Source organism: Synechococcus sp. W4D4 (assembly GCF_047716805.1).
Lineage (GTDB): Bacteria > Cyanobacteriota > Cyanobacteriia > PCC-6307 > Cyanobiaceae > Vulcanococcus.
Window position 1 is genome coordinate 57672 of record NZ_CP180404.1, and the last position, 54985, is coordinate 112656.

53 protein-coding genes, 1 tRNA gene and 1 pseudogene (2 of these 55 only partly in view) are annotated in these 54985 nt (G+C 63.1%); 25 read left to right on the forward strand and 30 right to left on the reverse strand.

The window, feature by feature from the left end; translation table 11 throughout:
* From ACLM42_RS00315 to ACLM42_RS00345, 7 genes are all read left to right on the forward strand, one after another.
* On the forward strand, nt 1–739 hold the 3' portion of the coding sequence (locus ACLM42_RS00315) for a citrate synthase (RefSeq protein ID WP_415399382.1). Its footprint begins 422 nt before the window's first position; only the last 739 of its 1161 coding nucleotides appear in the window; its start codon lies beyond the left edge, outside the window; the stop codon is at nt 737–739.
* Nucleotides 740–804: 65 nt separating this feature from the next.
* Nucleotides 805–1923 carry an NADH-quinone oxidoreductase subunit NuoH gene (gene nuoH / locus ACLM42_RS00320; protein WP_247912017.1) on the forward strand — a complete coding sequence of 373 codons (1119 nt, stop codon included), beginning with the start codon at nt 805–807 and terminating at the stop codon, nt 1921–1923.
* Nucleotides 1924–1999: 76 nt separating this feature from the next.
* Nucleotides 2000–2596: an NAD(P)H-quinone oxidoreductase subunit I gene (ndhI, locus tag ACLM42_RS00325; RefSeq protein ID WP_247910068.1), complete on the forward strand. Its 597-nt coding sequence runs from the start codon at nt 2000–2002 to the stop codon at nt 2594–2596.
* Nucleotides 2596–3195 carry an NADH-quinone oxidoreductase subunit J gene (locus tag ACLM42_RS00330; RefSeq protein WP_247910069.1) on the forward strand — a complete coding sequence of 200 codons (600 nt, stop codon included), beginning with the start codon at nt 2596–2598 and terminating at the stop codon, nt 3193–3195. Before ndhI ends, ACLM42_RS00330 begins: the two co-directional genes overlap by 1 nt.
* Complete coding sequence (nuoK, locus tag ACLM42_RS00335) at nt 3195–3524, forward strand: NADH-quinone oxidoreductase subunit NuoK (protein ID WP_247910070.1); 330 nt, start codon at nt 3195–3197, stop codon at nt 3522–3524. Before ACLM42_RS00330 ends, nuoK begins: the two co-directional genes overlap by 1 nt.
* Before the next feature lie 28 nt (nt 3525–3552).
* Nucleotides 3553–4464 (forward strand): NAD(+) kinase, encoded by a 912-nt coding sequence (locus ACLM42_RS00340; protein ID WP_247910071.1) that lies wholly within the window; start codon nt 3553–3555, stop codon nt 4462–4464.
* 9 nt (nt 4465–4473) lie between these two features.
* Nucleotides 4474–4986 (forward strand): CYTH domain-containing protein, encoded by a 513-nt coding sequence (locus ACLM42_RS00345; RefSeq protein WP_415399383.1) that lies wholly within the window; start codon nt 4474–4476, stop codon nt 4984–4986.
* 182 nt (nt 4987–5168) lie between these two features.
* On the opposite strand, the gene ACLM42_RS00350 is transcribed toward ACLM42_RS00345, so the two are convergent.
* On the reverse strand, nt 5169–5438 hold the full coding sequence (locus tag ACLM42_RS00350) for a helix-turn-helix domain-containing protein (protein ID WP_247910073.1): 270 nt from the start codon (nt 5436–5438) through the stop codon (nt 5169–5171).
* Between the two features lie 93 nt (nt 5439–5531).
* Here ACLM42_RS00350 and ACLM42_RS00355 point away from each other — a divergent pair, with 93 nt between their 5' ends.
* A complete protein-coding gene (locus ACLM42_RS00355) occupies nt 5532–6416 on the forward strand; it encodes a methylenetetrahydrofolate reductase (protein ID WP_415399384.1) in 885 nt (294 codons plus the stop codon).
* Here the strand turns inward: ACLM42_RS00355 and ACLM42_RS00360 are convergent.
* From ACLM42_RS00360 to ACLM42_RS00385, 6 genes and pseudogenes are all read right to left on the reverse strand, one after another.
* Nucleotides 6400–7581: a nucleotidyltransferase family protein gene (locus ACLM42_RS00360; protein ID WP_247910075.1), complete on the reverse strand. Its 1182-nt coding sequence runs from the start codon at nt 7579–7581 to the stop codon at nt 6400–6402. The genes ACLM42_RS00355 and ACLM42_RS00360 overlap by 17 nt on opposite strands.
* A gap of 22 nt (nt 7582–7603) precedes the next feature.
* Complete coding sequence (locus tag ACLM42_RS00365; RefSeq protein ID WP_247910076.1) at nt 7604–8491, reverse strand: segregation/condensation protein A; 888 nt, start codon at nt 8489–8491, stop codon at nt 7604–7606.
* Nucleotides 8492–8613: 122 nt separating this feature from the next.
* Nucleotides 8614–8973, reverse strand: a complete 360-nt coding sequence (locus tag ACLM42_RS00370; RefSeq protein ID WP_247910077.1) for a LapA family protein — start codon at nt 8971–8973, stop codon at nt 8614–8616.
* Nucleotides 8974–9078: 105 nt separating this feature from the next.
* Nucleotides 9079–10679, reverse strand: a pseudogene (locus ACLM42_RS00375) (NAD(P)H-quinone oxidoreductase subunit 4).
* A gap of 118 nt (nt 10680–10797) precedes the next feature.
* Nucleotides 10798–12816, reverse strand: coding sequence for an NAD(P)H-quinone oxidoreductase subunit 5 (locus ACLM42_RS00380; RefSeq protein WP_415399385.1), 2019 nt, complete (start codon nt 12814–12816; stop codon nt 10798–10800).
* A 46-nt stretch (nt 12817–12862) separates the two neighbouring features.
* Nucleotides 12863–13564: an NnrU family protein gene (locus tag ACLM42_RS00385; protein WP_247912018.1), complete on the reverse strand. Its 702-nt coding sequence runs from the start codon at nt 13562–13564 to the stop codon at nt 12863–12865.
* A gap of 141 nt (nt 13565–13705) precedes the next feature.
* Between ACLM42_RS00385 and ACLM42_RS00390 the strand changes: the two genes are divergently transcribed.
* Nucleotides 13706–14692, forward strand: a complete 987-nt coding sequence (locus ACLM42_RS00390; RefSeq protein WP_247910079.1) for a LysR family transcriptional regulator — start codon at nt 13706–13708, stop codon at nt 14690–14692.
* Between the two features lie 20 nt (nt 14693–14712).
* Here ACLM42_RS00390 and ACLM42_RS00395 read toward each other — a convergent pair whose 3' ends face one another.
* Together ACLM42_RS00395 and ndhM are read right to left on the reverse strand one after the other, a co-directional pair.
* The gene (locus tag ACLM42_RS00395; protein ID WP_247910080.1) at nt 14713–15333 is read right to left on the reverse strand and encodes a DUF3172 domain-containing protein; all 621 of its coding nucleotides are present in this window, start codon (nt 15331–15333) and stop codon (nt 14713–14715) included.
* On the reverse strand, nt 15330–15677 hold the full coding sequence (gene ndhM, locus ACLM42_RS00400) for an NAD(P)H-quinone oxidoreductase subunit M (RefSeq protein ID WP_247910081.1): 348 nt from the start codon (nt 15675–15677) through the stop codon (nt 15330–15332). The genes ACLM42_RS00395 and ndhM overlap by 4 nt, the downstream gene beginning before the upstream one ends.
* Before the next feature lie 149 nt (nt 15678–15826).
* Between ndhM and pds the strand changes: the two genes are divergently transcribed.
* Nucleotides 15827–17215, forward strand: coding sequence for a 15-cis-phytoene desaturase (gene pds, locus ACLM42_RS00405; protein WP_415399386.1), 1389 nt, complete (start codon nt 15827–15829; stop codon nt 17213–17215).
* Nucleotides 17215–18147: a phytoene synthase gene (locus tag ACLM42_RS00410; RefSeq protein WP_415399387.1), complete on the forward strand. Its 933-nt coding sequence runs from the start codon at nt 17215–17217 to the stop codon at nt 18145–18147. Before pds ends, ACLM42_RS00410 begins: the two co-directional genes overlap by 1 nt.
* Here the strand turns inward: ACLM42_RS00410 and ACLM42_RS00415 are convergent.
* From ACLM42_RS00415 to ACLM42_RS00425, 3 genes are all read right to left on the reverse strand, one after another.
* Nucleotides 18135–19085, reverse strand: coding sequence for an alpha/beta fold hydrolase (locus tag ACLM42_RS00415; RefSeq protein ID WP_415399388.1), 951 nt, complete (start codon nt 19083–19085; stop codon nt 18135–18137). The genes ACLM42_RS00410 and ACLM42_RS00415 overlap by 13 nt on opposite strands.
* Before the next feature lie 17 nt (nt 19086–19102).
* Nucleotides 19103–19534: an RNA recognition motif domain-containing protein gene (locus ACLM42_RS00420; RefSeq protein ID WP_247910087.1), complete on the reverse strand. Its 432-nt coding sequence runs from the start codon at nt 19532–19534 to the stop codon at nt 19103–19105.
* A 169-nt stretch (nt 19535–19703) separates the two neighbouring features.
* The gene (locus ACLM42_RS00425; RefSeq protein ID WP_415399389.1) at nt 19704–20987 is read right to left on the reverse strand and encodes a CCA tRNA nucleotidyltransferase; all 1284 of its coding nucleotides are present in this window, start codon (nt 20985–20987) and stop codon (nt 19704–19706) included.
* Between ACLM42_RS00425 and ACLM42_RS00430 the strand changes: the two genes are divergently transcribed.
* The 3 genes from ACLM42_RS00430 to ACLM42_RS00440 are packed head-to-tail and all read left to right on the forward strand — an operon-like array spanning nt 20980 to nt 22519.
* Nucleotides 20980–21231, forward strand: a complete 252-nt coding sequence (locus tag ACLM42_RS00430; RefSeq protein ID WP_415399390.1) for a Ycf34 family protein — start codon at nt 20980–20982, stop codon at nt 21229–21231. The genes ACLM42_RS00425 and ACLM42_RS00430 overlap by 8 nt on opposite strands.
* Nucleotides 21228–21881: a tRNA (adenosine(37)-N6)-threonylcarbamoyltransferase complex dimerization subunit type 1 TsaB gene (tsaB, locus tag ACLM42_RS00435; protein ID WP_247910092.1), complete on the forward strand. Its 654-nt coding sequence runs from the start codon at nt 21228–21230 to the stop codon at nt 21879–21881. The genes ACLM42_RS00430 and tsaB overlap by 4 nt, the downstream gene beginning before the upstream one ends.
* The gene (locus ACLM42_RS00440) at nt 21878–22519 is read left to right on the forward strand and encodes a YdcF family protein (RefSeq protein WP_247910093.1); all 642 of its coding nucleotides are present in this window, start codon (nt 21878–21880) and stop codon (nt 22517–22519) included. Before tsaB ends, ACLM42_RS00440 begins: the two co-directional genes overlap by 4 nt.
* Here ACLM42_RS00440 and ACLM42_RS00445 read toward each other — a convergent pair.
* From ACLM42_RS00445 to rpaB, 5 genes are read right to left on the reverse strand one after another with little or no spacing between them, the layout of a single operon-like run.
* The gene (locus ACLM42_RS00445) at nt 22461–23213 is read right to left on the reverse strand and encodes a lysophospholipid acyltransferase family protein (RefSeq protein ID WP_247910094.1); all 753 of its coding nucleotides are present in this window, start codon (nt 23211–23213) and stop codon (nt 22461–22463) included. The two genes, ACLM42_RS00440 and ACLM42_RS00445, sit on opposite strands and share 59 nt — an antisense overlap.
* Complete coding sequence (gene fabD / locus ACLM42_RS00450) at nt 23210–24100, reverse strand: ACP S-malonyltransferase (protein ID WP_415399391.1); 891 nt, start codon at nt 24098–24100, stop codon at nt 23210–23212. The genes ACLM42_RS00445 and fabD overlap by 4 nt, the downstream gene beginning before the upstream one ends.
* Nucleotides 24101–24128: 28 nt before the next feature.
* On the reverse strand, nt 24129–25163 hold the full coding sequence (locus ACLM42_RS00455) for a beta-ketoacyl-ACP synthase III (RefSeq protein ID WP_415399392.1): 1035 nt from the start codon (nt 25161–25163) through the stop codon (nt 24129–24131).
* A 31-nt stretch (nt 25164–25194) separates the two neighbouring features.
* Nucleotides 25195–26547 (reverse strand): phosphate acyltransferase PlsX, encoded by a 1353-nt coding sequence (gene plsX / locus ACLM42_RS00460; protein ID WP_415400192.1) that lies wholly within the window; start codon nt 26545–26547, stop codon nt 25195–25197.
* Nucleotides 26528–27277, reverse strand: a complete 750-nt coding sequence (rpaB, locus tag ACLM42_RS00465; protein ID WP_247910099.1) for a response regulator transcription factor RpaB — start codon at nt 27275–27277, stop codon at nt 26528–26530. The genes plsX and rpaB overlap by 20 nt, the downstream gene beginning before the upstream one ends.
* 124 nt (nt 27278–27401) lie before the next feature.
* On the opposite strand from rpaB, the gene radA reads away from it, so the two are divergent.
* Nucleotides 27402–28844, forward strand: a complete 1443-nt coding sequence (gene radA / locus ACLM42_RS00470; protein ID WP_415399393.1) for a DNA repair protein RadA — start codon at nt 27402–27404, stop codon at nt 28842–28844.
* A 12-nt stretch (nt 28845–28856) separates the two neighbouring features.
* On the opposite strand, the gene ACLM42_RS00475 is transcribed toward radA, so the two are convergent.
* Nucleotides 28857–29378: a photosystem I assembly protein Ycf3 gene (locus ACLM42_RS00475; RefSeq protein WP_247910101.1), complete on the reverse strand. Its 522-nt coding sequence runs from the start codon at nt 29376–29378 to the stop codon at nt 28857–28859.
* 163 nt (nt 29379–29541) lie between these two features.
* Here ACLM42_RS00475 and ACLM42_RS00480 point away from each other — a divergent pair, with 163 nt between their 5' ends.
* From ACLM42_RS00480 to ACLM42_RS00490, 3 genes are read left to right on the forward strand one after another with little or no spacing between them, the layout of a single operon-like run.
* Entirely contained in the window at nt 29542–31854 is a 2313-nt protein-coding gene (locus ACLM42_RS00480) for a heavy metal translocating P-type ATPase (protein WP_415400193.1), read from the forward strand.
* Nucleotides 31847–32491: a dTMP kinase gene (gene tmk / locus ACLM42_RS00485; protein WP_415399394.1), complete on the forward strand. Its 645-nt coding sequence runs from the start codon at nt 31847–31849 to the stop codon at nt 32489–32491. The genes ACLM42_RS00480 and tmk overlap by 8 nt, the downstream gene beginning before the upstream one ends.
* Complete coding sequence (locus ACLM42_RS00490; protein WP_415399395.1) at nt 32484–33455, forward strand: DNA polymerase III subunit delta'; 972 nt, start codon at nt 32484–32486, stop codon at nt 33453–33455. The genes tmk and ACLM42_RS00490 overlap by 8 nt, the downstream gene beginning before the upstream one ends.
* Before the next feature lie 5 nt (nt 33456–33460).
* Here ACLM42_RS00490 and ACLM42_RS00495 read toward each other — a convergent pair whose 3' ends face one another.
* The 4 genes from ACLM42_RS00495 to ACLM42_RS00510 form a co-directional block, all read right to left on the reverse strand.
* A complete protein-coding gene (locus tag ACLM42_RS00495; RefSeq protein ID WP_247910105.1) occupies nt 33461–34231 on the reverse strand; it encodes a response regulator transcription factor in 771 nt (256 codons plus the stop codon).
* A 303-nt stretch (nt 34232–34534) separates the two neighbouring features.
* A tRNA-Asn gene (locus ACLM42_RS00500) sits at nt 34535–34606 on the reverse strand.
* A gap of 33 nt (nt 34607–34639) precedes the next feature.
* On the reverse strand, nt 34640–35335 hold the full coding sequence (locus tag ACLM42_RS00505; RefSeq protein WP_415399396.1) for an ABC transporter ATP-binding protein: 696 nt from the start codon (nt 35333–35335) through the stop codon (nt 34640–34642).
* A complete protein-coding gene (locus ACLM42_RS00510) occupies nt 35328–35555 on the reverse strand; it encodes a hypothetical protein (RefSeq protein ID WP_247910107.1) in 228 nt (75 codons plus the stop codon). The genes ACLM42_RS00505 and ACLM42_RS00510 overlap by 8 nt, the downstream gene beginning before the upstream one ends.
* A gap of 208 nt (nt 35556–35763) precedes the next feature.
* On the opposite strand from ACLM42_RS00510, the gene psbD reads away from it, so the two are divergent.
* Nucleotides 35764–36819 (forward strand): photosystem II D2 protein (photosystem q(a) protein), encoded by a 1056-nt coding sequence (gene psbD / locus ACLM42_RS00515; RefSeq protein ID WP_185186856.1) that lies wholly within the window; start codon nt 35764–35766, stop codon nt 36817–36819.
* A gap of 71 nt (nt 36820–36890) precedes the next feature.
* Here the strand turns inward: psbD and ACLM42_RS00520 are convergent, their stop codons facing one another.
* Nucleotides 36891–38501: a multicopper oxidase family protein gene (locus ACLM42_RS00520; protein WP_415399397.1), complete on the reverse strand. Its 1611-nt coding sequence runs from the start codon at nt 38499–38501 to the stop codon at nt 36891–36893.
* Between the two features lie 367 nt (nt 38502–38868).
* Here ACLM42_RS00520 and ACLM42_RS00525 point away from each other — a divergent pair, with 367 nt between their 5' ends.
* Nucleotides 38869–40104, forward strand: coding sequence for a hypothetical protein (locus ACLM42_RS00525; protein ID WP_415399398.1), 1236 nt, complete (start codon nt 38869–38871; stop codon nt 40102–40104).
* Here ACLM42_RS00525 and ACLM42_RS00530 read toward each other — a convergent pair.
* The 4 genes from ACLM42_RS00530 to ACLM42_RS00545 are packed head-to-tail and all read right to left on the reverse strand — an operon-like array spanning nt 40082 to nt 46282.
* Complete coding sequence (locus tag ACLM42_RS00530) at nt 40082–41026, reverse strand: lysylphosphatidylglycerol synthase transmembrane domain-containing protein (protein ID WP_415399399.1); 945 nt, start codon at nt 41024–41026, stop codon at nt 40082–40084. The two genes, ACLM42_RS00525 and ACLM42_RS00530, sit on opposite strands and share 23 nt — an antisense overlap.
* Nucleotides 41026–42420 carry a glycosyltransferase gene (locus ACLM42_RS00535; RefSeq protein WP_415399400.1) on the reverse strand — a complete coding sequence of 465 codons (1395 nt, stop codon included), beginning with the start codon at nt 42418–42420 and terminating at the stop codon, nt 41026–41028. Before ACLM42_RS00535 ends, ACLM42_RS00530 begins: the two co-directional genes overlap by 1 nt.
* Entirely contained in the window at nt 42417–44804 is a 2388-nt protein-coding gene (locus tag ACLM42_RS00540; protein WP_415399401.1) for a glycosyltransferase family 39 protein, read from the reverse strand. The genes ACLM42_RS00535 and ACLM42_RS00540 overlap by 4 nt, the downstream gene beginning before the upstream one ends.
* Entirely contained in the window at nt 44771–46282 is a 1512-nt protein-coding gene (locus ACLM42_RS00545; RefSeq protein WP_415399402.1) for an ArnT family glycosyltransferase, read from the reverse strand. Before ACLM42_RS00545 ends, ACLM42_RS00540 begins: the two co-directional genes overlap by 34 nt.
* A 189-nt stretch (nt 46283–46471) precedes the next feature.
* Between ACLM42_RS00545 and ACLM42_RS00550 the strand changes: the two genes are divergently transcribed.
* The 4 genes from ACLM42_RS00550 to ACLM42_RS00565 all read left to right on the forward strand — a co-directional run bounded on the left by ACLM42_RS00550 (nt 46472) and on the right by ACLM42_RS00565 (nt 52691).
* Entirely contained in the window at nt 46472–48085 is a 1614-nt protein-coding gene (locus tag ACLM42_RS00550) for an iron uptake porin (protein ID WP_415399403.1), read from the forward strand.
* A 235-nt stretch (nt 48086–48320) separates the two neighbouring features.
* A complete protein-coding gene (locus ACLM42_RS00555; RefSeq protein WP_415399404.1) occupies nt 48321–50015 on the forward strand; it encodes an iron uptake porin in 1695 nt (564 codons plus the stop codon).
* Nucleotides 50016–50257: 242 nt separating this feature from the next.
* A complete protein-coding gene (locus tag ACLM42_RS00560) occupies nt 50258–51910 on the forward strand; it encodes an iron uptake porin (RefSeq protein WP_415399405.1) in 1653 nt (550 codons plus the stop codon).
* Between the two features lie 94 nt (nt 51911–52004).
* Entirely contained in the window at nt 52005–52691 is a 687-nt protein-coding gene (locus ACLM42_RS00565; protein WP_415399406.1) for a J domain-containing protein, read from the forward strand.
* Here the strand turns inward: ACLM42_RS00565 and ndhO are convergent.
* Nucleotides 52688–52933, reverse strand: a complete 246-nt coding sequence (ndhO, locus tag ACLM42_RS00570) for an NAD(P)H-quinone oxidoreductase subunit O (RefSeq protein WP_415399407.1) — start codon at nt 52931–52933, stop codon at nt 52688–52690. The two genes, ACLM42_RS00565 and ndhO, sit on opposite strands and share 4 nt — an antisense overlap.
* A gap of 90 nt (nt 52934–53023) precedes the next feature.
* Between ndhO and ACLM42_RS00575 the strand changes: the two genes are divergently transcribed.
* Complete coding sequence (locus tag ACLM42_RS00575) at nt 53024–53953, forward strand: TIGR01777 family oxidoreductase (RefSeq protein WP_415399408.1); 930 nt, start codon at nt 53024–53026, stop codon at nt 53951–53953.
* Here ACLM42_RS00575 and ACLM42_RS00580 read toward each other — a convergent pair.
* Both ACLM42_RS00580 and ACLM42_RS00585 read right to left on the reverse strand, forming a co-directional pair.
* A complete protein-coding gene (locus ACLM42_RS00580) occupies nt 53922–54197 on the reverse strand; it encodes a hypothetical protein (protein WP_247910123.1) in 276 nt (91 codons plus the stop codon). The two genes, ACLM42_RS00575 and ACLM42_RS00580, sit on opposite strands and share 32 nt — an antisense overlap.
* On the reverse strand, nt 54190–54985 hold the 3' portion of the coding sequence (locus ACLM42_RS00585) for a lipid-A-disaccharide synthase-related protein (protein WP_415399409.1). It continues 428 nt past the right edge of the window; only the last 796 of its 1224 coding nucleotides appear in the window; the start codon falls outside the window, past its right edge; it ends in the stop codon at nt 54190–54192. The genes ACLM42_RS00580 and ACLM42_RS00585 overlap by 8 nt, the downstream gene beginning before the upstream one ends.

The window sequence follows — 54985 nt, forward strand, 5'->3', positions numbered from 1 at the left end:
GATGGTGGCGGCGTTCCAGTTGATCCGCAAAGGTCAGGATCCGATTCAGCCCCGGGATGACCTGCCCTATGCGGCCAACTTCCTCTACATGCTCACCGAGCGTGAGCCTGACCCCCTGGCGGCGCGCATCTTTGATGCCTGCTTGATTCTTCACGCCGAGCACAGCCTCAACGCCAGCACCTTCAGTGCGCGAGTGACGGCCAGCACCCTGACCGACCCCTATGCCGTGGTGGCGTCGGCCGTGGGAACCCTGGCGGGCCCCCTCCATGGCGGTGCCAACGAAGACGTCCTGGCGATGCTCGAAACCATCGGCTCAGCTGACCAGGTGCGGCCCTGGCTGGATCAGGCCATTGCGGAGAAGCGCAAGATCATGGGCTTCGGCCACCGCGAGTACAAGGTCAAGGACCCCCGGGCCGTGATCCTGCAGAAACAGGCGGAGGAGCTCTTCGATCAGTTCGGCCACGATCCCCTTTACGACCTGGCGCGGGAGTTGGAGGCTGTTGCCGCTGAGCGGCTGGGTCCCAAAGGGATCTATCCCAACGTCGACTTCTATTCGGGGCTGGTGTACCGGAAGCTGGGGATCCCCCAGGATCTGTTCACTCCGATTTTCGCGATCGCACGCACCGCAGGTTGGTTGGCCCACTGGAAAGAACAGCTGGGGGCTAACCGCATCTACCGCCCCACACAGATCTACACCGGCTCGACCAGTCGCGATTGGCAGCCCATCGAAGGCCGTTAAGGGCTGCGGCGGCTTAAGTTGCACCCATCAAGAGACCACCCATGGTGATCGCCAATCCCGCTGTCGTGAGTGCCGGCCTCGACCTCGAGGCCAGCTTCACCGACGTCTTGCAGGGCTTCGGCTTGTCGCCGGGGATGGCTCACCTGCTCTGGCTTCCCTTGCCGATGCTGGTGGTCTTGGTGGCCGCCGTCGTGGGCGTTCTGGTGAACGTCTGGCTGGAACGCAAGATTTCAGCGGCCGTCCAGCAGCGCATTGGCCCCGAATATGCCGGTGCCCTGGGCATCCTTCAGCCCCTGGCCGATGGCCTGAAGCTCCTCTTCAAAGAAGACATCATTCCGGCTCGGGCCGATGGCTTGCTCTTCACCTTGGGCCCAGTGCTGGTGCTGGTGCCGGTCATCCTGAGCTGGCTGGTGGTGCCCTTCGGCCAGCACCTGCTGATTAGCAACGTTGGGGTGGGGATCTTCCTCTGGATCTCCCTCAGCAGCATCCAGCCCATCGGTCTGCTGATGGCCGGTTACGCCTCCAACAACAAGTACTCCCTCCTGGGTGGCCTGCGCGCGGCAGCCCAGTCGATCTCCTATGAGATCCCCCTGGCCTTGGCTGTGCTGGCCGTGGTGATGATGAGCAACTCCCTCAGCACCGTTGACATCGTCAACCAGCAGACCGGCGCGGGAATCCTCAGTTGGAATATCTGGCGCCAGCCCGTGGGCTTTGTGATCTTCTGGATCTGCGCCCTGGCGGAGTGTGAGCGCCTTCCCTTCGACTTGCCAGAGGCTGAAGAGGAGTTGGTCGCCGGCTACCAGACGGAATACGCCGGCATGAAGTTTGCCCTCTTCTACCTGGGCAGCTACATCAACCTGGTGCTCTCCGCCCTGCTGGTGGCGGTGCTCTACCTGGGTGGCTGGGGCTTCCCTCTCCCGGTGGAGTGGGTGGTGAATCTGACCGGCCAACCGATCGATGCTCCCCTGGTGCAGGTGATCACCGCCACGACAGGCATTGTGATGACCGTGCTGAAGGCCTACCTGCTGGTCTTCTTCGCAATCCTGCTGCGCTGGAGCGTTCCCCGGGTGCGCATTGACCAGCTGCTGGACCTCGGTTGGAAGTTCTTGCTGCCGGTCGCCCTGGTCAATTTGCTGGTGACGGCTGGCCTCAAGCTGGCTTTCCCGGCCTTCTTCGGCGGCTAATTCCCTTCCGCTTACCCCCTTTGCCAGGGCGCCAGGCCATCATGGTGCCGGCGCAACCGCCTCTTCCCACCACTCCATGTTCGGGTTCCTCAAGAAAGTCGGTGACTACACCCGCGACGCGGTGGGTGCAGCCAACTACCTCACCCAGGGGCTTTCGGTCACCTTTGACCACCTGCGCCGCAGGCCGATCACGGTTCAGTACCCCTACGAAAAACTGATCCCGTCGGAGCGCTACCGCGGCCGAATCCACTACGAGTTCGACAAGTGCATTGCCTGTGAGGTGTGTGTGCGCGTCTGCCCGATCAACCTGCCGGTGGTGGATTGGGTCATGAACAAGGCCACGAAGAAGAAGGAGCTCCGCAACTACTCCATTGACTTCGGGGTGTGCATCTTCTGTGGGAACTGCGTGGAGTACTGCCCGACCAACTGCCTCTCGATGACCGAGGAGTACGAGTTGGCCGCCTTTGATCGCCACAGCCTGAACTACGACAACGTCGCCTTAGGGCGTCTTCCCACCAGCGTGACCAGCGATCCAGCGGTCTTGCCCCTGCGGGAGCTGGCCTATCTGCCGAAAGGGGAAATGGATCCCCATGGCGTTGACCCCAATCGCCCGCGGGCCGGCAAACTTCCCGCAGATGTCCTCGAGACCTTGCCGAAAGAGGAGAACGACTAATGACGATCGCTTCCTCTACGCAGTTCATCTGCTTTGTCCTGCTCTCGGCCGCGGTCGCGATCGGGGCCCTGGGCGTCGTGTTGCTCCCGAGCATCGTCTACTCAGCCTTCCTGCTGGGCGGTGTCTTCCTCTCGGTGGCCGGCCTTTATCTCCTGCTGAATGCCAGCTTCGTGGCGGCAGCACAGGTGTTGGTCTATGTCGGCGCGGTCAACGTCCTGATCCTGTTCGCGATCATGCTCGTGAACAAACAGGAGGATCTAGCAGCGATCCCTGGCCTGGCAGTGCGTCGTCTGCTCTCCGGAGCCGTCTGCGGGGGCTTGTTCGTTTTGCTCCTCCGGGTCGCCTTCACCACCCCCTGGGCCCTGCCTGGTCCGACGCCCATCGGTGAGGAGGCCACGATTCGCATTGGCGAACACCTCTTCAGCGACTACCTGCTGCCGTTTGAGCTGGCTTCGGTTCTGCTGTTGATGGCGATGATCGGCGCCATTGTTTTGGCACGCCGGGATGTCTTCACCACCGATGTGGTCACCGGTGAACCGGCCGACCAAGGTCTGATCGAGAAATCCCGCACGCCCCTGCTCCTGGAGAAAACCAACTGATGACCATCGAGCTGCCCACCACCGTTCCCCTCCAGGGCTACCTCGCACTGGCCGCGATCCTGTTTTGCACAGGTGTTTGGGGACTGATCAACAGCCGCAACGCCGTGCGGGTGCTGATGAGCATTGAGCTGATGCTCAATGCGGTGAACATCAATCTGATGGCGTTCTCCAACTACCTCGATGGTCAGCTGATTCGTGGTCAGGTCTTCGCGATTTTCGTGATCACCGTGGCCGCTGCTGAGGCTGCCGTCGGCTTGGCGATCCTTCTGTCTCTGTATCGGAACCGTGAAACGGTTGATATGGAGCGTTTCAACTTGCTGCGCTGGTAGGCAGGCTGGGCTCAAGCACAGCTGGCTTATGCGCCTTGAGACCGTTTGGTTGATCCATCGAGCCGCCAGTCAGGCTGCTCTGCGCCAAGCCCGGCGTTGCGCCCAAACTCTGCGGGACCAGGGTGTGAAGGTCGCTGTGGCCATGAGTGGGGCCAGTGCGAACCCCTTCCCTGGTTTGCTCGCGGATGAGGGGACTCACCCCGATTTGGCTGTAGTGCTGGGCGGAGATGGAACGGTACTTGGGGCCGCGCGTCACCTGGCACCCCTTGGGGTTCCAATCCTCTCGTTCAATGTCGGCGGGCACTTTGGCTTTTTGACCCAGGAGCGCAAGCTTCTGGGCCATGGTCAGGAAGCGGAAGGAGCTCTCGACCTCTGGCAGCGGCTTCGGGATGATCGCTTCGCCCTCGAGCGCCGAATGATGCTCGAGGCCCGGACCGACAGCAGCGACACGGTCCATACGGCCCTGAATGACCTCTATCTGAGGCCTGGGATCGATGAGGTCACCCCCACCTGCGTGTTGGAGTTAGAGATTGACGGGGAGGTCGTGGATCAGTTCCGAGGGGATGGCCTGATCATGTCGACCGCGACCGGTTCGACGGGGTATTCGATGGCGGCGGGTGGCCCGATCTTGCATCCCGGTGTGGAGGCGATTGTGGTCAACCCCATCTGTCCGATGAGCCTTTCCAGTCGTCCGTTGGTGGTCCCGCCACGGGCGCAATTGGCGGTCTGGCCGCTGGGTCCCTCCAACAGCCGGGTACGCCTCTGGAAGGACGGTGCCTTTGCCGCGGTGCTCGAGCCTGGGGATCGCTGTGATGTGCGTCGTTCGCCCCATCACGCCTTGATGGTGCTGCTTGAGCAGAGCCCTTCCTATTACCGAACCTTGACCCATAAGTTGCACTGGGCCGGCAGTTTGACGGCTGCTGAGCCTTCTCCGAATTAGATCGAGCCCATGGCCCTCGAGATTGAACGTCGCTTCCTGGTGTCAGGCCAGCAGTGGCGTGATGTGGTGTCTTGGCAACGGGATTTCGCCCAGGGCTATTTCCCGAATTCCTCGGCGGCGATGACCTCGCGGGTGCGCCTCGCTGGCACGGAGGAGGCGTGGCTGACCCTCAAATTCCCCGCCGGTGGGATCGCCCGTCAGGAGTTTGAGTACCCGATTCCTGGTGCCGATGCCCTGGCATTGCTGGAGCGCTGCGAGGCCAAGTTGATCAAGCGCCGCTTTGGCTTGGATCTACCCGGTGGGGATTGGGTCCTGGATGTCTTTGAAGGGGAGAATGCGCCGTTGGTGATCGCCGAAGTGGAGCTTGAGCAGGCCGATCAAGCTGTGGAGATCCCCCATTGGTGCCAGCGGGAGATCACGGGTCTTGGGACCTTCAGCAATGCGGCTCTGGCGAGTCATCCCTTTGCCCGCTGGAGCGAGAAGGAGCAGGCGGCCTGGCAGGGGGCATTAGGTCAGGGCTGAGCTGCCTTAAGATTGTCTCAAGATTTCATTTGGCTTTTCTTTGCTCGGCCTCTACGACCAAGACGGAGTGTTCCGTTGCTCCGGGCTGGATCAGGCCGAGTGCCTTGCTTACGCAGAGCTGTTTGCCTTGGCTGAGGGGGCTTTCAGCATCGAGCCGTTGTTTGCTGCTATGGAATTGGGGTCTACTCCTCGTCCCCAGGCAGGTTGCAGCAATTGAAGCCATCCCGGCAGATCTTGCCGTGATCCATCGCCCAATTCAGGAGCGCCACCCGGTTCTTGGCACCCGTTTTGGTGAAGACGTTGCTGACGTGGTTGTCCACGGTGCGTTTGCTGATCATCAGGTGCTCACCAATCTCTTGATTGGTTAGTCCTTGGGCCACCAGTTGGATGATCTCAAGTTCGCGCTCGGAGAGGTCCATGGGGGAATGGCCGAGGCTGCTTCGATCAGTCATCCATCCCCCGAGACGCCTCGTCACTGTAGGCAGCAGTTGCCGTCTGGGCATGACTGCGGTGGTTAATGATGGGCCCTGTTAAGCAAGGTTGTTTTGCGGCTACAGCAGGCGCTTGAGGCGGGCCAATTTGCCCTGACGGCAGAGGTGATGCCCCCGCGTGGCGGAGAGATCAAGCGGACCCTTGAGCACGCTGAGCTGTTGAAGGATTGGGTGCACGCGGTGAATGTCACCGATGGCAGCCGCGCTGTGATGCGCATGAGCAGCCTGGCGGTCTGCCGGCTCTTGCTCGATGCCGGCGTGGAGCCGGTCTGGCAGCAAGCCTGCCGTGACCGCAACCGCATTGGCCTACAGGCTGATCTGCTCGGAGCCCATGCCCTAGGCATCAAAAACATTCTTTGTCTGACTGGGGATCCGGTGCGCGCAGGGGATCAACCCCAGGCAAGGCCGGTCAATGAGTTGGAGTCGGTGCGCCTGTTGCAGCAGGTGGCGGCGTTTAATCGCGGTGAGGATCCGGTGGATGGTCCGCTGCCCGATGGCCCTACGGAGCTCTTTGCCGGTGCGGCCGCTGATCCACAGAGCCCAAGCTGGAGCGGCCTGAACAGCAGGATCCGTCGCAAGCATCAAGCCGGGGCGCGTTTCGTCCAAACCCAGATGGTGATGGATGAGGACTGTCTGAAGCGCTTCGTTGATGAGATCACGGCGCCCTTGGGATTACCTGTGTTGGCGGGTGTGTTTCTGCTGAAGTCGGCTAAAAATGCGGCCTTCATCAACCGCGTTGTTCCCGGCGCCTGTATCCCTCAAGCGATCATTGATCGTCTCGCCGCCGCTAGTAATCCCGCCGATGAGGGGATCACGATTGCAGCAGAGCAAGTCCGTCGCTACGCCAAGACCTGTCAGGGGATTCACCTGATGGCGGTGAAGGCTGAGGAGCGCATTCCCCTGATCCTGGAACGGGCCGGATTTAGCTCGCGTTGCTGATGGTGAGCTCGGTGCCGAGGAGGTCGGCCATCGCTTTCTGCTGCGGCGAAGGCTTGGCGTAGTCCTGGCGCCGAGCGTCGGTGATCAGCCAATCCAGAGCTGCTTCTTGAAGGTCAAAGTGGTCGCCGTTGCGGTCGACGCAGTAGCGGCCAAAGACCAACTTTTCTACGAGACGAACGCCGGGGCCGATGCGGGAGTAGTCAAAGATGATCGAGTTGTCGATCGTGGCGCCTTCGCAGATGTGGCAACTCGGTCCAATCATGGCGGGGCCAATAATTGTGGCGCCGTCTTCGATCTTGGTCATCCCGCCGACGTAGATCGGTCCTTCGACGTGGATCTTGTCCCAATTGGCTGCCACATTAAGACCCGCAAAGATGCCGGGCTTGATCTCTTTGCCAGGGATCTGCACTTGGCGGACTTGGCCCTGAAGAACGCTGCGAATGGCCTGCCAGTAATCCGGCACTTTGCCGATGTCGACCCACTCGAAGTCCATCGGGAGCGCGTAGAAGGGCGCCCCATTGGCAACCAACTGGGGGAAGAGGTCCGAGCCGATGTCGAAGGGGACACCTTCGGGGACAAAATCCAGAACTTCCGGCTCAAAAATATAGATACCGGTGTTGATCATGTCGCTAGCGGCGTCTTCCACAGAGGGTTTCTCTTGGAAGGACTTCACCCGACCGTCATCGTCAGTGACAACAACGCCGTAGCTACTGACCTGATCGCGGGGGACGCGCTTGGTGATCAAGCTCGCCATCGCCCCCTTGGCTTTGTGGCGCTTGACGGCTTCGCTGAGATCGAGGTCGATCAGGGCATCTCCACAGAGCACCACGAAGGTGTCATCGAAGAAGTGTTGGAAGGTCTGGATTTTTTTCAAGCCGCCAGCTGAACCAACGGCATCGCCGATCAGTTCGCCGTCTTCGATTCGGCCTTCGAAGCTGTAGGCGATTTCAACGCCAAAGCGCTGGCCATCACGGAAGTAGTTCTCGATCTCCTCTGCCAGGTGGGAGACATTCACCATGATCTCGGTGAACCCATGCTCCCGCAGAAGCTCCAGCAGAAACTCCATCACGGGTTTCTGAAGGATCGGGATCATCGGCTTCGGGATCGTGTGAGTGATGGGTCTCACACGGGTTCCCTTGCCGGCAGCCAGGATCATCGCCTTCATGGCGTCACCCTACGCAAAAGACTTAGGCCGCAATGGGTTCACGAGCCGGCCCCCGAGCTGACCCCAGTTCAGATGGCAGCGGGAGTTGCACGGATTCCCGCTCATCGAGCAGGCGCTTGAGTTGCAGCGGACCGAACAATCCGCCCTCCTGTTCCAGCTCCACCTTTCCCTGGGAGCAGAGGAACAGCAGCGCCCAAAACACCCCCACCCGATCGCTGTCGAGGTCTTCCGGTGCCACTTCAGCCCAGGCCTCCACTAGGCCTTCAAATCCTGTCCAATCCAGTGATTGAGGCCACTGCAGCAGGAACTGGCTGAGGGCAGCGGTGGTCTCCGGCAGCTTTTCGCGGTGGGCCAGGGCGGCGACCTGCTCAATGGCGGCTCGGTCGCTGTAGCGGCGGCTGCGCTGGCGGTTGCGGACTTGCCCCTCCTCCTGCTCCAAGCGCTCGGCAATGTCTTCGAGTTGCCGAATCAATTCGCCCAGGGTCACCGGGCGCTGCAGCGGGGGTGGAGCGACCGGGCGACGCAGCAAGTGACGCTCTGGTTTGCGGGGCAGCTCCAGACCTGGGGTCAACAGCCAGCCCTGCCCTTCAGCATCGAAATCAAAGTCGAAGCTTTCGTCGAGTTCGGGTTCAGGAGGGAAGGTTTGGGCTTCGAGGACCTCTGCCTTCAGGCTCACCAGCACTGAGGCGGCCAAAAACGCTTCGCTGGTTTCGGCGAGATCCTGCTCGTAGCTACCACCGCGCCCTTTGTTCAGCGCAGCGACCAGCTTGGGGACTTCAATGCGTTGCCGCAGTTGATCAAGAAAGCCGTCGACGACAGCGATCACATCGACGTCCCAGGGGTCGAGATCACCCCGCTCGGCGGCGTCTTGCAACAGCCGGATCGCAAGCCTGGCGCCACCTTCGGCCACGGTTTCTTGCGGACTGAGCCGAAGGTACCGGCTTGAAGCGGGTTAAGCCAGTGCTCCAGGGCGATGTCAGCCCATTCTTTTGATGGATTTGGGCGATGAATCTTGGGCCAGCTGAAGTGGAATTAAGCCACTTCTCCCTGGGCGGAACTTTCCCCAGCAGCTGGGAGGAGGCCCAGCTGGGCATCGACGGTGGCGCGGTAGCGCTGGACGTCTTCCTCCAGCTCGCGAATGCGCACCTGTTGGGCTTCGATCTGATCCGGATCCATCTCGCTTTCAACCCGCTTGACGACCCCGGTCCAGACCGCAAACACCCAGGCGGCGGTCGCTCCAATGCCCCCCACCACGAGCAGCAGTGCCGCAAGTGGCATGGTGGTGGTCAACCCGGGCAGGAAGCGCACGGTGGTGGGGGCCGTGTTCTCCAGGGTGAACATCACCGTGGCCAAACCAAAGCTGAAGATCAGCAGGAAGTTCAGCTGCTTCATGGCTGCGAGGCGACGCTGGTTGTGCTTCGTTGAGATTACGAAGATCACGCCAGCCCTGCATGCGCAGCTCCCCAGGGGCTGCGCTTCGTAATGGCCGAGCGCTCGTCAGCTCAGGACTGGGGCTTGAAGCGGTGCCTGGCGAATCAATCCAGACCCAGCAGGAGCGGTCAGGGCCTTCATGGCGCTCTCGTTTCTGGCCACCAGCATTTCCATCGAGGCCTTGTAGCTGTCGGTCATCAAGCGTGGATAGAGGCCAATGCCGATGATCGGCACCAGGAGGCAGCCAATGATGTATCGCGGGGCTCTGCATCGACCAAGTTGGTGTGGTCCACCAGCTCCGCTTTCTCTTTGCCATAGAAGATCTCCCGCAGCATCGAGAGCAGGTAGATCGGGGTGAGGACCACCCCAATGGCGGCCAGGCCGTCAATGGCCACTCGGAAGGGAAGGGTGTAGGCGTCATCCGTTGCGAAACCGACGAAGACCATCAGTTCGCTGACGAAGCCGCTCATGCCCGGCAGGGCCAAGGAGGCGAGGGAGCAGACCGTCCAAAGCGCAAACATCTTGCGCATTTTTTGTCCGACACCACCCATCTCATCGAGCTGCAGGGTGTGGGTGCGGTCGTAGGTGGCTCCCACGAGGAAGAACAGTGAGGCACCAATCAGCCCGTGGCTGATCATCTGAAGCATGGCTCCGCTGGAGCCCAAGGCGCTGAAGCTGCCAATGCCAATCAGCACAAAGCCCATGTGGCTGATGGAGCTGTAGGCAATTTTTCGTTTCAGGTTCCGTTGGGCGAAGGAGGTCAGGGCGGCGTAAATGATGTTCACCACCCCAAGCACCACCAGCAGTGGCGCAAAGACCGCGTGCCCATCGGGAAGGATCTGGCAGTTGAAGCGCAGCAGGGCATAGCCACCCATCTTCAAAAGAATCCCGGCCAGCAGCATGTGCACCGGTGCTGTGGCTTCGCCATGGGCATCGGGTAGCCAGGTGTGCAGAGGCACGATCGGCAGCTTGACGCCGAAGGCGATGAGCAAACCCGCATAGGCCAAGAGTTGGAACTTCAGGGGGAAGCTCTTGGCCATCAAGTCGCTGTACTCAAAGCTGGTGGTGTCGCCGTAGAAGGCCATGGCCAGGCCAGCTAGGAGGATGAAGAGGGAGCTGCCAGCGGTGTAGAGGATGAATTTGGTGGCGGCGTATTGCCGTTTTTTCCCGCCCCAGATGGCGATCAACAGATAGACCGGGATGAGTTCCAGCTCCCAGGCCAGGAAGAACAGCAGCATGTCCTGAACGGCGAAGACGGCGATCTGACCGCCATCCATCGCCAGGAGCAGGAAATAGAAGAGCTTCGGCTTAAAGCTCACCGGCCAGGCCGCTAGGGCCGCTAGGGCGGTGATAAAGCTGGTGAGCAGGATGAGTGGCATCGAGATGCCGTCGGCCCCGACCGACCAGGCCAACCCCAGTTCGGGTAGCCAGCTCACCCGCTCGACCAGCTGCAGGTTCGGATCGCTGGGGTCGTATCCCGTCAGGTACCCGCCCACGGTGAGCAGGAAGGTGATCAGGGCAATGCCGAGAGCGAACCAGCGGACCTGCTTCCCATCTCCCTTGTCAGGGATGAAGGGGATGCAGAGGGCGGCTGCAATCGGGAACAGAATCGAGGCGCTGAGCCACGGGAATGCCGTGCTGCTCGCCTGTTCCGTCGCTACGGCCAGGGTTGAAACGAAGTCCAGGAGCACCGAAAGCGAATCGCTTTAGGCGGAGTGTAGAAATGCTCACCGCGACCTGCTCCTAGGAGTGGTCGATGTCACACAGAGCGTTGTGCGCCAGGGGCTAGCCCAGGGCTCCGAAGAGCACTACCAAGGCGATCACACCCCCGAAAACGATCAGCGCATAGAACTGCGCGCGGCCGGTTTCGAAGTATTTGAGACCCTCGCCACTACCCAGGGTGACCAGACCGGTGAGGTTGACGACGCCATCCACCACTTTGGAGTCCACCTCGAGCACCGAGCGGGCCAGTTTGCGGCTGCCTTGAACGAAGAGCTTGTCGTTGATGTCGTCCAGATACCACTTGTTCGCGAGGAAGGCATTGATGCTGGGGAAGCGTCCCGCCACCGCCGTTGCCAGGTCGAGCTTGCGCAGGGCATAAGCCAAGACCGCCACGCTGATGCCGATCACCGAGATCGCCACTGAGGCGCCGGCTAACGGAAGGAATTCACCCCAGCTGAAGTGCTCAGCCACTTCTGCGGCTTCTTGTGGATCCAGCAGCGTGCCAAAGCGGCTGTTCCAGGGCATACCCAAGAGACCAACCAGGACCGAGGGGACTGCCAGGACCGCCAAGGGCATCGCCATCTGCCATGCGGATTCGTGGGGATGCTCGGCGTGGGCATGGTGCTCACCGTGCTCGTCACTGTGGTCATCGGCCCCCTTGCCGGCGGCGGCCATCAGCTCCGCTTGCATCGCCTTGTCGTTGCCGCGGAACTCCCCTTCAAAGGTCAGGAAGTAGAGGCGGAACATGTAGAAGGCGGTCATCCCAGCGGTCACAAAGCCCGCGGCCCAGAGGATGGGGAAGCTGCCAAAGGCCTGGCCAAGGATCTCGTCCTTGCTCCAGAAACCGGCGAGTGGCGGGATGCCGCTGATGGCCAGGCAGCCAATGAAGAAGGTGCTGCTGGTGACAGGCATGTATTTGCGGAGGCCACCCATCAAGCGCATGTCCTGCGCCAGGACCGCTTCGTGGCCGACAACCTCTTCCATGGCGTGGATCACCGAGCCGGAGCCCAAGAAGAGCATCGCCTTAAAGAAGGCATGGGTCACCAGGTGGAACATGCCCGCCACCGGAGCGCCACAACCCATGGCCAGCATCATGTAGCCCAGCTGGCTCACGGTGCTGTACGCCAGGCCCTTCTTTAAATCCATCTGGGTGAGGGCGATCGATGCCCCCAGAAACAGGGTGATCGTTCCGATCACCGCCACCACCACCTGAACCTCAGGGAACGGCACGTAGACGGGTTGAAGCCGGGCCACAAGGAACACGCCCGCAGCCACCATGGTCGCGGCGTGGATCAGGGCTGAGATGGGGGTTGGACCTTCCATCGCATCGGGCAGCCAGACATGGAGCGGGAACTGGGCCGACTTGGCCATCGGTCCCATGAAGACCAGTAGGCAGAGCAGGATCGCGATGCCGTTGGAGACGCTGCCGGCGCTGATCGCTTCTTGCAGGCGAACGCCAATGTCTTCGAATCCGAAGCTGCCGGTGGCCCAGAACAGACCGAGGATCCCCAGCAGCAGGCCGAAGTCACCAACCCGGTTCACCACAAAGGCTTTTTGCGCGGCATTGGCAGCGCCGTCTCGGTCGTACCAGAAGCCAACGAGCAGGTAGGAGCACATGCCCACCAGCTCCCAGAACACATAGATCTGGAGCAGGTTGGGGCTGATCACCAGACCCAGCATCGAGCTGCTGAACAGGGCGAGGTAGGTGAAAAAGCGCACATAGCCCTTGTCATGGGCCATGTAGCCATCGGAGTAGATCATCACCAGAACGGCGATGGTCGTCACCAGCGAGAGCATCACTGCCCCCAGGGCGTCCACCCGGAAGCCCATTTCCAGGGTGAAGGCCCCGGCACTGGCCCAGTCGAATAAGACTTCGGTGGTGCCTGCACCGGCCAGCTGTTGGGCGAGGACGGCGTAACTCAAAACTGCCGCCGCACCCACGCAGCTGATCAACAGAAGCGCAACCGGTTTGCGCAGGCGGTTGACCGTGCGGTTAAAGCTGATCAGTCCCAGGCCCACCAATGCGGCCCCAATCAGCGGGAGCACCGGGATAAGCCAGGCGAGTTCGGCGGGCGACGGCATCCGGCACTCAGGGAATCAGGGCGAGTTTAGGCAGGCCGGTGGTCCCTTATCCCAGCCAGTGCGCGAGCCCTAATCGACTGAAGCCTGTCGCGGCAACACCGATGTAGCGGTGGGCCCACCAGAAGACGCCAACAGCAATGGCGATTCCCAGTTGGGCGGGCCGGAGGAATTCAGAGGCCACCAGTTGCTGACGACCATCCAGCACAGCGCGGAAGGGAACGATGGAGGTGCTGGCTTTGAGCTCCTCAAAGGCCTCGCCAAAGCGGTTGCTTAAGCGGCGGTCCCCATTCCAAACGGCAAAGAGATGGTGGGCGATTAAGCCGATGCAGGTCGCGACCATGAAGCTGCTGCCAATCCAGAGCAGGTGGGTGGAACACCAAAGGATTTGGCCGATGGCCTGGGGGTGGCGGCTGATGCGAATGATGCCGGTGGCATACATCCGCACCTGGGGTTTCAAGACCGCCGGGATCTCGAGCAGGTTGTAGGTGGCTGGGTAGAGGAAGAGAAAGGAGATGGCCGTGCCCAGCCAAACCAGCGGCACGATCCAGGGTTGGTCCTGGAGATTCCAGAGCCGGACCCCGTCGTAGCGGTGGGCCAGGAAGTAGCCGATCACCACCACGGCGGAGGGAATGCTGACGGCGGCAAACAACAGCCGCCAGGCCCGTTCGCCAATGCGCTCAGCCCCCCAGTAGCGCAGGGAGGCGCCACCGCTATGGATCACAGCAAAGACGAGGAGCAGAGCCAGCATCACCAGGCTGCTGTGGTGGAGGTTGCTGACGCCGCTCACGAATCAGAGTTGCTTCGGTTGCAGCGGATTCTGGCTAAGCGCATGAACCCGCTGGTTAATCGACCTAGAGTTTTGATCCTCCGCTGAACCGCAGCGCCCTCCATGGCTGATCTGCCGTTCACTCTCGATCAGCTGCGCATCCTGCGGGCGATCGCCAGCGAGGGCAGCTTCAAGAAGGCCGCTGACAGCCTCTACGTCACCCAGCCGGCGGTCTCTCTGCAGATCCAGAACCTGGAGAAGCAGCTCAGTGTCTCCCTGTTCGACCGGGGGGGACGGAAGGCGCAGCTCACCGAAGCCGGCCACCTGCTGCTGAGCTACTGCGACCGGATCTTGAGCCAGTGCCAGGAGGCCTGCCGCGCCCTCGATGACCTCCATAACCTCAAGGGTGGCTCCTTGATCGTTGGGGCAAGCCAGACCACCGGCACCTATCTGATGCCGCGGATGATCGGCCTGTTCCGCCAGAAATACCCTGAGGTCGCGGTCCAGTTGCAGGTTCACAGCACCCGCCGTACCGGTTGGAGCGTGGCCAACGGCCAAATCGATTTGGCGATCATTGGTGGTGAGCTGCCCACCGAGCTCAATGAACTGCTGCAGGTCATTCCCTATGCCAGTGATGAGCTGGCGTTAGTGCTTCCCACGAAGCACCCATTAGCTCGCTTGCCGGAGCTCAGTAAAGACGACCTGTACAGGCTGGGCTTTGTTTGCCTGGATGCCCAGTCCACCACGCGCAAGATGGTTGACCAATTGCTGGCGCGTTCTGGATTGGACGTCTCGCGCCTGAAGATTGAGATGGAGCTCAACTCCTTCGAGGCCATCAAGAACGCCGTGCAAAGCGGACTGGGCGCTGCATTCTTGCCGGTGGTTTCAATCGAGCGGGAATTGGCCGCGGGGAGTCTGCACCGTCCTGCCCTGGCGGATCTCTCGGTCCGCCGTCAGCTCAAGTTGATTACTCACCCAGCGCGCTACTGCTCGCGGGCTGCGGATGCCTTCCGCAAGGAAATCCTTCCGGTCTTTGCCAGCCCCGACAGCCCGTTGCGCCGGCCGATGGCCGCTGCAACGGGCACTGAACCTGAAAGCGCCGACGTCTGAGCGGCCGCGATCAGGCCACCTCAGAACTGGCCGGCTTCTGGGGTGATGCCGGCGGCGTCATCCGCGATGCCCTTGGTGATGAATTTGTTGTCGCTGATGTCGGTCTGATAGACGCAGCGCACGATCGGCTGGTCCTTGACGGAACCGATGTAAGCGAAGGTGTTCATTCGCTGTTTGCACTGGCGCATCTGCTCAGCGGTCACGGCGCCTTCCTTCTGAAGCACGCTCCAGTTTTCCCGCCTGATCACGCATCCGGGCCTCAGGGCCGGTTGGGTGACAAAGCTTGAGCTGGGGTTCATGGTCGTGTACAGCTCGATGTCCATCACGAAGGCACTCGCCCCCCACTGCCGGCAGAACTCGGGGTCAGGAACGGCCATGTCCAGCTGCTGGGAGCTGGCGATGTTGCCTTGGTCCCCTTGTGTGTTGCTTGAGATGCCGGTCCCAATGCCGATCCCCACCACCAGGACCCCACCGAGCACGGCGACCGTGCCCATGTTGAACTGAAAACCACCGCCGCCCCCACCTGGGGTGCCACCGCCGCCGGATCCCGGTCCCCGGGGACGGTCGCCTCCGCGGCCTCGCTCCTCCCCATAGCCGTAACGCTCGTCGTAGCTGCTGCGGCCGTAGCGGGAGCGGGTCATGGATGCTCAGGGCTTTGGGGAAGACCCATCGAGTAGTTGAGGACTCGGCAGTCGGGGTTGTAGCTGAGCTTGCCGGCCTGGAGCAGGGTGCGGATGGTGCCTTCAAGCTCCGATCCGATCCGGCGCAGGTTGTAGTCGTTGAGGTCGTTGCCGGCGTTGGCCTGCACCAGCTCTTGGAAGCGCTGCTGAACGACCTGTTGGGACTCTGTGTTCCAGAGAAATTCGTTGTCTGGATCCAGATCCAGTGTCAGCTGCTGATCGTCAGGGATCAGCTGGCCGTTCTCCACCCGGGCCGTGAACAGGCGCACGTGGCGGGTGGTGGATTTGATCAGGGTGTCGGCCATGGCGAGGCAATCTGCTGACCGGCGAACCCGAAGGCCGGCGTCACGACTTTAAGAAGTGCCTGGCGGCTCTGGTCAAGCCGGCCTGGGACTGGAGGGACTCAGTGCTGGTCTCGGGCCCTTTAAGGTTGCGTGCTGAATCTGGGTTTTTCATGCGCGTCGCCATTGCTGGTGCTGGCTTGGCCGGGTTGGCCTGTGCCAAGTACCTCTGCGACGCCGGTCACACCCCTGTGGTGGTGGAAGCTCGCGATGTCCTGGGCGGCAAGGTGGCCGCTTGGCAGGACGACGACGGTGATTGGTATGAAACCGGTCTGCACATCTTCTTTGGTGCTTACCGGAACATGCGTCAGCTCTTCAAGGAGCTGGACATCGAGGACCGGCTCCAGTGGAAGAGCCACTCGATGATCTTCAACCAGAAGGAGACGCCGGGCACCTACAGCCGCTTCGACTTCCCTGATATCCCCGCTCCCCTGAACGGTGTTGCCGCGATTTTGGGCAACAACGACATGTTGAGCTGGCCGGAGAAGATCTCCTTCGGGATGGGTCTGGTGCCGGCGATGCTGCGCGGCCAGCAGTACGTCGAGGAATGCGACCAGTACTCCTGGACTGAATGGCTGCGGATCCACAACATCCCTGAACGGGTGAACGATGAGGTGTTCATCGCCATGGCTAAGGCGTTGAACTTCATCGATCCCGACGAGATCTCCAGCACGGTGGTGCTGACTGCTTTGAACCGCTTCCTGCAGGAAAGCGATGGCTCAAAGATGGCCTTCCTGGACGGCAACCCCCCCCAACGCCTCTGCCAGCCGATCGTTGACTACGTCACGGCCCGCGGAGGTGAGGTGCATCTGGATGCTCCGCTGCGCGAGATCGAGCTGAATGCCGATGGCAGTGTCAGCGGCTTCCGCATTGGCGGGATCAAGGGCAAGGAGGGCTTCACCCTCCAGGCCGATGCCTACGTCAGTGCACTGCCGGTGGACCCCTTCAAGCTGCTCCTGCCGGAGCCTTGGAAGCAGATGCCCTACTTCCAGAAGCTGGACGGCCTCAATGGCGTCCCGGTGATCAATATCCACCTGTGGTTTGACCGCAAGCTCACCGAGATCGATCACCTGCTGTTTAGCCGCAGCCCCCTGCTCAGCGTCTACGCCGACATGAGCAACACCTGTAAGGAGTACGAGGATCCCAACCGCTCGATGCTCGAGTTGGTCTTTGCTCCCGCCAAGGACTGGATCGGCCGCAGTGACGAGGAGATCGTTGCCGCGACGATGGAGGAGCTGAAGCGTCTGTTCCCGAGTCACTTCACCGGGGACGACCAGGCCAAGCTGCGCAAGTCGATCGTTGTCAAGACCCCGCTGTCGGTTTACAAGACGGTCCCCGGCTGCCAGAAGCTGCGTCCAGATCAAACCTCTCCGGTTCCTAACTTCTTCTTGGCCGGTGACTACACGATGCAGCGTTATCTGGCGTCGATGGAAGGTGCGGTGCTGAGCGGCAAGCTTTGCGCCCAGGCGGTCAGTCAGGCCAAAACCGCTGTGGCTGCTTGATGGTGGCGGTGACAGCAACGGCTGATCTCTCCACCAACACCTCCCTTGAGGAAGCGTTTGAAGCCTGCCGGCAGGAAACGGCGGAGTGGGCCAAGACCTTCTATCTGGGCACCCTGTTGATGCCCCCGGCCAAGCGCCGGGCCATCTGGGCGATTTATGTCTGGTGCCGGCGCACCGATGAACTGATGGATAGTCCTGAGGCGATGGCTCGCCCTGTCTCAGAGCTGGCCGAACGCCTCGACTCCTGGGAAGAGCGCACCCGCGCCTTCTTTAGGGGCGAAGTTCAAGACGGCCTCGATCGCGTCATGGTCGACACCCTTGAGCGCTATCCCCAGCCACTTCAGCCTTACCTCGACATGATCGAGGGGATGCGGATGGACCTCGCCACCACCCGCTACCCTCGTTTCGACGACCTCAAGCTCTACTGCTACCGCGTTGCGGGGACGGTGGGTCTGATGACGCAAGAGGTGATGGGCATTGACCCGGCCTACACCTCCGCTCCTTGGAGTGATCCCCCAGACACCAGCGATTCGGCTGTGGCTTTGGGCATTGCGAACCAGCTGACGAACATCCTTCGGGACGTTGGTGAGGACCGGGGCCGCGGTCGGATCTATCTCCCCCAAGAGGATCTGCAGCGTTTTGGTTACAGCGAGGAGGAGTTACTCGCTGGAACCCTCAACGACAGTTGGCGTGAGCTCATGCGCTTCCAGGTCAATCGTGCCCGGGAGTGGTTTGCTCGCTCTGAGGCTGGTGTGCGCTGGCTCGCGCCCGATGCCCGCTGGCCCGTCTGGGCCTCACTTCGCCTCTATCGAGGAATCCTGGATGTGATCGAGGAGCTTGATTACGACGTCTTCAATCACCGCGCCTATGTGCCGAGGTCCGGCAAGTTTCTCGACTTGCCTCGTTCGTTTGTGATTGCTCAGGCCCGATGAGCGCCCTCCCAGCCCAGCTGCAGCCAGCGCTCCAGGATTGGATTCACCTGTTCGGGGGCTTCATCGTGGGGGCAGTGGCCTAGGCCCGGTAGGACCTCAAGCTCCTGCACGCAGCGGAACGCGTTCTTCCAGCGCCGGGCTTCCTCCAGGGGTTCCCAGGGATCTGCCTCGCCCCAGAGCATCCGCACGGGTATGGCGAGTTGCTCGAGCAGCTGCGGTGCCAGCCAGTCATCAAAGAGATTCACGAAGCCCCTGAAGCTCTCCGTTGCTCCAGGCTCCTGGCTCGGTTTCAACAGCAGTTGGACCAGTTCCTCATCGACGTTGCCGCCGCTGGGGTAGGCCTGCTTCAGCACCGCACGCACCGCACCGGCCCGTGCGAAGAAGCGAAAGAGGTTGGCGACGATCCAACGCTGCCGCACCAGCGCCATCACTAGGGGTCTGGAGAGTTGCGCGATGAAGGGCTGCTCCGGCAGACGTTTGAGATCGAGTTCGCGTTCAGCGCAGTCGATCAGCACCACCTGAGCAGGGGCTTGTCCGCGTTCTGAGAGAAGACGGGCGGCATTGAGGGCCACCACTCCGCCGATGGAGTTACCAATCAGCTGCAGTGTGACCGGCTGGTCCCCACGGATGACCTCGCTGTAGAAATCAACCAGTTGCTTGGCCCACAGGTCAAAGCCGTAGCGCACGCTCCCAGCGGTTTCGGGTTCGTTGTCCAGGCGTGAGGCGGGCTTGCTGCTCCGGCCAAACCCCAAGAGGTCGATGGCGTAGACGCACTGGTCTTTGGCGAGAGCATGAAGGTTGTGCCTCCAATGCCCCTTTGAGGCCCCAAAACCATGCACACAAAGAACGGCCCGACCGGATGCGGTTGAGCCGTCCTGGGGAAGGATTTTGGTGTAGCTGATCTGATGGCCTTTCCAGCTCCAGATCAGCTCATCCATGGTTGGTCCTTGGGAAATCAGACCGCAGCCTTTTGGTTGTCGAGCAGGCCCTTGAGCTTGGCCAGTTCACCAGCCCAGCGGGGGTCCGGAGCACCCTCTTCCACGGTGTCGCTGTGGACCACTTTGTTGACGGCCTTGCGGGCCACGGCGGGGCCGGTGCTGCCACCGGGGCCACGACGGTCGTTGCCACCACGACGGTCATCGCGGCGCTCAGAGCGCTCGATACGGAGGTTGTTGCCGCCGAAGTCACGGCCGTTGAGCTGCTCGATCACAGCGTCGGCGACCTTCTCATCGTTGATGTTGGCAAAGCCGAAACCGCGACCAGCACCGGTCTCACGGTCCTGAACAGCTTTGAAGCGGATGCCTTCGCCCACGCTTGCGAACAGAGCCTCGAGCTCCTTGTTATCGAAGCTCAGGGGCAGGTTGCCGACGTAAAGACGAACGCTCATGGGATGAGAGAGATGGAACGGAAATGTGTGGGTTCTGGCTGGTCGGGGTTAATCACGAAGCGGCAGCACCGAACCCGACAGCGGAGTTCAATCGGCGACCTACGGCGTAATGCTGTGCCCTAACTGGCTGGATTCAGGTCGTTGATAACGCCTTTCATAGTGAAGTTAATCACGGCGGGGGTCCCTCTCCTTGGCGAAATGGCTGACGCTCCAGCCATTGGCGTGCACGCTCAAGGGCTTCATTCGTGCCACTGAGGCGACCAAAGGCCTGCTCCAGCATCAAGAACTGCAGCAGTGATCCCAGTTGAGGTGTGGCTTTCAGGCCTAACTCCCGTTGCAGCTGGTCGCCATTGATCGCTGGTTTGGGGTGAAACAGCCGGTCCTCTGGGTCGCGCCAGCGCCTGAGCCAAGTGTTGGCCGCTTCGGTTGGCCAATGCAGCAGCAAGGCTGGGAGATCGCTGGCGAGGTCTCGGTGCAGTTGCAGCCGCTCCGCTTCCGAAAGGCTCTCGGCGCGAGTCCCCGGTGCCTCGGGCCCTAGCCGCTGCTGCCAACGCCGCAGGCGCTGCACCCGCTGCTGCAGCTTTCGGCTGCTTTTGAGCTGCAGCAGGCCAGGGCCATCGAGGACGGCGCTCATGCGGGCGAGTGGCCCGGCCACTTGCCATTCGTCTGCACTGAAACCCAGGGCCTGCGCCCGTTGGGGCGTCAGGGGCTCCAGGGGGACAGGTGGTTTGCCGCGCTCTTGCCAAGGGGCCAGCAGGTCCCAGTCCAGGCAGCGCTGCAGCCCCTGATGGCCCTGAGGGCTCTGGCACAGCTTCTCGAGTTCCGCCAGGATCCGCTCCCCCGCCACGCCGGTGAGCTTGTGGCGGTGCTGCTGAATCCATTCCGCTGTTGTGGTCTCCAGCTGGAAGCCCAGTTCACTCGCCAGACGGATGCCCCGTAGCAAGCGCAGGGGATCGTCCAGCAGGTTGTTTTCGGTGAGGGCCACCAATTGACCGTCCCGCAGATGTCCCAACCCCCCATGGGGGTCCACCAGCTCATGCCGCTGGGCTAGCGGGAGGGCCATGGCATTGATGCTGTAGTCCCGCCGCTGCAGGTCTTCCACCAGGCTTTGGCCTTCGCGGCGCGCCAGATCCACGCTCCAGCCGCGGATCACCAGCCGGCCAATGTCGCGCTCCGCATCCAGCACCACAGGACTGCCGCCGTAGCGCTTGCTCAGCGTTCGGCAGAGGGCAATCGCGTCCCCGGCCACCACCAGGTCGAGGTCGGGGGTAGGGCTCAGGCGATTCAGCAGGGCATCGCGGACGGCACCACCCACCAGGGCGGCATCGGCCGGAAAAGCCGAGAGGGGAAGAGGCCAGTCCTCGGCGCGCAAGGCGCCCCAGGCCGCTGCCGCTGCAGAACCGCCAGAGCCGGGCACAATGAGCCCATCTGCGCTGACGCTGGAGATGTGCATCTGCGTGGACTGCCGCTGGGTCGACCAGTGCCAGGCCTACCACGCAGTGGAGCGTCAGCACGGGGCGGCGCACCTCTGCTGCGATCCGCAGTTCGTCCCCACCGAGCCCCAGATCCATGTGCAGGTGCGGGAGCTCGGCCCGGCGGATGTCGGTGTGGAGTGGGACGTGCGCGCCTGCGGCAGTTTTGAGCTCGAGCGTGGGCGCTGGCAGCGGCTCTGCCCGGGGGAGTTGCTGCCCACATGAGCGCACCCTCCCTACTGCTGGCGCTCCACAGCTCAAGTGAAACCCTGGGGGTGGGTCTCTGCAATCTCCAGGAGGAGGACGCGGCTCCGCAGTGCGCCACTTTCCCCTTGGGGCGTCAGCTCTCCAATGACCTTCTCCCCTGCGTGGAGGAGCTGCTGCCTGCGGAGCGGTGGCCCCAGTTGGCTCGGATTGTTGTCGCCACAGGACCTGGTGGATTCACAGGAACCCGCCTCACCGTCGTCCTGGCGCGCACCTTGGCCCAGCAGCTGCAGATTCCTCTGCACGGTTTCAGCAGCTTTTTGTTGATGGCCCGGCGCCTGGCGGCGGCGGGGGCCCTGCGTCCGGATCAGTCCCGTTATTGGCTGCAGCAAACCCTGCCCCGCCGGGGGATCGTGGCGGGGGCCTACCGCTTGGATGACTCGGTCCTGGGTGGGATCAGTGAGGCCGTGGAGCCCCGCTTGTTCCGTCCCGAGGAGCAGTGGCCCGGTTCCGCCAGTGGAGGCGAGCCAGCAGCTGCTGCGGTGGTCGAGGCGGAGCAGGACGTTCTGCAGCTGCTGGCCCTGGGGCGATTGGCCCATGCCGCGGTCTTGCCGGGGCCCTGGGACACCGTTCTTCCGCTTTATCCGACCAGCCCGGTGGATCTGGGATGACCCAAGCCCAGCGTCCAACTGGATCCCGGCCACGCACGAGGCGCCGCCGCCCGCGACGCCGCGGCAGAACCCGCCGCCTGTTGCTTCTGGTGGCTCTGCTGACTGTTGGTTGGAGCAGCAGAGGCCTTTGGTTCCCGTCCCTGCCGCCGCCGGAGTTGGTGCTGGTGCTGGGCGGCGATGTGGAGCGTGAGCGGGTCGGCGCTGAAGTCGCCAAGCGTGATGGCCTCCCCGTGATCGTCAGCGGCGGCAGTAACCCGGAGTACGCCAACTGGCTGTTCCGCGGTCGCGGCCTCGACGACAGCCGGGTGCTGCTGGACTACCGGGCGACGGACACCCTGAGCAACTTCACCTCCGTGGTGGATGACCTCAAGCGCGCACGGATCCGCCACGTGCTCCTGGTGACCAGTAGTGATCACATGGACCGGGCGCTGATGGTGGGTCGTGTGATCGCGGGAAGCCGCGGGATTGGTCTGACGCCGTTGGCGGTGCCCTGCGGAAACCGCTGTTTCCCCGAGGACTGGCGCAAGGTCTGGGGGGATGGGGTTCGGGCCGCCCTCTGGGTGGTGAGCGGCCGGGACCTTAGGGACTGGGCGGCAGAGCGTTTTGGTCCGCTGCTGGAGGAAGTGCGGGGCCGCTGATCAGGCCTTGATCGAGCAGGGCATTGATCTGGGCCTGGCAGGCAGCGGTGGCTTGATCGAGATCCGCCCGTTTGCGCGAAGCCGGTGGCGGGATCGGCGTACCAATCCGGATGTGGACGGGTACGAGGCGGGCGCTGCGTGAGCCGGTGCCCAGGGCTCGGTGGCTATTGATGATCGCTACTGGCAGCAGAGGCACGCCGGCGCGGGCGGCCAGCAGGGCTGCTCCGGCCTGGGGGTTGTTCACCCGTCCATCGCTTTGACGGGTGCCGTCGATGAAGACTCCGGTGGCCCAGCCCTGATCGAGTCGATCGGTGGCGGTGCGGATCGCTTCGCGGTCACTGGCGCCGCGGGAGACTGGATAAGCCCCGCAGGCGCGGATGATCGGTCCGAGTAGGGGAATTTTGAAGAGTTCCGCTTTGGCCATGAACGCCACGGGGCGTCCCAGGGCGTGGCCCAATAGGGGCGGATCCAGGTGAGAGCCGTGGTTGGCCACCACCACCAGGGCTCCTTCCATGGGCACGTTTCCGTTGCCGGCGGTGCGGCCACGGAACAGGAGCCGGTAGATCGGGAACACCAGCATGTAGCTCACCAGGCGGTAGGTGAGGCTGGGCCGCGGGGTGCGGATCAGGGCCGGCGGTTCGGCGGGTTTGCGGCGGCGCAGGACACGTTTGACCGCTTTGACAGGGCGATTCACAGCCCCAGATCGGCGGCGGTGGCGATTTGCGCGTTGTTGATGCCTTCGGTGCTGCGCTTGATCAAGCCACTGAGGACGTTGCCAGGGCCGATCTCCACGGCGGTGCTGATGCCCGCGGCGGTCATGGCTTCCATGGTTTCTCGCCAGCGCACACCCGTGGTCATCTGGCTGCGCAGGCGTTCTTTGAGGGCTGCGCCGCTGGTCTCAGGGGTGGGGTCGGTGTTGCTCAGCACCGGGATCGAGGCGTCGGCGAAGTTCACGCCCTCCAGGGTGGTGGCGAAGGCGGCGGCGGCCTCCGCCATGAAGGGGGAATGGAAGGCTCCGCTCACCGCCAGAGGAATGGCCCGCTTGCATTTGAGCTGGCTGCTCACGCTGCCCACGGCTTCAGGGCTACCCGAGAGGACCACCTGGGCACTGCTGTTGTCATTGGCGATCACGACCCCTTCGGTGGCCTTGACCAGCGTTTCGAGTTCGCCGCGATCAAACCCCATGACAGCGGTCATGGCTCCGCCTCCGGCGGCGGCCATCAGTTCGCTTCGGGTTTTCATCAGCTGGATGCCCGTCTCGGCATCGAACACGCCGGCGGCGTAGAGGGCCACCAGTTCCCCGAGGCTGTGGCCAGCCACCAGATTGGCGCTGCGGCCCTGGGCCTTCAGGCCATCCACCAGCAGGCTTTCCACCACAAACAGGGCAGGCTGGGTATTGCGGGTGTCGTTGAGCTCGCTGAGCTCGCCATCGGCCTCGCCGTTGCAGATCGCCAGTAGGTCGCGGCCCAGCAGGTTGGAGGCGGCCTCGAAACGCGCCTTGGCACCAGGGAGTTCCAGTACCCCTGCGGCCATGCCCACTTTCTGAGAGCCCTGTCCAGGGAAAACCCAGGCGTTACCCATGGCCGCGCGTTGAAGTGACGGGGGGAGCCTACGCGGGGCCCTTCCAGCGCAGCAGTGCTCCGCCCCAGCTCAGTCCGGCACCAAATCCACTGCTGGCGATCAGGTCTCCGGGTTGAATCCGGCCGTCCTTCACCGCTTCATCCAGCATCAAGGGAATGGTGGCGGCCGAGGTGTTGCCGTAGTTGCTCAAATTGCTGAGCACGCGCTCGTGGGGAATCTTGAAGCGATCCGCCACCGCATCCAGGATGCGTTGGTTGGCTTGGTGCAGCAGCAGCCAATTGAGCTGGTCGGCTTCGGTCTCGGTGGTCTCCAGCAGCTCTTTGAGGACGGCGGGGACTTCGCGAACTGCGAACTTGTAGACCTCCTGGCCATTCATACGCAGGGGTGCAAAGCCCCCCCGCTGGGCGCTGACCCCGTCGAGCACCGGGTGGTGGGTCTCGGTCTGGGCCAAGGTCAGGCAGCCATTGCGACTGCCGTCGGAGCGCATCCGGAAGCCCAGGAGACCGTCTTGTTCGCCGGGGCAGGCTTCGACCGCCACCGCAGCTGCGGCATCGCCAAACAGCACACAGGTGGTGCGATCGTCCCAGTCCACCCAACGGCTGAGCTGATCGGCGCCGATCACCAGGGCTCGGCGCATGGCGCCGCTACGCAGGTATTGGCCGGCCGTGATCAGGGCAAACAGGAAGCCGCTGCAGGCGGCGGTGAGGTCAAAGGCAACGGCGTTGCGGGCCCCTAGGGCGCCTTGAACCCTGGGAGCTGTTCCAAAAAGGTCATCCGGGCTTGAGGTGGCCATCAGGATCAAGTCCAGATCCTCCGGTTGCCAGCCCGCGTGCTCCAGAGCGGCCTTGGCCGCTCGGGTGGCGATCACGGTGAGGGGTTCATCGGCATTGCAAATCCGCCGGGCTCCGATGCCGGTGCGGGTTCGAATCCACTCGTCGCTGGTGTCGACCCGGGTACTGAGCTGCTCGTTGCTGACTTGGTTCACCGGCACAGCACTGCCACAACCCACCAGGGCCATGCCCAAGGGGCCCTGAGGGGTCCCGGCTTTGGCAGCGCTGGTCATGTGTGGACTAGCCCGAGACGGTGGGGCTCAGTCAACCACAGGCGACGGTCTCATTTTCGGCTTCGCTGAGCCGGTGCAGGTCGTCCATCACACCGTGGTTTGCGGCGGAATGGGCGATGCGTAGAGCGCTGACGACGGAGAGGGCTTTGCTGCTGCCGTGGCCGATGACGCAGACGCCATTAACCCCCAGCAGCAGGGCGCCGCCATGTTCGGCATGGTCCAGGCGCTTCTTAATCCGCCGGAGGTTGCTCATCAAGAAGGCGGAGCCCACCTTGCCGCGGCGGCCGCGGGGCAGCTCAGCCTTGAGGACATCCAGCAGGACGCTGCCGACGCTCTCAAGGAACTTCAGCAGCACGTTGCCGGTGAAGCCGTCGCAGACCACCACATCGAAGTCGCCAGAGAGGACATCACGGCCCTCGCAGTTGCCGGCAAAACGGAAGCGGGTTTCAGCCGCCATCAGGGGATAGGTCTTGAGGGCCTGATCGTTCCCCTTGCACTCCTCCTCGCCGATGTTGAGCAGGCCGATGCGGGGCTCTTGGACCTGCAGAACGTCCCGGCTGTAGATGTTCCCCAGCAGAGCCCACTGGTGCAGATAACTGGGCTTGGCGTCCATGTTGGCGCCGACATCGAGCACCAGGACCTGCTGGGCTGGATCTTTGGTGGGGAAGAGGGCACCAATGGCAGGGCGATCAATCCCTTTGAGTCGGCCCAACCGGAAGATGGCGGAGGCCATGACTGCCCCGGAGTTCCCGGCGGAGTAGACGGCTGTGGCCTCTCCGGCCTTCACCAGATCCATGGCCATGTTGATGCTGGCGTCGCGCTTCTTGCGCACCACCGTGGCCTCTTCGTTCATGCCCACCGACGGGCCACTGGGAACCAGATCAATCAGTCCCTGTTGCTGCGCCTCACGGAGGTCTTCGCCCAGTTCGAGTTCGGCAACGGCCGCCTCGATGGCCGCTGTTTCGGCCACGAACTTCACCCGAACCGGCAGCAGGCGTACGGCCCGCAGGCAGCCTTCGAGGATGGGGCCTGGGGCGTAGTCGCCGCCCATGCCATCGACCGCGACCCAGAGACGGTCGGCGTCGTTGATGGCTTCGCCATCGACACCGCCGACCCCCTGCTGGAGTCGCCGCAGGGGGTCAAACACCAAGGGCTGCAACACGGTGTTGGCCGCTGCACCGGCTGCTCCAGCTGCTGTCCCTGCTGTGTTGACGACGGAGCCAGCCATCGAGCCCGCGGCTGTGCCGGCGGCTGAGGCTGAACCCACCAGGCTGGTAACGGCCGTATTACGCCGGTACCAAATCACCAGACGCCGAATGGCCTTCGGGCGGCTCCGGCGGCTCGATGAGCCTTGGCCAGTCGCGTCAGTTGGATTCTGGGGCAACGGCTTCAACGATGCGTTGGAACAGATAACCGGTGCCTCGAGCCGTGAGGATCAGCTCGGGGTTGGTCGGATCGTCTTCCAGTTTGGAGCGCAGCCGGGAAATATGAACATCCACCACCCGGGTATCCACATGGCGTTCGGGGGTATAGCCCCAGACCTCCTTGAGGATTTCGCCGCGGCTGAAGGGTTCGCCGCTGCGGCCCACCAGCAGCTCCAGCAGGCTGAATTCCATCCCGGTCAGGCGAATCCGCTCATCACCGCGGAAGACCTGGCGCTTGTTGGTGTCGATGCGGATCGCGTTGATCTGGATCACGCCTGAATTGGGGATTCCGGCGGCGCCCTCCTTGTCGATCCGGCGAAGCACACAGCGGATGCGGGCTTCGAGTTCCTTCGGGCTGAAGGGCTTGACCACGTAGTCGTCCGCGCCAAGCTCCAGTCCCGTGATCCGGTCAGCGACATCGCCGAGGGCCGTGAGCATCACGATGGGCACGTCGGACTCCTTGCGGAGTTCTTGGCAGACGCCGTAGCCATCGAGCTTGGGCATCATCACGTCGAGCACCACCAAGTCGGGGTTGGTGTTTCGAAACGCTTCGAGTGCTTCCTGGCCATCGCAGGCCGTGACCACCTGGTAGCCAATCATTGAGAGGCGCGTTTCCAGGATGCGGCGGATGCTGGCCTCGTCATCCACGACCAGAATTGTTTCCTTGGCTGGAGCGGAAGAGGCCGTCATTGCGCCAGTCTGGGTGGCCATTACTAAGTGATTAGACCTACTGAAGGGGTCATTCGTGGTTCGTGTTCGACGAAACCCACCTTTCGTCATACACCTTCTTCATCCATCCGCCCTCCACAGCGCCTTGGCTCGCACCACCAGCACCTACGTCTGCCAGAGCTGCGGAGCCCAAACCCGCCAGTTTTTTGGGCGCTGCTCCAGCTGCGGCAGTTGGAACAGCCTGGTGGAGCAGTCCACCCCTTCGAGCGATAACCGCCGCCGCCGTCCGGTCCCGGTGGCCGATGCAGATGCGCCGATTCCGGCTGCACCCCGCCGCTCCGAACCGATCGCGGCTGTTGGTGATCGCCCCCTTCAGCGCCTCGGCAGTGGCTACAGCGAGTTTGACCGGGTGCTTGGTGGTGGTCTGGTGCCTGGCTCGCTGGTCCTGCTGGGGGGGGATCCCGGGATTGGCAAGAGCACGTTGCTATTGCAGAGCGCCCAGGCGATGGCGGCCCGTCACTCCGTTCTCTATGTCAGTGCTGAAGAATCGGCCCAGCAGGTGAAGCTGCGCTGGCGTCGGCTGGCGGAGGAGCAAGGGGAGCTCCCGCCGCAGCAGGAGAGTGCCTCCGGTCTGCAGCTCTTGGCGGAGACGGATCTGGAGTTGGTGCTTCAGGAGCTGGAGGCGCTGCGGCCCGCCGTCGCCGTGATCGACAGCATCCAGGCTCTGCATGACGGGGAATTGGGCAGTGCCCCGGGTTCAGTGGCCCAAGTGCGGGAATGTGCAGCCGCCTTGGCGCGGATCGCCAAGCGTCAGAACACGGCCCTGCTCTTGGTGGGCCATGTCACCAAGGAAGGAATGTTGGCGGGGCCCAAGGTGCTCGAGCACCTGGTGGATGCGGTCCTGACCTTTGAGGGGGATCGCTTCGCCAGTCATCGCTTGCTGCGGGCGGTGAAAAACCGCTTTGGGGCAACCCATGAATTGGGCGTGTTTGAGATGCGCGGCCAGGGCCTGGCTCAGGTCCTCAATCCCAGCGAGCTCTTTTTGGGCAGTGATGAGCCCAGCGCTGGAACGGCGACGATCGTCGCCTGCGAAGGCACCCGTCCGCTGGTGGTGGAGCTCCAGTCCTTGGTCAGTACCACGAGCTATGCCAGTCCCCGGCGCACCGCCACTGGGATTGGCACCAATCGCCTGCACCAGATCCTCGCGGTGCTCGAGAAACACCTGGGTCTTCCCCTGTCCCGCTTCGATTGCTATTTGGCCGTGGCCGGCGGATTGGACGTGGAGGAGCCCGCCGCGGACTTGGGGGTTGCGGCCGCTGTCGTGGCGAGCTATCGCGATCTGACCCTGCCGCCAGGGACCGTCCTGGTCGGAGAACTCGGCCTGGGGGGGCAGTTGCGGCCCGTGGGACAGCTGGAGCAACGACTGCAGGAAGCGGCCCGTCTGGGCTTCAGCCGAGCCGTGGTCCCCAAGGGCTCAGGCTTGGGACGGCTTGCGGCTGGCTTGGATCTGCAGCTCCATGAGGCGGGGAGTGTCGCTGAAGCTCTGGTGGCCGCCCTTGGGGTCAACCCTGCCGATGACAGGGCCTAACTTGACGTCGACTCAGAAGTAGACGTCGATGCTGCCGCGACCGCTGGTCTTGAGCCAGTTCTGAGCTTCGATGTAGTTGTTGGGCGCCAGGCGAATGGCCTTGCCCCAAAAGTCCGCCGCGAGATCAAAGCGGCGATCAGCCTCATCGGTCTCGCCCTGCTCCTCGGCAATCGAGCCCAGGTGATGGTGAATCACCGCCATGTTGTTCAGCGCCTGGGGCATCTTGCTGTTGAGATCCAGGGCTTGGCCGTAGTGCACCAGAGCCTTTTCGTGCTCGCCGTTGCTGGCAAACACCAGCGCCATGTTGTAGAGGATGAAGGCCTTGTCGTTGGGGTCTTCCTCGAGCTTCAGGGCTTCGGCGTAGTTGTCCAGCGCTTCGGCGTATTCCCCGTCGGCCTGAGCGCTCATGCCATCGCGGTAATAGGCAAACGCTTCCTTGGCCCGTTGGTTGGTCGGCAGGACCTTGAGGATCAGGTCTGCCATCACCGTGAAGCTCTTGTCGATGAAGTTGTCGTTGCGCTGGGAGCGGGGCACGGCAGGCACCTGAGCTTCGTGGCCCCATCCTGACTTGCGCCCCGCGGATCAGGGGCTAACCGTGAGAACTCCCTAGCTTGGGTATCCCTTCTCTGCCTGCGTGTCTCCTGACCTTGAGCCAGCAGCCCAGCCGGTGGCGCCGCTCTTGCTGGATGTGGAGGGTATGAAATGCGGCGGATGTGTCCGCGCGGTGGAACAGCGCTTGCTGGCCCAACCCGGGGTGCGTCAGGCCAGTGTCAATTTGCTGAACCGAACGGCTTGGGTTGGTCTGGACCCTGAGACCGCGATGCCGGAGCCGGCCCAGCCCTTGATTGAGTCCCTGGCCGCGATGGGCTACAGGGCTGCGGTGCGCAACCTCGATGACGAGGATCGCCCTCTGAGCCTGGCGGAGCGGCAGCAGCAGCAGAGTTGGTGGCAGCGCTGGCGCCAGTTGATGGTGGCGCTGCTGCTCCTTGTCTTCTCCGTCTCCGGACACCTGGCGGAAGCTGGTCAGCTGCCTTTGCCCCCCTTGGCGGACATCCGCCTGCATGCGCTGGTGGCGACCATCGCCCTGTTGCTGCCGGGTCGTCCGATTTTGGTTCAGGGCTGGCGTTCGGCCTGGGCCGGTGCCCCTGGGATGGACACCCTGGTGGGGTTGGGGATGGGCAGCGCCTACCTGGCCAGCTTGGTGGCCCTGTTCTGGCCGGCCGTGGGTTGGCAGTGCTTCTTCAACGAGCCGGTGATGCTGCTGGGCTTCGTCTTGATGGGGCGTTTCCTGGAGGAAAGGGCGCGGTTCCGCACAGGACGCGCACTTCAGGAGTTGGCCCGTTTGCAACCCGATGAGGCGCTGCTGCTGTTGGGCAGTGGCGCTCAGGCGCGGGTCGAGTCGGTCCGCGTGGGTGCCCTGCGTCCGGGGGATCGGCTACGGGTCCTGCCTGGGGATCGGATCCCCGTGGACAGCCGAGTGCTCGAGGGGCATTCGAGCTTGGATGTCTCCAGCCTCACCGGGGAACCCCTGCCATTGGTGGCTGGTGTTGGTCAGGAGCTCGCAGCGGGTTCCTTGAACCTGCAGTCGAGTCTCGAGCTGGAGGTGCTGCGCCCCGGCCGCGAGAGCGCCGTGGCGCGGATTATTGCCTTGGTGGAAAGTGCGCAAGCACGGAAGGCTCCGATTCAGACCCTGACCGATCGGGTGGCGGGGCGCTTCAGCGTCGTTGTGATGCTGCTGGCCTTGGTCACCTTGTTGTTCTGGTGGTTGATCGGTGCTCAGCTCTGGCCCCACGTCTTGAGCGCTGCGCCCTCCATCCACCAGCACGGCGGCCACCAAAGCTTGGGCTTGGGTGCTGAAACCCCCTTCGTTTTGGGCCTGCAACTCAGCATCGCCGTGCTGGTGGTGGCCTGTCCCTGCGCCTTGGGCTTGGCGACGCCAACAGCGATCACGGTGGGCAGTGGTTTGGCGGCCCGCTCCGGGGTGCTCTTTCGCGGTGGTGATGTCATCGAGGCGGCGTCCCATCTGCGCACCCTCTTTTTTGATAAGACCGGGACCCTCACGGTCGGCCGCCCCACGGTGCGGGCCGTGGAGCGCTCTGGCCTGGAGGGCAGCGAATCGAGCTTGATTCAGCTGGCGGCCAGCCTGGAGGCCCAGACCCGCCACCCCTTGGCCCATGCCCTGCTGCAGCGGGCGCAGCAGTTGGAGCTCCCGCTGCTGGAGGTCAGTGAGGCCTGCACCTTGGCGGGTGATGGGGTCCGCGCTCAGGTGCAGGGCCATGGCCTCTGTCGAGTGGGGCGTCCGGCCTGGTTGCTGAAGGACGGAGTGGAGATAGCGGAGGACCAGAGGCGCTGGTGGAACGCGCAGGAAGAGCAGGGCGCGACCGTGGTGGCGGTGGCCCTGACCGATGCCTCGGGATCCAGCCAGCTCCAGGGACTGATTGCCCTGGATGATGAGCCGCGAGCGGATGCCCCAAAGGCCCTGGTTCAGTTGCGGGCAATGGGGGTGCAGTTGGGGTTGTTGAGCGGGGACCGCCAGGCGCCGGTGCGGCACCTGGCGCTCCAACTGGGCTTGCCGCTGCGGGAGTTGGCCTGGGAACTCCTCCCTCAGCAGAAGCTCGAGCGGATCGATCAGGCGCGCCAGGCCTCCAGCGACCCCGTCGGAATGGTGGGAGATGGCATCAACGACGCTCCGGCACTGGCCGCGGCGGATTTGGGGATTGCGGTTGGCACCGGAACGCAGATCGCCATCGACACCGCCGATCTGGTGGTGCTGGGGGATCGGTTGGAGGCGATTCCAATGGCGCTGCGCCTCGCCCGCCGCACCATGGCCAAGGTGCGCCAAAACCTGATCTGGGCCTTCGGCTACAACCTGGTGGTGTTGCCGATCGCAGCTGGGGTGCTCCTGCCAGGCTTTGGCGTCGTGCTGTCACCACCGCTGGCAGCTCTGTTGATGGCGATGAGCTCAATCACTGTTGTTGTGAACGCGTTGCTCTTGGGGCGCCATGACTAAGCGGGGACGCTTTCTGGTGCTGGAGGGCATTGATGGCTGCGGGAAGACCACTCAGATCGACTCCCTCAAACAGTGGTTGCCGAGCAGCGGCTTGATGCCTGAGGGGGCTCAATTGCTGGTCACCCGAGAGCCGGGGGGAACAGTTCTCGGGCGGGCCCTGCGTCAACTGCTTCTGCATCCCCCTGGAGAAGCGGCACCGGAGTCCACAGCGGAGTTGTTGCTCTATGCGGCCGATCGCGCCCAGCATGTGCAGCAGCGCATCGCCCCGGCCCTGGCGGCGGGGCATTGGGTGCTCAGTGATCGTTTTGTCGGATCGACGGCGGCTTACCAGGGCTATGGCCGCGGCTTGTCCTTGGAGTTGATTGATCAGCTCGCTGGGATTGCGACCGCCGGGGTGCAACCCGATCTCACGGCCCTGCTCGAGATCCCATTGGCGGAGTCCCTGCGGCGCCGAGGCCATCGCCAGGCTGATCGCATCGAAGCCAGTGGCGAGGCCTTCCTCGCGCGCGTCTGTGCTGGCTTCAGTGCCCTGGCCCAGCAACACAGCTGGTGCCGCATCGAGGCCAGTCAATCCCCCGAGGCTGTCAGCCGGGCCCTGCAGGCCGCCATCCACGACGCCTGCACACGCGATGGCTGAACTCTTCGAGGATCTGCTGGGGCAATCCCAAGCGGTGGCCTTGCTTCGGGCTGGTCTGCAGCAACAGCGCCTGGCACCGGCCTACTTGTTTTGCGGTCCCGACGGGGTCGGTCGACGTTTGGCGGCGTTGCGCTTCCTGGAGGGAGTGATTGCAGGTCTGGATGGCTCCCCCTCGGTGAGGCGTCGGCTGCAGGATGGCAACCATCCCGATTTGCTTTGGGTGGAGCCCAGCTACTCCGACAAGGGGCAGCTGGTACCCGCTTCCCAGGCCGAGGCCGCTGGAGTCAGCCGCAAGGCACCTCCGCAGCTGCGCCTCGAGCAGGTCCGGGCCGTCTCACAGTTTTTGGCTCGCAGGCCCGTGGAGTCCTCCCGTTGCCTGGTGGTGATGGAGACCGTGGAGGCCATGGCTGAGGGTGCGGCCAATGCGCTGTTGAAAACCCTGGAGGAGCCCGGGGACGGGATGCTGATCCTGCTGACGGCTTTTCCGGATCGGTTACTCAGCACGATTCGATCGCGCTGTCAGTCGATTCCATTTGCGCGTCTTGAGCCGCAGCTACTTGAGGAGGTTCTCCAGCGCCACGGCCATGGGGGAACCGAGCAGGCCGGAGATCCGCCTGAATTGCTTGAACTGGCGGCCGGCTCCCCCGGTGCCTTACTGGAGCAACGGGCCCAATGGCAGGCCTTGCCGGAGGGCTTAACTGAGCGCTGCAGTGCGTTTTCTGCTCCCGACGGGGTGCAGACACCGCTGCTGGCCCTCTCGCTGGCCCGTGACCTTTGTGAGGTGCTGGATGTGGAGCAGCAGCTCTGGCTGCTCGATTGGTGGCAGCTTCATCTCTGGCGTCAACATCAGGACCCGCGACCCGTGCAGCGGCTAGAGCAGCTCAGGGCCCAACTGCGCAGCTATGTCCAGCCGCGCTTGGCCTGGGAGGTGGCGTTACTGGCTCTTTCAGGGGTTGGAGCCTGAACCCTTTAGGCGGCGGTCCGGCGATTGTCTCGGGCCTGCTGGACCAGTTGGGCGAGCTCCTCTTGATTGGCCCCACTAGGGAGTTCCAGGCAATAGCCGGCGCCGTAGACGGTCTTAATGAAGCGGGGCTTGCGGGGATCGGGCTCGAGCTTGGTGCGCAGGTGACGCACATGCACTCGGATGGTCTCGATGTCGTCGTCCGGCTCGTAACCCCAGACCTCTTTGAGGATCAATGAGGGCGCAACGGTTTGGCCGTGGCGCTGGAGCAGGCAGTGGAGCAGTTCGAACTCCAGGTGCGTCAGCCGTACGGGTTCGTCGAACCAGATCGCCTCGAAGCGCTCGGGGACCAGGGTCAGGCAGCCGTAACTGAGGATTTCGTTGTGCTTGGTCGAGAGCGGGGCGCGATCGGAGCGGCGTAGGAGCGCCTTGATGCGCACCAGGAGCTCTTCAAGATCGAAAGGCTTCGCGAGGTAGTCGTCCGCTCCGGAATTAAAGCCGCTGACCTTGTCTTTGGTGCTGCCCAGCGCCGTGAGCATCAGCACCGGGATGCGGGAGGTGCGCTCGTCTCGCCTCAACCGTTGGCAGAGGGTCAGCCCGTCAACCTTGGGGAGCATCAGGTCCAGCAGGACCAGGTCCGGGGTGTACTGCAGTGCCAAGGCCTGGCCTTTGATGCCGTCTTCGGCCCGTTGCACGTCGAAGCCGCTGTGCTCAAGGTGTCCGGCCACAAGCTCGCGCATGTCGCCGTCGTCTTCAATCAGCAGGATGCATGGCTTCATGACTGGCTCCTGGGTTGACGGGTCGCGGTTTCAGTGAAGGGCCGAAGTTCACCGCAGGCATTCTCGGCGGCTTTTTGTGCTTCTGCACAACAACGCTTGTTCTTGTCTTTGGGCTAAGGACGGTCTGATTTCAGTGCTGATCAGGGATTTGCTCGAATTACCCCAAACCCCAGAGCGGTGAATCTTCAGCTTTTCTTTCGTCTTCTGGGTTGCGATTCCGGGGCGTTTGTTGTGAAGCCTCGTTCGGTTGCAGCTGGCCACCAACAAAAAGACCCAGCCACACGGACTGGGTCTCTCAAAAAGCTCCCCGGGCGGGATTCGAACCTGCGACCAATCGATTAACAGTCGACCGCTCTACCGCTGAGCTACCGAGGAATGTTCCCTGTCGGGACCCAGAGAACATACCTTTCAGCCCTTCCTCGTCGCAAGGGGCCTGAGCTGCCTCTGCAGCGTCTTGCCGACTTGCCAAGGGCCGACGCTGCCACGCTCCATGAGGGCGGCTCCATCGCACCAGCTCAATTCCTCCAGGCGATGGGTGATCCAGAGGGCCGTGATCGGTGCCTCCTGCCGGTGGCAGAGCTGATGAATCAGGCTGATGACCTCCTGTTGGCTGGTCTCATCCAGGAGCGCGGTTGGTTCATCGAGCAGGAGCAGTTGCGCTTCGCTTGCCAAGGCTCCGGCGATGGCGAGGCGTTGCTTTTGGCCGCCGCTGAGGCTGTGGATGGGGCGTTGGCGAAAGCCCTCGAGACCGACTTGCTGAAGTGTGTTGGTGACGCGTCCGAGTCGCTCCCTTTCCTCGAGCTGGCTGGGTAGCGAGAGCTCGATGTCGCTTCCGCAGCTGGGAAGCAGCAGCTGGTGATCAGGGTTTTGGAACACCAGGGCCGGCTTCAGAGGGCGCTCCAGTTGGCCTTGGCTCGGCTCCAGCAGGCCGGCGATCAAGCGCAGCAGGGTGCTCTTGCCGCAGCCATTGCCGCCCACGAGCATCCAAAGGCCAGGGCGGGGAATGGAGAAGCTGCAGTGATCTAGGGCGCGATGACCAGTCGGCCAGGTGAAACCCAGGCGATTGGCAACAAGAGAAGGCTGCCCCTCGCCAGCCTCAGCCATCGAAGCTGAAGCCGGGGCGCTTACTGCCGCCGCCGAGGCTTGATTTTTCGTAGGTCTGGACCGCCACGACTTCGCTGGTCAGCAGGCTGATGCGCTTGCTCTCTTCTTTCTCGCACTGCAGCTCGAGAAGGCGAGGGTGCCCGGACTCCATGGCCTGTTTGATCTGGTTGTAGAGATCCTGCGCAGCGCTTTGCTCTTTGCGCTGGACCGCGATGGGCATCGGGCTCAGCTTCAAAGAGAGCTCAATTACAAACACTGGAGAGGGATTTCAAGCAGTCCCCACTCTGGCGAACTGCGGCGCCGGCTGCCGTCGGCCTGAGTACAAGTACTTAACGGCTGCGCATTCGTGCTGGAAATCGTCCCAAGGCTCGCCGCCAACGTCTGGTTGCCCGTACAGTGCGCTTGTAAAGCTTCATGAAGCCGCTCTCATGACGATCGCTGTAGGGCGCGCGCCGCAGCGGGGATGGTTTGACGTCCTCGATGACTGGCTCAAGCGCGACCGCTTCGTTTTTGTCGGGTGGTCGGGTCTGCTCCTGTTCCCCACTGCCTATCTGGCACTGGGTGGCTGGCTGACCGGCACCACCTTTGTCACTTCCTGGTACACCCACGGCATTGCCAGCTCCTATTTGGAGGGCTGCAATTTCCTCACCGCTGCGGTGAGCAGCCCGGCTGATGCCATGGGCCACTCCCTTCTTCTTCTCTGGGGCCCAGAAGCCCAGGGCGACTTCGTGCGCTGGTGCCAGCTCGGCGGCCTGTGGACCTTCGTGGCCCTGCACGGCGCCTTCTCCCTGATCGGCTTCATGCTGCGTCAGTTCGAGATTGCTCGCCTGGTCGGCATCCGTCCTTACAACGCCATCGCCTTCTCCGGCCCGATTGCGGTGTTCGTCAGTGTTTTCCTGATGTACCCCCTCGGCCAGAGCAGCTGGTTCTTCGCTCCGAGCTTCGGCGTGGCAGCGATCTTCCGCTTCCTGCTGTTCCTCCAGGGCTTCCACAACTGGACCCTGAACCCCTTCCACATGATGGGCGTGGCCGGCATCCTCGGCGGCGCACTGCTGTGTGCCATCCACGGCGCCACCGTGGAGAACACCCTGTTTGAGGACAGCGAGCAGGCCAACACCTTTAAGGCGTTCGAGCCCACTCAGGAAGAAGAGACCTATTCGATGGTCACCGCCAACCGCTTCTGGAGCCAGATCTTCGGAATCGCGTTCTCCAACAAGCGTTGGCTGCACTTCTTCATGCTGTTCGTGCCCGTCATGGGCCTCTGGACCAGCTCCATCGGCATCATTGGCCTGGCCCTCAACCTGCGTGCCTACGACTTCGTGTCGCAGGAAATCCGCGCTGCTGAGGACCCCGAGTTCGAGACCTTCTACACGAAGAACATTCTTCTGAACGAAGGCCTGCGCGCCTGGATGGCCCCCGCGGACCAACCGCACGAAAACTTCGTCTTCCCTGAAGAGGTTCTGCCCCGCGGCAACGCTCTCTGATTAAGACGTCTTCGTTCTGCCCACGCTTGATGTGGATACCTTGCGCCCCCAACGGGGCGCTTTTTTTTGACCTATGGATCGACCTCGTCGAAGGTCAGCTGTTCATGGGTAAACCCGCTGGGGTCCCACCAGCTCAGGTCGGCTGAGCGATAGGCCAGCACGTTGAACATGCCGCGGGCGTGGTGATAGCTGATGTGGCAATGGAAGGCCCAAATTCCAGGGTGGAGCGCGTCGAAGGCGATACGGCAGCTGCTCCCCTTGGGCACCAGGACGGTGTCTCGCATGGGACCTGAGAGCGGTTGGCCGTCGATTTCAACGACTTGAAATTCGTGGCCATGGAGGTGCATCGGATGGCCCATCGGGGTGGGATTGCTGAAGACCATCTCGACCCGTTGACCCTCCTCCACCCAATAGGGGTCTCGGTAGGGATAGAAGCGATTGTTCAGCCCCCAGCGGTACGCAGGGGCGGGACCAGTCAGGGCCACGGGAATGGTGTTGTCCGTGGGTTTGCTGACGAGGGGGCGCTGGGCCCTGAGTTGTTGGTCCTGGGTGAAGTCGAGAGGCCCGGTCCACTGCTCCGTTTGCGGCGCTAGTGCCGGGATGGGCTGTTCAGGGGCGCTGCGGAGCACCACCCCGCAGCGCAGGTTGCTCCGCTCTCCCAGGGCCAGTAGCGGAAAGACGCCAGGTGTGTCCGGAAGTCGGATCCTGAGGCTGAGGCGTTGGGCAATGGCGAGCTGAAACACCGATCCCCGGATCGGTTCCACTGGGTTGGCATCCGTGCGCAGGAGCTCGCCTTCCAGCTCCCCCAGGTCGAGAAAGAAATTCATGAAGGCGCTCGCGGCGATCCAGCGAATCGCCACGGTGTCCCCCGGCCTTACATCGATGATTTGAGGTGCGTCCAGGCTCCTTTCATTGGCCAGGAGTGCGTCGTAGACGACATCGGGCAGCATCAAGCTGCCTGTCTGGCGTCGCCAACACAACCGTTCGCCGGTCGCATCCCACTGTTGTGTGAGCAGTGGCCTTTCGGCCTGCCAATCGAACGTCTCCAGGGCGCGAGCCATGGCGGTATCTCCTCCGCGTTTGCCCGCGACGATGTTGCTGAGGATCGTGTCGGCAGGCGTGAAGCTGAAATCCCTCAGCGTCACCGTGAGCGTCTGGTTTGCCCAGTCCTCTTGCTCCTGGCTGAGGATCAGAAAGGGTTCGGCCACGAAGCTTTGGGTTTGCAGCCCGTAGTGGGAGTGCATCCAGAAGGTGCCGTCCTGCTGGAGCGGGTAGTGAATGCGTTGCCTCTCCCCCGGGGGGATGGGGGGTTGGGTGACATAGGGCACCCCATCCATCGGATTGGGAAGAATGAGGCCATGCCAGTGAACGGTGGTTGGAACCGGCAGCTTGTTGACCAACTCCAGATCCACGCCCTGCTCCCGCCGGGTGGTGTAGCCCCGCTGACCATCGCTCGCTCGGATGCAGCCCCTCTCAACGGTTTTGCCGAGCACAGTGATCGGTGCCGTGGTGATCTCGAGCACCCTGGTGTTGCGGTTCAGGGGACGCTGGAAGGTGGCCTGGCTGATGAACTGCTGCCAGCTCTTTTTGGCTTTGGCCTGAGCTGCGCTCAGCCAGGACCGGGTTGAGCCCCCCAAGATCGTGGCCAGCAGCCCGAGTCGAAGCAACGATCGGCGACGCATTCAAGGACCCCTTCTGTCCGCTGTCTAGGCAAAGCGCGTGGCGTTGTCGCATTCACAACGCCGCCCCCTGGTCAGCCTCGATAGGATTGGCGGGTTCCGTTAGCAGTGATGTGGCGACGCAGAACCCTTCGGGCGGAAGCGTTGCCGGATGCATCGCCGGCTAACACCAATCCCCACAGGAGGAGGTGTCCGTGCCCCACAGTTGTAAGAAGCAGGGTCTGCTGATCGCGGAGAACGCCGCCTGATTTCGGCGCCTCGTTCCTAGATCAAACGGTTCCGCGCCAAAGCGGACCCGGCGAGAGCCCCCGGTTCCTCTTGAGGAATCGGGGGCATCGTTTTGACTGGGGCCTCTCCCTGTGGCCCGCCGATGCAGAGCACAAGGCAAGCGCTGGATTGGCCCGGCTCGGTTTTGGTGCTGTTGCTGGCCACGGTTCAGTTTTTTCGCGGTGGATCCCTTGGCGCGGAGTGTTGGGTTCCGGGGCGTTCCCTGACCTTTTGCGTCGATCAGTACTGGGTCAATCAGCTGCTCAAGAACTACGTCGGTGGATTCACCAAGCGGGGGTTCACCGGTGAGCTGCTGAGGCATCTCTTCCCGTCGGGATTGGACTTGGTTTGGCTCAACGTTTTCGCCTTGCTGCTGTTCATGGCACTGGCGCTGTTGCTGTATGCCGTTGTGCGCACGCTGCTGGGGAGCTCCGGTTGGCCGCCGCTGCTGATCAGCCTGTTGCTGTTGCTCGCTCCATTCGGCAAGTCCCTGGCGGAGACGGTCTTGGATCCGCTGCAGCTCTGTCTCTTGCTGGTGGCGTCGGTGCTGCTGACCCCAGCCCAGAGCCGAGCTCGGGATGTCGTTGTTCTGCTCTCCTATGGACTCGCATCACTGATCTATGAGGGCTGCGCGCTGTTGCTCTTGCCGGTTGGTTTCTGGTTGATGCGAGCCACCCCCTGGCGTTGGCTCCCACTGGCGATGGCGGCGGCTCTTCTGCTGGTGTTTCAGCAACCCGATTCTCCGAGTGTGGGCCAGGCGGCGCGAGAGGCCTTAGTGGCAATCAATCCCTTCACTGGGGAGCAGCTGCGCTACCGCGACGGTGGTGGATTGGCGGCCTCGGTGGCTTTCAGTTTCAACGTGAAGCAGGAGTTCAGCCGCTATCTCTCCGATTCGCCAAGAGATACCTTCGCGCGCGTCTCTCGATCCTTGGGTGCGGTGTTGGTTTATGGCATTGCTGTATTAACGGCGATGGGGGAGCGCAGGCCGAGGGAACGCACCCTGGCTTTTCGCGTTTGGCTCTCCTGGGTGCCGGTGGCGCTGCCCTTTGTCTTGATCACCCATGACTGGCTTCGCTACGGCGTGATCCTGCTGTTTCTAGCGATGCTGGTGACAGCGGCTCAGTGCCCGGCTCGCTCGCTGGAATGCAGCCCCATTGCTCGCCCCGAGTGGCTCTCGATCGGCCTAATCGCCATGGCGGCTGGCGTGGGGCCTGCGACAGGTGATGTCCGTAAGTTTCTTCCCCACAACTATTTCCACGCCTCCCTCTTGATGCTGCTGGTGGCGGTCGTGGTGCTGTTGATCGAACAGCGACGGCTCAAGCTTCAGCAGAACGGCTGAGATCGGGTTGCCGGACCAAGGCGAGAACACCGACCAAGCAGGGAATCGCCAGGGTGCAAAGCCGTAGCAGCAGTGTGACGGCTAGGGCTTGGGAGCGGTCGGCCCCGTAAACCATCGCCAGGCCAATCGAGGTGGCTTCACTGGTGCCCAAGCCGGCGGGCAGCAGTGAGATCACGCCGCCCAGGCCGGTCGCCGTTCGAATCACGGCGGTTTGATGCAGGCTCAAGTCCACCCCCAAGGCTTGGTAGAGCGCCACCAGCAAGCCCGCCTCAAGCATCCAGCAGATGCAGGCCAGCAGGGTGCCGACAATCAGTGGCTTGGGTTTCATCAGCTGGCGCATGCGGCCCATGGCCAGCAGGGCCTCGCGCAGCAGGCGGATCAGGCCGTTCCAGCGCTGATGCAGGGGCAGACGCTCGAGCCAATGCTCCAGTCGGCGCAGTACTCGCGGGTGGGTCAGCACCCAGCCACCCACGCCCAATACCGCCAGGCCGATCAGCATGGCGATCCAGACCTGCTCCCCTAGACCCCAGCTCAGCACCAGCAGAGCACTGGCCAGATCAGCCAGCCGTTCCGCCAGGGTGATGCCGACGCCCACGGTCAGTGGAAAGCCGTGGCGCCGCTGCAGCCAGAGGCCCCGGACCGCCTCTCCGCTGCGACCCGGGGCGGCGATCAAGGCCAAGCCGGCGGCGTAGATCTTGGCGGCGGGTTTCAGGGGTAGTGGGAAGCCCAGTTGGCGCAGGTAATAGGACCAGCGGCCAATCAGTACGAGGTGGCTCCCCAGGCATATGGCCGGAGCCAGGATCCACCAGCGCCAGGGCAGTTCCCCCAGGGTGGCGCTGACGTCCTGGATGCCAAAGGCGGTGGTGAGCCCGAGGTAAATCGCGAGGGCTGCGACCAGCCCGAACAGCCAACGGCGCCGCATCAGGGAATGAACCTCAACTTGCGGGCGGCATAGAGGCACATCTGACCCAGGATCAGACCCTCTTTGACGTGGGCGATGTTGGAGCTGCCGTAGCTGCGCTCTTGATAGCGAACCGGGACCTCCACGATCTTCAAGTTCAACTTGCTGGCGCCAAAGAGCAGGTCAAAGTCTCCAAATGGGTCGAAGTCCCCGAAGTAACTGCGACCGGCTTTGAGACGTTCGTAGTCGTCCTTCCAGATCACCTTGGTGCCGCAGAGGGTGTCCTTCAGCCGTTGGCGCAGCAACCAGGAGAAGGCGGCGGCAAAGAAGCGGTTGGCCGCGGTGTTCAGCGGCGGCATCGCTTCCCAGCTGCGGGGGTAGACCAGGCGGCAGCCATTGACGAACTCACCGCGCCCATCGGCCATGGCCTGGGCGAAGCGCGGCAAATCCTCCGGTCTGACGGTTAGGTCGGCGTCGAGGATCATCAGCACATCCCCCTCCGCCTGATCGAAACCCAGCCAGACCGCATCGGCCTTGCCCTTGCCGGTCTGCCGGAATTTCTTCAGGCGCATCGGGCCCTGATAGCTCGCGCAGATCCGCTCGATCTCCTCCCAGGTGTTATCGGAGGAATGCCCCTCAACAAAAATCACTTCGGTGAAGCGGCCCAGTTCCGGCAGCCGTTCAATCGCCGGGGCGATATTGCCGGCTTCGTTGCGCGCGGGGATGACGACGCTCACGCTGGGGTTCTGCCGCTGTTGACGGGCGGGTCTGGCCACCATCCAGTGGGTCAACCCCAGGTTGTCGATCAGCGGCAGTTGGCTCAGCCAACGGTTCGCCAGTGGCGTAACCAGGGGAATCTGGCGCGGGATTAAGCAGCGCTGGCCCTGTTTCAGTACCTCCCAGCCCGCCAGATCCAGCAGGTTGTTGACGTCGTTGGGGGTCAACCAGCTCTCTGGGGGTTGCGGTTGCCGTTGGCCGAGACGTTCGGCGGCCTTCAGCAGTGGTTGCCAGAGCCAATTGTGGAAACTCACCACCAGACGAGTCCGCGGGTGACAAAACGCCTCGAGGCGCTCCAGCACCCCCTGCACGTCCTGAAGCGTGTTCAGGGTGTTGGGCAGCAGGATGACGTCAAAGGGCTGGGTTTCGCCGATGGCCGCTGGGGTCATCGTCTCCGCGTTGGTCGCCAGGATTCTCAGCTCGGGATGCCGCTCCCGGGCGACCGCCGCCACCTCAGGGTCCAGCTCGATCCCCACCCCGTGGGCGGGTTTCAGCTGGGCCAGCAGATCGCCTGTGCCACAACCCACTTCCAGCACCCGCAGCCCCGGCGGAACCAGCAGTTGATGCAGCCGCTCGAGATCGGCGTAATAGGTGCGGTTGCGCTGGCGGAACTGGATCTGCTGGCTCGAGGTGGTCATGAACGAAGCAGGCTGAAGGTCTGGGGCAGATCCAGGCGCAGGGCACTGGCCACGATGCGCAGGGTGCGCAGGGTGGAGTTGTTGGGGCTCATCTTCGCTGCTTGATCGAGCGCCACCTGCGCTTGTGCTGGGCGAAAGCGATAAAGCTCCACGACTCCAAGCCCCAGCAGTGCGTTCGGATTCGAGGGATCCAGGGCCTTGATCTGGGTCAAGGTCTGCGCCGCATCGCCTGCGTGCCGTTGCAGCGCCTGGGCGAGGGCCAGGCTGTAGAGGTCGTTCAGGTCACGAGGATCGTCCTGGAGTCGGGCCCGCAGGATGGCTTCGGCGTCGCTCAGATAGATCTGCTCCGGGTCGCTCTGGTTGAGCTGACCGACCTTGGAGAAGAGGCTGTCCAATTCACCGCGGCGCAGCTGGCCCCCGAGGCCGCGCAGCAGGGCGACACGGTTGGCGGCCAGGGCGCCGGGCTCCTGCGTCCCGGCCTGCAGGTCAACCGCGGTGCCCCGCGGCAGCTTGATGGGCCTCCTCTTGCCGTTGGCCTCGAGCAGTTGCAGTTGGGGGCTCCAGGTCCCGCCGCTGCTTGTGAAGGCGAGCTGCTGCTGGACTTCGGCGCAGCCTCGCGGCAAACGCAGCAGGCCCTGGCCCAGGGCCTGGTCGGCTTCGAGCCGTTGCCCGGGCTGCTCAAGGTTGAGCAGCAGGCGGGAGCCCTGCAGGACTTGGCTTGGGCCGGAGACCTTGACGTCCAATCCGCCTGGAATCGCGTTGATCGATCCGCTGATCTGTGTGGGGCAGTTGACCTGGTTGGCACTGACGCTCAGGGTCTTGCGTCGCAGCAGCTGGGCCTCGCTGCCATCGGGGAGGCTCCAGCTGTTGATCGGCTCGAAAGACGGGGAGCTCTGCAGCAGTTCGGCCTGGCGCGCTTGCCGCTCATCGCTCATCACCCCCTGGTCTCCGCCTTTGCTGAGGAACCAGTCGAAGTTGCTCAGTTCTTCCTCAAGCCGCTCCTTGGGGGCCACGGTCTGGCGGGCGGCCACGCGGAACTGCTGGCGCCGCCCTTCGGCCTCGAGGTTGAAAGCGTTGAGCCCCTCGCTGTCGGGGAGCACCGCCAGGGTGGAGAGCTGATTGGGGCTGGTCTGGCGGACCGTCGCCACGATCGCCTCGAGGGGCCAGCCTCCCTGGGGATTCGGGCGATGGGGCGGAAAGCTGCTCAGCTTGGGTCCCCAGCCGAATTGGCTCCAGAGCGCTCCCAGCAGGGCGACGAGCACCAGTGCGGCCTGCCAAACGGGGGCCCAGCGGCGCTCGACGCTGGCCACCACCAGGCCCAGCCCCACGGCCAGCTGCGGCAGCAGGGGCAGGACAAAACGAAAGTCCTTGCTGGTCATCAGGATGCACACCAGCAGGCCCCCCAGCGGAAAGCTCAACCACCAGAGCAGCCAGGCCTTGTCTGCCTTGAGTGACGGTCTGCGCTGCACCAGGGCGATGACTCCGCCCACCAGCACAAGCACTGTCAGGCTGCTGCCCAGCATCGCCGGGAGCAATTTCAGGTAGTAGAGCCAGCCCTCCAGGCTGTTGGCCTCCAAGCCGTCTTGGTAGGCCACACCCCACTGGCGGGCCTTGTTGATCGTGCTGAGGATGGTCAGCCAGTTCTGGCTGAACCAGGGCCAGACCAGTAGCCAGGCGATCAGCCCTCCGGTCGCCCCCTGGGCCAGGGGCTGCCAATGGCCGCGGCGGGCCTCGCGAAAGCCCCCGAGCAGCAGCAACAGCAGGGGCAGCCAGAGCAGTACCAAGCCTGTGGGCCGAGTCAGGGCGACAAGCCCCAGGCCGATGCCGCTGAGGATCGACCAGAGCCAGCGCTGCTCTTGGGCGAACCAGCGACGCTGGCTGAGCACCCACCAGCCGGCGGTCATCAGCGCCGTCAGGCTCAGATCAATCAGGTAGTCGGTGCGTTGGTTGAGCAACGCGGGCGCGGCCGCGACAAACAGCGCTGCCCAGAGCCCGGCCCGGCGGCTGTGCAGTTGCCGGCCTTGGCCGTAGCAGCTCAGCAGCAGGATCCCGTTGAAGACCGCGCCGGAAGCCATCGCGCTGCTGAAGCTCGGCCCGAGCAACTGCAGAACGGGTGCGCTCAGCACATAGGTCAGCGGGCCCCGGTAGCTGGGGGCCTGGGCCCAGAGGCTGTGCCACCAGCTGCCGCTCCAGGGGGCGGTCTGGCTCAGCACCTGCCAAACGCCCAGGGCACGGCTGAGGTGATCCCCTTGGTCCCAGGCCGGCGGGGCCTGGTGCTGCTGAATCCAAAGTCCATCCAGCAGCAGGCAGATCAGCCAGAGGGCCAGCAGCAGCAGGCCATCGCGCCTGTTCAGTTGCCGCTGGGGCTGCGTACCAAGGTCCATGGGGCAAGATCATCGCCCGAGGCCAGGGGAATCAGGTCTCGATTGGCGGAATCCTGCAGGGCCTCTGCTTCGATCCAGGCCAAGGCTCCTGGGGCGAGGTCTTTGGTGTTCTCGAGCTTGGGACCGAGTTGCGGTGTGCCCAGGGCGACGAGGATCAATTGGGCATGGGCCTGGCCGCTTAAGCCGCTCTCGCTGATCACCGCCACCGGTTCGGCGGCCAGCAGTGCTTGGAGTTGTACATCGCTGAGCGCTTGGCGCACGGCTGGGGAGCGATCGCTAAACAGTCCGCCCTGCACCAGCAGGCTCAGGGCCAGCCAGGGACCGATCAAGACGGCGGCCACGACGCGTTTTGGGGTCTTTTGTTGGGGCAGCAGGGCCCAGCTCAGCCCCAGGACTAGGGCCGCTAGTCCCACCAGCGCGGGAGCGAGGGGCGGGATCTCGAGGTTGAGCAGGTTGCCGGGGACCAGCAGGAGCACCCCGGCGAGGCTCAGCAGAACGCCGAGGCCCGCCAGGCACCAGGCGATGGCCCGCGGCCGAGCAATCCCGGATTGCGCGAAGAGACGCAGGCCGCTGGCGGCCCAGATCGCCAGAAAGGGCGTGAGCTGTAGGCCGTAGTACGGGGTCTTGGTGCGGAAGCAACTCAGTAGCAGCAGCAGGCTGAGCGGGTAGACCAGCAGCACGAGCCCCTGCTCTGAGCGCCAGCGTTTCAGCCCCCATACCAGTCCGGCGATGGCCGGCAGGCTCCAGGGCGCGCAGTTGGCCGGAATGTTCCAGAAGTAATAGAGGGGCCCGGCGCTGTAGACGTCGCTCTCGGAGAGGAAGAGCAACTTGTCCAGCAGTCCGCCGACCACGCCGGCTCCGTAGTGCTGCAGGCTCAAGCCCAGCCAGAGACCCACGGGAAGCCAGCCCAGCAGCAGCCCTGACCAGAAGGCCGCTGAGCGCAGCAGAAAACGCCGCCTGAGCAGCAGCAAGGGCAGCAGGGCCAGGACCGGCAGGGCGGTCATGAAGCCTTTGACCAAGAAGGCCGGCCCTAACCAGATCCCCGCGGCGACGTGCCAACCGCGTGACTGCTGGGGCTGGGCCTGCAGCAGCGCCAGCACCCCCAGGAGCTCCAGGGCCAGCAGGGGCATGTCCTGGCTGGCGAGGTGGGCGTAATTGGTAAAGAGGGGAGTCAGTGCCAGAACGGCTGCACTCAGCCAACCCAGGCCCGGGCCGAGTAAGCGACTGGCCAGGCGTGCGGTGATCCAGAGCGCCAGGCCTGCAGCCAGCAGGGATGGCAGGTGCGCCGCCCAGCTGCTGGGACCGAACAGGGTTTGAGCACTGGCGATCAGCCACTGGACGCCGATGGTGCGATCAAACAGGGGTTGGTCCCACCAGAGGGGCGCGAGCCACTGGCCGCTTTCGTGGATCCAGCGAGCTTGGAGGGCGTAGTACCCCTCGTCATGGGCCAGGTAGCTCCGGGGGGCAACGCTGATCAACAGCGGAAGGAAGGGCAGCGCTCGAGACCAATCAAAGCGTTGGCGCTTATACCGAACGCCCTCTGTTTTGTGCTCATTGTTACCAGTCATTGCAGGTTGTGGCACATCTTGGATTTGTGAATAGCGGGCTGTTTCGCATCATCGGCGAGGGGCATTCGTGCCCTTTTCCTCGTTTTGGTGTGAGGACCAATGAAACTGTTCCAGAAGCTTCTTCTGGCGCCTGCAGCTCTGGGCCTTCTGGCTCCTGTTGCTGCAAACGCCGCTGATGTCAACATCGCTGGCCTGAGCCAGTACGGCACCGAAGAGCAGGTGACTTCGATCACCCAGTTCTCCGACGTGCAGCCCACCGACTGGGCTTACCAGGCGCTGAGCAACCTGATCGAGCGCTACGGCTGCGTCGCTGGCTACCCCAACGGCACCTACCGCGGCAACCGTGCGATGACCCGCTATGAAGCGGCCGCACTGCTGAACGCTTGCCTCGACCGGATCACTGAGGTGACCGACGAGCTGAAGCGCCTGATGAAGGAATTCGAGCGTGAGCTGGCTGTGCTCCGCGGCCGCGTGGATGGCCTCGAGGCCCGCGTGGGCGAACTGGAAGCAACTCAGTTCTCCACCACCACCAAGCTGCGTGGTCTGGCCACCTTCGTTGTGGGCGCTAACGCCTTCTCTGGCACCAGCACCCAGAACTCGGCTGTTGCCAACAACGCCAACTACAACAAGGCTAATTACGGCGCTACGACGTTCAACTATGACGTCCGCCTGATCCTTGACTCCAGCTTCACTGGCAAGGACCTGCTGCGCACCGTTCTGCGTGCTGGCGACTTCAACGGCTCCGCCTATTTCAACGGTCTGACCGCTCTTGAGACTGCCTTCCAGTCCCCGGCAGCAGACAACGTTGTTGCGATCAATCGCCTCTTCTACAACTTCCCCGTCGGCAAGGACTTCAGCGTCACCGCTGGTGCCAAGGTCCGTGTGGATGACGCCGGCATGCTCGGCATGTGGCCCAGCGTCTACCCCGCTGACACCGTCCTCGACTTCTTCACCTACGCCGGTGCTCCTGGCGCCTATGACCTCGATGGTCTCGGCGGCGGTTTCGGTGCCACCTACAACAACGTTCTGGGCTTCGAGGGCGTGACCCTCTCCAGCAACTACGTGTCCCGCAACTCTGATGAAGGCACTGCTGGTCTGATGACCGATGCCTCCAGCTCTGTCAGCGTGACCCAGCTGGCGTACAGCGGTGGCAAGTTCCCCGTGATCGGTGGCAGCGCCTGGGGTGCAGCTGCGGCTTACACCTACAGCCAGAACAACGCCCTGTTCATCAGCACCCCGTTCGCTCAGCAGTACGGCGGCACTGGCTCCACCAACAGTTTCGGTCTGAGCGGCTACTGGGTTCCCGAGAACACCGGTTGGATTCCTTCCGTCAGCACCGGCTGGGGCACCAGCTCCTTCGAGTACGGCCCTGTGCGCACCGACACCTGGGCCAAGGCTCAGTCCTGGTACGTCGGTCTGCAGTGGCCCGACACCTTCGTGAAGGGCAATGATCTGGGCATGGCCGTCGGCCAGGCTCCTTTCATCACCAACACCGGCTACGGCGACTCCACCCTTCAGAAGCCTCTGGACTCCAACTACATGTGGGAGTGGTGGTACAAGTTCCAGGTGACCGACAACATCACTGTCACCCCTGCTCTGTACTACATCCAGAACTACGACGGTCAGCTCGGCAAGCTGAACACCAGCACCGGTGCTTACAGCGCTACCGACAACGTGTTTGGCGGCCTGCTGAAGACCACCTTCAAGTTCTGATCCAGAACATCTGGGGCTCTCTCCTCACACATTTGGCCCTTTCAACCCCGGCTTCGGCCGGGGTTTTTTCATGGCAAACCGTTGAGGCCAATGCACATCAGTGAACCTCTAGTGGTACCGCGCGTTACCAGGCGGTGGCCCGACTGGCACAGGGGGTGTTCGCGTCAATCGCTTTCGGGGTCATTTTGTATTAGCGATCACTTGTGGTCGTATTCCTCGTTTGGTGTGAGGACCAATGAAACTGTTCCAGAAGCTTCTTCTGGCGCCTGCAGCTCTGGGCCTTCTGGCTCCTGTTGCTGCAAACGCCGCTGATGTCAACATCGCTGGCCTGAGCCAGTACGGCACCGAAGAGCAGGTGACTTCGATCACCCAGTTCTCCGACGTGCAGCCCACCGACTGGGCTTATCAGGCACTGAGCAACCTGATCGAGCGCTACGGCTGCGTCGCTGGCTACCCCAACGGCACCTACCGCGGCAACCGTGCGATGACCCGCTATGAAGCGGCCGCACTGCTGAACGCTTGCCTCGACCGGATCACTGAGGTGACCGACGAGCTCAAGCGCCTGATGAAGGAATTCGAGCGTGAGCTGGCTGTGCTCCGCGGCCGCGTGGACGGCCTCGAGGCCCGCGTGGGCGAACTGGAAGCCACCCAGTTCTCCACCACCACCAAGCTGCGTGGTCAGGCCACCTTCGTTCTCGGCGCTAACGCCTTCTCTGGCACCAGCACCCAGAACTCGGCTCTGCCCTTCAACAACAACTACAACCGCGCGAATTACGGCGCGACCGTCTTCAACTACGACGTTCGCCTGAACTTCGACACCAGCTTCACCGGCAAGGACCTGCTGCGCACCACCCTGCGCGCCGACAACTTCTTCGGTGCTGACGGTCACGGTGATCACACCCACGCCAGCCCTTACGGCTATGGCCTGACCTTCCTGGAGGTGGCGACCAACGCCCCCACCCAGAACAACGTGGTCGAGGTCAACCGCCTCTTCTACAACTTCCCCCTTGGCGATAGCTTCAGCGTCAACGTTGGTGCTCGCGTCCGCATGGACGACGCCGGCATGCTCGGCATGTGGCCCAGCGTCTACCCCGCTGACAGCGTCCTCGACGTCTTCACCTACGCCGGTGCCCCTGGCGCATACAACACCAGCTATGGCCTCGGTGCTGGTGCCGGTATCGTCTACAACGACGTGCTTGGCGCTGATGGTTGGACCCTGTCCACCAACTACGTCTCCGCCAACGGTGGTAGCGGCAACCCCACCCTCGGGACTGCTGGCAACGGTGGCATCGGAACCGAAGCTTCCTCGAGCACCTCGGTGACTCAGCTGGGTTACACCGGCGGTAAGTTCCCCGTTATTGGTGGCAGTGCTTGGGGTCTGGCAGCGGCTTACGCCTATAGCCAGAACATGCCTCTGGCGATTGGCACTCCTTACGCCTCCGCCATCTCTGGCACTGGTTTCAACGGTGGAACTAGCTCCAACAACTTCGGCTTGAGCGGCTACTGGGTTCCTGAGAACACCGGTTGGATCCCCTCGGTCAGCACCGGTTGGGGCATCAGCAGCTTCACTCAGACCTACTTCCGTACCAGCCAGGCCCCTCAGGCCAACTCCTGGTACGTCGGTCTGCAGTGGCCTGACACCTTCGTGAAGGGCAACGACCTCGGTATGGCCGTTGGTCAGGCTCCCTTCGTAACCAAGGCTGGTAGTGCTGCTGGTACCGCCACTGGTGTGAACAACCCCATCGACTCCAACTACGCTTGGGAGTGGTGGTACAAGTTCCAGGTGACCGACAACATTACCGTCACCCCTGCTCTGTACTACATCCAGAACTACGACGGTCAGTTCGGCAAGCTGAACACCAGCACCGGTGTTCGTAACGCCACCGACAACGTGTTCGGCGGTCTGCTGAAGACCACCTTCAAGTTCTGATCCAGAACAGTTGGGGCTCTCTCCTCACACATAGAGCCCTTTCTTCAACCTCGTTTAGCCCCGGCTTCGGCCGGGGTTTTTTATTGTTCAGCGTCCGCGGATTTGATCCGCTTTGTGATCACAAAAGAGGCGCAAAGTCTCATTTGATACGCCGTCCCGTGCCAATGGCTCAGGGCCCAAGGAGATGACCCAATAGGGTGGCTGCTCCCCTCTTCGGGGCTCCTCGTTTGGTGTGAGGACCAATGAAACTGTTCCAGAAGCTTCTTCTGGCGCCTGCAGCTCTGGGCCTTCTGGCTCCTGTCGCTGCAAACGCCGCTGACGTCAACATCGCTGACCTGAGTGCTTACAGCAGCCAGGACCAGGTCACCTCGATCACCCAGTTCTCCGACGTGCAGCCCACCGACTGGGCTTATCAGGCACTGAGCAACCTGATCGAGCGCTACGGCTGCGTCGCTGGCTACCCCAACGGCACCTACCGCGGCAACCGTGCGATGACCCGCTATGAAGCGGCCGCACTGCTGAACGCTTGCCTCGACCGGATCACTGAGGTGACCGACGAGCTCAAGCGCCTGATGAAGGAATTCGAGCGTGAGCTGGCCATCACCCGCGGCCGCGTCGATGGCCTTGAGGCCAAGGTTGGTGAACTGCAAGCCACCCAGTTCTCCACCACCACCAAGCTGCGCGGGTTTACCCGTTTTGTGGTCGGTGCGAATAGCTTTACTGGCACAAATACGGCCGACACGGATCAGTCTGTTCCATACACAACGGCTTTTAAAAAAGCGAATCGTGCCGCGACCACGTTTAACTACGACCAACGCCTTTATCTCGACACCAGCTTCACCGGCAAAGACCTGCTTCGCACCCTGCTGCGTGCCGGCAACTTTCAAGAGAGTGCCTACAACTACGGCCTGCTGAAGCTTGATCCTGCTTTCCAGGAGCCGGCTGGTGCCAACGTCGTTGGTGTGAACCGCCTCTTCTATGCCTTCCCTGCGGGCGAGAAGCTCAAGTTCAACGTTGGCGCTCGGGTGCGTATCGACGACCCCGGCATGCTCGCCATCGGTGTGCCCTCGGTTTACAAGCCGGGTCTGCTTGATTTCTTCTCCCGTGCTGGTTCCCCTGGCGTCTACAACAAGAGCGGTTTCGGTGCCGGTTTTGGTGGCACTTACAAGCAACTGCTTGGCATCAAAGGACTGGCCATCAGTAGCAACTACGTCTCGGCTGATGGTTCCGACGGCAACCCCAGCACCGGCGGAATCATGACCGGCGGCTCTAACAGCGTGTCTGTCACGCAGTTGGGCTACACCGGTCAGAACACCCCGCTGATTGGTGGCAACTACGCCATCGCGGCGGCCTACACCTACGCGCAAAACTCCAAGCTGCACCGCGCTACGCCCTATGGCTTTGACGTGGGCCGCACCGGCAGCAACAACAGCTACGGCGTCAGTGGCTACTGGATCCCAGAGAACAGCGGTTGGATTCCGACCGTGAGCCTTGGCTGGGGTTCCACCAAGTCCGAGAACGCCGCCTTCCGCGGCATTCCTTATCGCACGGACAACTGGGCCAAGACCCAGTCCTGGATGGTGGGTCTGCAGTGGAACGATGCCCTGCGTAATGGCAACAAGGCGGGCATGGCCGTTGGTCAGGCTCCCTACGTGAGTAACAACGGTGGCGGTTCGGTCGGCACTGTCGCTGGCGCGAGCTCCCCGATGGACTCCAACACCATGTGGGAGTGGTGGTACGAGTACCAGGTCTCCGACAACATCTCGGTGAAGCCTGCCCTCTACTACATCAACAACCTCGATGGTCAGTACGGCAAATACAACACCAGCACCGGTGCTTACAACGCCAAGGACAACGTCTTTGGCGGCCTGGTGATGACCACCTTCCGCTTCTGATTCCCCTCAGGGCACCCCTTTCACCCCTGGCCCTCCGCCTTTGGTGGGGGGCTTTTTGCTGTTTAAGGATGGGTGCAGCCCCTCTCTGCCGTGCATGCCCCAGTCCGCCCGCGATCCCTATGTGGTGCTCGGTGTGGTGGCCTCGGCCAGTGGCGCAGAGATCAAGGCGGCCTACCGGGCCCTGGTGAAGCAGCATCACCCCGATGCCGGGGGCGATGAAGAGGCGATTCTGGCGATCAACGCGGCCTGGGAGGTACTGCGGGATCGGGATCGCCGCGCTGAACACGACCGCCATCGCGCCGTCAGCAGTCATCAATCCACAGTCCGCTCCGCTGCAGCCGGTCGAGCGGCCCGCAAGGCCACAGCCGAATCAGCCCGCGGCGATGAAGCGCTGCTGATCTGGCTGCAGACGGTCTATGCACCGATTGATCGTCTGCTGGGTCAGGTCATCAACCCCTTCCCGGCGCAATTCAAGGCGCTCTCGGCCGACCCCTACGACGACCAGTTGATGGAGGCGTTCTGCAGTTACCTCGAGCAGAGTCAGGCCAAGCTCGAGAAGGTGGAAACGCTTTATCGCTCCATGGCCGCCCCGGCCTCAGCCAAGGGCTTCAGCCTCAGCGTCTACCACTGCCTCTCCCAGGTCAAGGACGCCGTGGTGGAACTGGAGCGCTACACCATGGGCTACGTCGATAACTACCTCCACGACGGCCGGGAGATGTTGCGGGAAGCCAAGCAACGGCGCACTCGGCTTCAAGCGGAGCGCCGTCGTCTGGATCTCTAGCTGAAGGCTTCCAGTTGATCTAGCCGCAGCCAGATGTCGGGCACCGGCCGGCGATAGCGCAGTTGGGCGTAATCCCCTTTCACCAGTAGGACCTCGGCTGGGCCCTCGAACAGGTAATCCGGAGCGGTGGTGTCGCTGGCTTGGGATTCCAGGCTGCCGCTGTAGGCCGCGCGATTCACCTTCACCAGGGCGCCTTTTTTGATGGCGGCGGCCGCGGGTTTGCTGGCGGGCGCTTCGGCCATGGCATCAAGGACGGGTTGCCGCCAGGCTAGTTCCCGCTCGGTGATCCAGAGGGTCCCTAGCCTTCCAACCAGTTCAAGGGCTCAGGGCGCGTGCGGATTCTGCTGGTGGGGTGCAGTGGTTTTGTCGGCCGGGCTTTGGTGCCCCTGCTGCTGGAGGGCGGTCATCAGTTGGTGCTGCTCAGCCGCTCCAGCACCCCGTTGGCCACGGTGCAGTCTCCTCAACTCCAGCGGCTTCAGGCAGACCCCGCTGTGGCTGCCACCTGGCAAGTCCCTGCGGTTCAGGAGGCCCTGGCCTCCAGCGAGGCGGTGATCAACCTGGCCGGTGAGCCCATCGCTGAGAAGCGTTGGAGCGATGCCCATCGTCAACTGCTCAGCAGCAGCCGCATCAACACCACCCGCGCTCTGGTGGCCGCCATGCAGGCACTTCCGGAAGCCCAGCGCCCCAAGACGTTGATCAGCGGCTCGGCCATTGGCTACTACGGCACCAGCAGCTCAGAGCGCTTCAGCGAAGCCAGTGGCGCTGGCGGTGATTTCCTTGCCGGTCTCTGTCAGGCCTGGGAGCAGGAGGCCCAGACGGCCTCGGCTTTCGCTCGGGTGGTCATTCTGCGGATCGGGATTGTCCTGGGTCCCGACGGCGGAGCCCTGGGCAAGATGCTGCCGGTCTTCCGGATGGGCTTCGGTGGCCCGATTGGGAATGGCCAGCAGTGGATGAGCTGGATTACCCGCCACGACCTCTGCCGCCTGATTGCCGAGGCCCTCGCCAACCCGGCCTACCAGGGCACCTACAACGCGGTGGCCCCGGCCCCCTGCAGCATGGCCACGTTTGCGTCGGCCCTCGGTCAGGTTCTGGGGCGCCCCAGCCTGTTGCCGGTTCCCGCACCCATCCTTCAGATTCTGCTCGGCGATGGCGCCAAGGTGGTCTTGGAAGGCCAGCAGGTCCTGCCGGAGCGCCTGCAGCAGCAGGGCTTCGTCTTTGAAGACCCGGAGCTCAGCGCTGCTCTCGCCCGCGCCACCACTTGAGCGCCCACCCCAGTATTCCGCTGAGTATCGCTGCTCCCATCAGCAGGCCGATGGCCGGAGTGAAGAGCGGCTCCCAGAGGCTCTGAAAGAGGTTCAAGGGAGCCTCAATGCCCCGGCTGTGGCAGAGCACGGCCACGCCAAACCAGATGGCTCCGGCGATGACCACGAAGACGTCGGCCACCAGCACGGCATCCAGGTAGCCCTTGAGGCGTTGGCCGGTGCTGGGTGGGTTCGCTTCAGCCATGGCGCTGCGCCAGACGCTCCAACAAATCAGAGCTCATCTTGGCGCCGCCGCCGCCGCTGCCGATCCGCTCTTCCCCAAGCTGCTCCAGTTCCTCATGCCAGCGCCGATCCACCAGGAGCCGGTTGAGGAGTTGCTCCAGCAGCTCCGCGCTGCCCCGCAGCTGCTCCTCACTACCTGCACTCCCCGGGGCACAGAACAAGCCAGGTCCCAGCAGACGTCGCTGCGCTTCAGCGAAGTTGTCGGTGAACTGTGGGCCCTCTCCGACGAGCTGCAACACCGGTTTGCCCAGTCCCACGCACTGCTCGGCCGCGGTGCCGGTCATCGAGAGCAGCAGGTCGCACTGTTGGATGACGGCGGCGAAGCGCCCCCACTCCAGCTGCAGGTGCAGGGGGCCGCGCTGCAGGCTGCAGCGGCTGCTGCTCTCGAGCTCCAGACGCCAGCCCAGCCGGCTGGCTAGGGGCGCAACTTCCTGGGGCGTCAGTTTTCCCACCAGGGCCGCATGCAGTCCCAGCCGTTGAGGAGGACGCAGGGCTTCGGGCAAGCGCTCCAGCACCCGCAACATGAGCTCCAGGTTGTGCAGGGCCTCCGGCAGTCGGCTGCCGGGGAGGAGACCGAGGCGTTGGCGCGGGGCTCCCGCCAGTTGATCGCTGTTGCCTACGGCCCCGTCGAAGAAGGGGTTTCCAAAAAACTGAACGGGCCGCTGCAGCTGCTCGCTGAGGTCACTGGCGGTGAGTTGATCGCGGCTGTAGATGGCCAGAGATCGGTTCGATTTCAGGCAGCCACCGCAG

Coding starts and splice junctions, on each gene's coding strand:
- ndhI (WP_247910068.1), top strand. CDS start 2,000: ATGTTCGGGTTCCTCAAGAAAGTCGGTGACTACACCCGCGACGCGGTG.
- ACLM42_RS00330 (WP_247910069.1), top strand. CDS start 2,596: ATGACGATCGCTTCCTCTACGCAGTTCATCTGCTTTGTCCTGCTCTCG.
- nuoK (WP_247910070.1), top strand. CDS start 3,195: ATGACCATCGAGCTGCCCACCACCGTTCCCCTCCAGGGCTACCTCGCA.
- ACLM42_RS00340 (WP_247910071.1), top strand. CDS start 3,553: ATGCGCCTTGAGACCGTTTGGTTGATCCATCGAGCCGCCAGTCAGGCT.
- ACLM42_RS00345 (WP_415399383.1), top strand. CDS start 4,474: ATGGCCCTCGAGATTGAACGTCGCTTCCTGGTGTCAGGCCAGCAGTGG.
- ACLM42_RS00350 (WP_247910073.1), bottom strand. CDS start 5,438: ATGACTGATCGAAGCAGCCTCGGCCATTCCCCCATGGACCTCTCCGAG.
- ACLM42_RS00360 (WP_247910075.1), bottom strand. CDS start 7,581: ATGAAGGCGATGATCCTGGCTGCCGGCAAGGGAACCCGTGTGAGACCC.
- ACLM42_RS00370 (WP_247910077.1), bottom strand. CDS start 8,973: ATGAAGCAGCTGAACTTCCTGCTGATCTTCAGCTTTGGTTTGGCCACG.
- ACLM42_RS00380 (WP_415399385.1), bottom strand. CDS start 12,816: ATGCCGTCGCCCGCCGAACTCGCCTGGCTTATCCCGGTGCTCCCGCTG.
- ACLM42_RS00385 (WP_247912018.1), bottom strand. CDS start 13,564: ATGCTGGCTCTGCTCCTCGTCTTTGCTGTGATCCATAGCGGTGGCGCC.
- ACLM42_RS00390 (WP_247910079.1), top strand. CDS start 13,706: ATGGCTGATCTGCCGTTCACTCTCGATCAGCTGCGCATCCTGCGGGCG.
- ACLM42_RS00395 (WP_247910080.1), bottom strand. CDS start 15,333: ATGACCCGCTCCCGCTACGGCCGCAGCAGCTACGACGAGCGTTACGGC.
- ndhM (WP_247910081.1), bottom strand. CDS start 15,677: ATGGCCGACACCCTGATCAAATCCACCACCCGCCACGTGCGCCTGTTC.
- pds (WP_415399386.1), top strand. CDS start 15,827: ATGCGCGTCGCCATTGCTGGTGCTGGCTTGGCCGGGTTGGCCTGTGCC.
- ACLM42_RS00410 (WP_415399387.1), top strand. CDS start 17,215: ATGGTGGCGGTGACAGCAACGGCTGATCTCTCCACCAACACCTCCCTT.
- ACLM42_RS00415 (WP_415399388.1), bottom strand. CDS start 19,085: ATGGATGAGCTGATCTGGAGCTGGAAAGGCCATCAGATCAGCTACACC.
- ACLM42_RS00420 (WP_247910087.1), bottom strand. CDS start 19,534: ATGAGCGTTCGTCTTTACGTCGGCAACCTGCCCCTGAGCTTCGATAAC.
- ACLM42_RS00430 (WP_415399390.1), top strand. CDS start 20,980: ATGTGCATCTGCGTGGACTGCCGCTGGGTCGACCAGTGCCAGGCCTAC.
- ACLM42_RS00425 (WP_415399389.1), bottom strand. CDS start 20,987: ATGCACATCTCCAGCGTCAGCGCAGATGGGCTCATTGTGCCCGGCTCT.
- tsaB (WP_247910092.1), top strand. CDS start 21,228: ATGAGCGCACCCTCCCTACTGCTGGCGCTCCACAGCTCAAGTGAAACC.
- ACLM42_RS00440 (WP_247910093.1), top strand. CDS start 21,878: ATGACCCAAGCCCAGCGTCCAACTGGATCCCGGCCACGCACGAGGCGC.
- fabD (WP_415399391.1), bottom strand. CDS start 24,100: ATGGGTAACGCCTGGGTTTTCCCTGGACAGGGCTCTCAGAAAGTGGGC.
- ACLM42_RS00455 (WP_415399392.1), bottom strand. CDS start 25,163: ATGACCAGCGCTGCCAAAGCCGGGACCCCTCAGGGCCCCTTGGGCATG.
- rpaB (WP_247910099.1), bottom strand. CDS start 27,277: ATGACGGCCTCTTCCGCTCCAGCCAAGGAAACAATTCTGGTCGTGGAT.
- ACLM42_RS00480 (WP_415400193.1), top strand. CDS start 29,542: ATGAAATGCGGCGGATGTGTCCGCGCGGTGGAACAGCGCTTGCTGGCC.
- tmk (WP_415399394.1), top strand. CDS start 31,847: ATGACTAAGCGGGGACGCTTTCTGGTGCTGGAGGGCATTGATGGCTGC.
- ACLM42_RS00490 (WP_415399395.1), top strand. CDS start 32,484: ATGGCTGAACTCTTCGAGGATCTGCTGGGGCAATCCCAAGCGGTGGCC.
- ACLM42_RS00495 (WP_247910105.1), bottom strand. CDS start 34,231: ATGAAGCCATGCATCCTGCTGATTGAAGACGACGGCGACATGCGCGAG.
- ACLM42_RS00505 (WP_415399396.1), bottom strand. CDS start 35,335: ATGGCTGAGGCTGGCGAGGGGCAGCCTTCTCTTGTTGCCAATCGCCTG.
- ACLM42_RS00510 (WP_247910107.1), bottom strand. CDS start 35,555: ATGCCCATCGCGGTCCAGCGCAAAGAGCAAAGCGCTGCGCAGGATCTC.
- psbD (WP_185186856.1), top strand. CDS start 35,764: ATGACGATCGCTGTAGGGCGCGCGCCGCAGCGGGGATGGTTTGACGTC.
- ACLM42_RS00520 (WP_415399397.1), bottom strand. CDS start 38,501: ATGCGTCGCCGATCGTTGCTTCGACTCGGGCTGCTGGCCACGATCTTG.
- ACLM42_RS00525 (WP_415399398.1), top strand. CDS start 38,869: ATGCAGAGCACAAGGCAAGCGCTGGATTGGCCCGGCTCGGTTTTGGTG.
- ACLM42_RS00530 (WP_415399399.1), bottom strand. CDS start 41,026: ATGCGGCGCCGTTGGCTGTTCGGGCTGGTCGCAGCCCTCGCGATTTAC.
- ACLM42_RS00535 (WP_415399400.1), bottom strand. CDS start 42,420: ATGACCACCTCGAGCCAGCAGATCCAGTTCCGCCAGCGCAACCGCACC.
- ACLM42_RS00540 (WP_415399401.1), bottom strand. CDS start 44,804: ATGGACCTTGGTACGCAGCCCCAGCGGCAACTGAACAGGCGCGATGGC.
- ACLM42_RS00550 (WP_415399403.1), top strand. CDS start 46,472: ATGAAACTGTTCCAGAAGCTTCTTCTGGCGCCTGCAGCTCTGGGCCTT.
- ACLM42_RS00555 (WP_415399404.1), top strand. CDS start 48,321: ATGAAACTGTTCCAGAAGCTTCTTCTGGCGCCTGCAGCTCTGGGCCTT.
- ACLM42_RS00560 (WP_415399405.1), top strand. CDS start 50,258: ATGAAACTGTTCCAGAAGCTTCTTCTGGCGCCTGCAGCTCTGGGCCTT.
- ACLM42_RS00565 (WP_415399406.1), top strand. CDS start 52,005: ATGCCCCAGTCCGCCCGCGATCCCTATGTGGTGCTCGGTGTGGTGGCC.
- ndhO (WP_415399407.1), bottom strand. CDS start 52,933: ATGGCCGAAGCGCCCGCCAGCAAACCCGCGGCCGCCGCCATCAAAAAA.
- ACLM42_RS00580 (WP_247910123.1), bottom strand. CDS start 54,197: ATGGCTGAAGCGAACCCACCCAGCACCGGCCAACGCCTCAAGGGCTAC.